Source organism: Streptomyces sp. NPDC006552, from assembly GCF_040611655.1.
GTDB lineage: Bacteria > Actinomycetota > Actinomycetes > Streptomycetales > Streptomycetaceae > Streptomyces.
The window spans coordinates 54406-112076 of record NZ_JBEXOS010000015.1; the positions used below are offsets into that span (position 1 = coordinate 54406).

At 73.6% G+C, this 57671-nt stretch carries 46 protein-coding genes (1 of these 46 running past the window's edge); 19 read left to right on the forward strand and 27 right to left on the reverse strand.

Translation table 11 applies throughout. From position 1 onward, the window contains the following. Positions 1 to 102: 102 nt before the first annotated feature. The 11 genes from ABZY33_RS12125 to cobT all read right to left on the reverse strand — a co-directional run bounded on the left by ABZY33_RS12125 (position 103) and on the right by cobT (position 15936). On the reverse strand, positions 103 to 1095 hold the full coding sequence (locus tag ABZY33_RS12125) for a WYL domain-containing protein (protein ID WP_356491420.1): 993 nt from the start codon (positions 1093 to 1095) through the stop codon (positions 103 to 105). Between the two features lie 60 nt (positions 1096 to 1155). Further along, entirely contained in the window at positions 1156 to 1947 is a 792-nt protein-coding gene (locus tag ABZY33_RS12130; protein WP_356491421.1) for a VOC family protein, read from the reverse strand. Between the two features lie 97 nt (positions 1948 to 2044). Beyond that, complete coding sequence (aceE, locus tag ABZY33_RS12135; RefSeq protein ID WP_356491422.1) at positions 2045 to 4747, reverse strand: pyruvate dehydrogenase (acetyl-transferring), homodimeric type; 2703 nt, start codon at positions 4745 to 4747, stop codon at positions 2045 to 2047. 281 nt (positions 4748 to 5028) lie between these two features. After that, positions 5029 to 5652, reverse strand: a complete 624-nt coding sequence (locus ABZY33_RS12140; RefSeq protein WP_356491423.1) for a GntR family transcriptional regulator — start codon at positions 5650 to 5652, stop codon at positions 5029 to 5031. 131 nt (positions 5653 to 5783) lie between these two features. Further along, positions 5784 to 7607: a 2-oxoglutarate dehydrogenase, E2 component, dihydrolipoamide succinyltransferase gene (sucB, locus tag ABZY33_RS12145; protein WP_356491424.1), complete on the reverse strand. Its 1824-nt coding sequence runs from the start codon at positions 7605 to 7607 to the stop codon at positions 5784 to 5786. Between the two features lie 108 nt (positions 7608 to 7715). Beyond that, positions 7716 to 9104, reverse strand: coding sequence for a dihydrolipoyl dehydrogenase (lpdA, locus tag ABZY33_RS12150; protein WP_356491425.1), 1389 nt, complete (start codon positions 9102 to 9104; stop codon positions 7716 to 7718). A 281-nt stretch (positions 9105 to 9385) separates the two neighbouring features. After that, positions 9386 to 10906: a leucyl aminopeptidase gene (locus ABZY33_RS12155; RefSeq protein ID WP_356491426.1), complete on the reverse strand. Its 1521-nt coding sequence runs from the start codon at positions 10904 to 10906 to the stop codon at positions 9386 to 9388. A gap of 148 nt (positions 10907 to 11054) precedes the next feature. Further along, on the reverse strand, positions 11055 to 11825 hold the full coding sequence (gene cobS, locus ABZY33_RS12160; RefSeq protein ID WP_356491427.1) for an adenosylcobinamide-GDP ribazoletransferase: 771 nt from the start codon (positions 11823 to 11825) through the stop codon (positions 11055 to 11057). A 9-nt stretch (positions 11826 to 11834) separates the two neighbouring features. Continuing rightward, on the reverse strand, positions 11835 to 12542 hold the full coding sequence (locus ABZY33_RS12165; RefSeq protein WP_356491428.1) for a hypothetical protein: 708 nt from the start codon (positions 12540 to 12542) through the stop codon (positions 11835 to 11837). Continuing rightward, entirely contained in the window at positions 12509 to 14281 is a 1773-nt protein-coding gene (locus ABZY33_RS12170; protein WP_356491429.1) for a phosphatidylglycerol lysyltransferase domain-containing protein, read from the reverse strand. The genes ABZY33_RS12165 and ABZY33_RS12170 overlap by 34 nt, the downstream gene beginning before the upstream one ends. A gap of 518 nt (positions 14282 to 14799) precedes the next feature. Next, complete coding sequence (gene cobT / locus ABZY33_RS12175; protein WP_356491430.1) at positions 14800 to 15936, reverse strand: nicotinate-nucleotide--dimethylbenzimidazole phosphoribosyltransferase; 1137 nt, start codon at positions 15934 to 15936, stop codon at positions 14800 to 14802. A 214-nt stretch (positions 15937 to 16150) separates the two neighbouring features. Between cobT and ABZY33_RS12180 the strand changes: the two genes are divergently transcribed. Beyond that, the gene (locus ABZY33_RS12180; RefSeq protein WP_356491431.1) at positions 16151 to 17209 is read left to right on the forward strand and encodes a class I SAM-dependent methyltransferase; all 1059 of its coding nucleotides are present in this window, start codon (positions 16151 to 16153) and stop codon (positions 17207 to 17209) included. A gap of 27 nt (positions 17210 to 17236) precedes the next feature. Here ABZY33_RS12180 and ABZY33_RS12185 read toward each other — a convergent pair whose 3' ends face one another. Next, positions 17237 to 18442 carry a bifunctional adenosylcobinamide kinase/adenosylcobinamide-phosphate guanylyltransferase gene (locus ABZY33_RS12185; RefSeq protein ID WP_356491432.1) on the reverse strand — a complete coding sequence of 402 codons (1206 nt, stop codon included), beginning with the start codon at positions 18440 to 18442 and terminating at the stop codon, positions 17237 to 17239. A gap of 92 nt (positions 18443 to 18534) precedes the next feature. Between ABZY33_RS12185 and ABZY33_RS12190 the strand changes: the two genes are divergently transcribed. Then, on the forward strand, positions 18535 to 18762 hold the full coding sequence (locus ABZY33_RS12190) for a hypothetical protein (RefSeq protein WP_356491433.1): 228 nt from the start codon (positions 18535 to 18537) through the stop codon (positions 18760 to 18762). Positions 18763 to 18904: 142 nt separating this feature from the next. Here ABZY33_RS12190 and ABZY33_RS12195 read toward each other — a convergent pair whose 3' ends face one another. The 3 genes from ABZY33_RS12195 to ABZY33_RS12205 form a co-directional block, all read right to left on the reverse strand. After that, a complete protein-coding gene (locus ABZY33_RS12195; RefSeq protein WP_356491434.1) occupies positions 18905 to 20017 on the reverse strand; it encodes a trypsin-like peptidase domain-containing protein in 1113 nt (370 codons plus the stop codon). A 57-nt stretch (positions 20018 to 20074) separates the two neighbouring features. Then, positions 20075 to 20782, reverse strand: a complete 708-nt coding sequence (locus ABZY33_RS12200; protein ID WP_356491485.1) for a methyltransferase domain-containing protein — start codon at positions 20780 to 20782, stop codon at positions 20075 to 20077. 83 nt (positions 20783 to 20865) lie between these two features. Beyond that, positions 20866 to 21465, reverse strand: coding sequence for a DUF3043 domain-containing protein (locus tag ABZY33_RS12205; protein ID WP_356491435.1), 600 nt, complete (start codon positions 21463 to 21465; stop codon positions 20866 to 20868). A gap of 261 nt (positions 21466 to 21726) precedes the next feature. On the opposite strand from ABZY33_RS12205, the gene ABZY33_RS12210 reads away from it, so the two are divergent. The 5 genes from ABZY33_RS12210 to ABZY33_RS12230 all read left to right on the forward strand — a co-directional run bounded on the left by ABZY33_RS12210 (position 21727) and on the right by ABZY33_RS12230 (position 28114). After that, positions 21727 to 22521, forward strand: coding sequence for a PspA/IM30 family protein (locus tag ABZY33_RS12210; RefSeq protein ID WP_356491436.1), 795 nt, complete (start codon positions 21727 to 21729; stop codon positions 22519 to 22521). 42 nt (positions 22522 to 22563) lie between these two features. After that, the gene (locus tag ABZY33_RS12215) at positions 22564 to 22842 is read left to right on the forward strand and encodes a hypothetical protein (RefSeq protein WP_356491437.1); all 279 of its coding nucleotides are present in this window, start codon (positions 22564 to 22566) and stop codon (positions 22840 to 22842) included. Positions 22843 to 22880: 38 nt separating this feature from the next. Beyond that, positions 22881 to 24104: a sensor histidine kinase gene (locus ABZY33_RS12220; RefSeq protein ID WP_356491438.1), complete on the forward strand. Its 1224-nt coding sequence runs from the start codon at positions 22881 to 22883 to the stop codon at positions 24102 to 24104. After that, positions 24101 to 24814, forward strand: coding sequence for a response regulator transcription factor (locus ABZY33_RS12225; protein ID WP_356491439.1), 714 nt, complete (start codon positions 24101 to 24103; stop codon positions 24812 to 24814). Before ABZY33_RS12220 ends, ABZY33_RS12225 begins: the two co-directional genes overlap by 4 nt. Positions 24815 to 24976: 162 nt before the next feature. Further along, positions 24977 to 28114 carry an efflux RND transporter permease subunit gene (locus tag ABZY33_RS12230; protein ID WP_356491440.1) on the forward strand — a complete coding sequence of 1046 codons (3138 nt, stop codon included), beginning with the start codon at positions 24977 to 24979 and terminating at the stop codon, positions 28112 to 28114. Between the two features lie 115 nt (positions 28115 to 28229). Here the strand turns inward: ABZY33_RS12230 and nadA are convergent, their stop codons facing one another. Continuing rightward, positions 28230 to 29426, reverse strand: coding sequence for a quinolinate synthase NadA (gene nadA, locus ABZY33_RS12235; RefSeq protein WP_356491441.1), 1197 nt, complete (start codon positions 29424 to 29426; stop codon positions 28230 to 28232). 257 nt (positions 29427 to 29683) lie between these two features. Between nadA and ABZY33_RS12240 the strand changes: the two genes are divergently transcribed. Further along, positions 29684 to 30040 carry an iron-sulfur cluster assembly accessory protein gene (locus tag ABZY33_RS12240; protein WP_356491442.1) on the forward strand — a complete coding sequence of 119 codons (357 nt, stop codon included), beginning with the start codon at positions 29684 to 29686 and terminating at the stop codon, positions 30038 to 30040. Positions 30041 to 30257: 217 nt separating this feature from the next. On the opposite strand, the gene ABZY33_RS12245 is transcribed toward ABZY33_RS12240, so the two are convergent. Both ABZY33_RS12245 and ABZY33_RS12250 read right to left on the reverse strand, forming a co-directional pair. Next, positions 30258 to 31598, reverse strand: a complete 1341-nt coding sequence (locus ABZY33_RS12245) for an MFS transporter (RefSeq protein WP_356491443.1) — start codon at positions 31596 to 31598, stop codon at positions 30258 to 30260. A gap of 37 nt (positions 31599 to 31635) precedes the next feature. Then, entirely contained in the window at positions 31636 to 32073 is a 438-nt protein-coding gene (locus tag ABZY33_RS12250) for a MarR family transcriptional regulator (RefSeq protein WP_356491444.1), read from the reverse strand. A 155-nt stretch (positions 32074 to 32228) separates the two neighbouring features. On the opposite strand from ABZY33_RS12250, the gene ABZY33_RS12255 reads away from it, so the two are divergent. Continuing rightward, entirely contained in the window at positions 32229 to 32411 is a 183-nt protein-coding gene (locus ABZY33_RS12255; RefSeq protein WP_356491445.1) for a ribbon-helix-helix protein, CopG family, read from the forward strand. Positions 32412 to 32433: 22 nt separating this feature from the next. Here ABZY33_RS12255 and ABZY33_RS12260 read toward each other — a convergent pair whose 3' ends face one another. Then, entirely contained in the window at positions 32434 to 33882 is a 1449-nt protein-coding gene (locus tag ABZY33_RS12260) for an NCS2 family permease (protein ID WP_356491446.1), read from the reverse strand. Between the two features lie 276 nt (positions 33883 to 34158). Here ABZY33_RS12260 and ABZY33_RS12265 point away from each other — a divergent pair, with 276 nt between their 5' ends. Together ABZY33_RS12265 and ABZY33_RS12270 are read left to right on the forward strand one after the other, a co-directional pair. Then, the gene (locus ABZY33_RS12265; protein WP_356491447.1) at positions 34159 to 34419 is read left to right on the forward strand and encodes a DUF2530 domain-containing protein; all 261 of its coding nucleotides are present in this window, start codon (positions 34159 to 34161) and stop codon (positions 34417 to 34419) included. Positions 34420 to 34527: 108 nt separating this feature from the next. Next, a complete protein-coding gene (locus ABZY33_RS12270) occupies positions 34528 to 36927 on the forward strand; it encodes an HAD-IC family P-type ATPase (protein WP_356491448.1) in 2400 nt (799 codons plus the stop codon). Positions 36928 to 36958: 31 nt separating this feature from the next. Here the strand turns inward: ABZY33_RS12270 and ABZY33_RS12275 are convergent, their stop codons facing one another. Continuing rightward, a complete protein-coding gene (locus ABZY33_RS12275) occupies positions 36959 to 40060 on the reverse strand; it encodes a molecular chaperone Hsp90 (RefSeq protein WP_356491486.1) in 3102 nt (1033 codons plus the stop codon). Between the two features lie 406 nt (positions 40061 to 40466). Beyond that, positions 40467 to 41393: a DUF3027 domain-containing protein gene (locus tag ABZY33_RS12280; protein WP_356491449.1), complete on the reverse strand. Its 927-nt coding sequence runs from the start codon at positions 41391 to 41393 to the stop codon at positions 40467 to 40469. Positions 41394 to 41695: 302 nt separating this feature from the next. Between ABZY33_RS12280 and ABZY33_RS12285 the strand changes: the two genes are divergently transcribed. The 4 genes from ABZY33_RS12285 (at position 41696) to ABZY33_RS12300 (ending at position 45294) form a co-directional block, all read left to right on the forward strand. Next, positions 41696 to 43081, forward strand: a complete 1386-nt coding sequence (locus tag ABZY33_RS12285; RefSeq protein WP_356491450.1) for an MFS transporter — start codon at positions 41696 to 41698, stop codon at positions 43079 to 43081. A 193-nt stretch (positions 43082 to 43274) separates the two neighbouring features. After that, positions 43275 to 43751 carry a DUF2771 domain-containing protein gene (locus ABZY33_RS12290; RefSeq protein ID WP_356491451.1) on the forward strand — a complete coding sequence of 159 codons (477 nt, stop codon included), beginning with the start codon at positions 43275 to 43277 and terminating at the stop codon, positions 43749 to 43751. Beyond that, positions 43721 to 44416 (forward strand): futalosine hydrolase, encoded by a 696-nt coding sequence (locus ABZY33_RS12295; protein ID WP_356491452.1) that lies wholly within the window; start codon positions 43721 to 43723, stop codon positions 44414 to 44416. Before ABZY33_RS12290 ends, ABZY33_RS12295 begins: the two co-directional genes overlap by 31 nt. Further along, positions 44413 to 45294, forward strand: a complete 882-nt coding sequence (locus ABZY33_RS12300) for a 1,4-dihydroxy-6-naphthoate synthase (RefSeq protein ID WP_356491453.1) — start codon at positions 44413 to 44415, stop codon at positions 45292 to 45294. Before ABZY33_RS12295 ends, ABZY33_RS12300 begins: the two co-directional genes overlap by 4 nt. A 10-nt stretch (positions 45295 to 45304) precedes the next feature. On the opposite strand, the gene ABZY33_RS12305 is transcribed toward ABZY33_RS12300, so the two are convergent. After that, on the reverse strand, positions 45305 to 45688 hold the full coding sequence (locus tag ABZY33_RS12305) for a cold-shock protein (RefSeq protein WP_356491454.1): 384 nt from the start codon (positions 45686 to 45688) through the stop codon (positions 45305 to 45307). Positions 45689 to 45853: 165 nt separating this feature from the next. On the opposite strand from ABZY33_RS12305, the gene ABZY33_RS12310 reads away from it, so the two are divergent. Further along, on the forward strand, positions 45854 to 46111 hold the full coding sequence (locus ABZY33_RS12310; protein ID WP_356491455.1) for a hypothetical protein: 258 nt from the start codon (positions 45854 to 45856) through the stop codon (positions 46109 to 46111). A 14-nt stretch (positions 46112 to 46125) separates the two neighbouring features. On the opposite strand, the gene ABZY33_RS12315 is transcribed toward ABZY33_RS12310, so the two are convergent. Next, positions 46126 to 46764 carry a haloacid dehalogenase-like hydrolase gene (locus ABZY33_RS12315; RefSeq protein WP_356491456.1) on the reverse strand — a complete coding sequence of 213 codons (639 nt, stop codon included), beginning with the start codon at positions 46762 to 46764 and terminating at the stop codon, positions 46126 to 46128. A gap of 38 nt (positions 46765 to 46802) precedes the next feature. Then, positions 46803 to 47831 (reverse strand): hypothetical protein, encoded by a 1029-nt coding sequence (locus tag ABZY33_RS12320; protein WP_356491457.1) that lies wholly within the window; start codon positions 47829 to 47831, stop codon positions 46803 to 46805. Positions 47832 to 48070: 239 nt separating this feature from the next. Between ABZY33_RS12320 and ABZY33_RS12325 the strand changes: the two genes are divergently transcribed. Both ABZY33_RS12325 and ABZY33_RS12330 read left to right on the forward strand, forming a co-directional pair. Then, positions 48071 to 50524: a helicase-associated domain-containing protein gene (locus tag ABZY33_RS12325; RefSeq protein WP_356491458.1), complete on the forward strand. Its 2454-nt coding sequence runs from the start codon at positions 48071 to 48073 to the stop codon at positions 50522 to 50524. Between the two features lie 116 nt (positions 50525 to 50640). Further along, complete coding sequence (locus ABZY33_RS12330) at positions 50641 to 52284, forward strand: DNA repair helicase XPB (RefSeq protein ID WP_356491459.1); 1644 nt, start codon at positions 50641 to 50643, stop codon at positions 52282 to 52284. Here ABZY33_RS12330 and ABZY33_RS12335 read toward each other — a convergent pair. Beyond that, the gene (locus ABZY33_RS12335) at positions 52236 to 53288 is read right to left on the reverse strand and encodes a glycosyltransferase 87 family protein (protein ID WP_356491487.1); all 1053 of its coding nucleotides are present in this window, start codon (positions 53286 to 53288) and stop codon (positions 52236 to 52238) included. The genes ABZY33_RS12330 and ABZY33_RS12335 overlap by 49 nt on opposite strands. A 148-nt stretch (positions 53289 to 53436) precedes the next feature. Then, the gene (locus ABZY33_RS12340; protein WP_356491460.1) at positions 53437 to 55698 is read right to left on the reverse strand and encodes a heavy metal translocating P-type ATPase; all 2262 of its coding nucleotides are present in this window, start codon (positions 55696 to 55698) and stop codon (positions 53437 to 53439) included. 224 nt (positions 55699 to 55922) lie between these two features. Here ABZY33_RS12340 and ABZY33_RS12345 point away from each other — a divergent pair, with 224 nt between their 5' ends. Further along, entirely contained in the window at positions 55923 to 56630 is a 708-nt protein-coding gene (locus tag ABZY33_RS12345) for a copper homeostasis protein CutC (RefSeq protein ID WP_356491461.1), read from the forward strand. A gap of 225 nt (positions 56631 to 56855) precedes the next feature. Here ABZY33_RS12345 and ABZY33_RS12350 read toward each other — a convergent pair whose 3' ends face one another. Next, positions 56856 to 57671: the 3' end of an ATP-binding domain-containing protein gene (locus tag ABZY33_RS12350; protein WP_356491488.1), read on the reverse strand. Its footprint extends 1158 nt past the window's final position; 816 of the gene's 1974 nt are visible here — the last part of the coding sequence; its start codon lies beyond the right edge, outside the window — the gene reads right to left on this strand; its stop codon occupies positions 56856 to 56858.

The window sequence follows — 57671 nt, forward strand, 5'->3', positions numbered from 1 at the left end:
CTGGGCCCAGGGGGCGCACGCCGAGCGCCGGACCTGCGCCACTTCGTTACGCGCGCACATGCCCCGGGCACACCGGGCGCGGCCCGTGCCCGCGCCCGGCGCTCACCCGTACCGCTCCCGCATCTGCCGCGCCGCCCGCGCGAACCGCTCCCGCAGCGCAGCCGGAGCCACCACCTCCGCCTCCGGCCCGAGCGTCATGAGCTGGTCGTAGGCGACCTCCTCGGACTCCACCGGCAGCGTCACCGTCACCCGCCCGTCCGCGCCGGCCGGACCCGCCGCGTCCACGGCCTCCCGCGCGGCCGCCCGGTCGGTGACGTACGGCAGCCGCCGCAGGCCGTCCGCCGTCAGCCGGACGACCACCTCGGCCCGCAGGATCGCCCGGGCGAACTGCGCCGCCCGCTCGTCCCAGAACGCGGGCAGGTCGAACCCCGCGTCCCGCTCGAACCGCTCGTCCGCCGGCGCCGCGGCGGTGAACCGGTCCACGCGGTACACCCGGCGCTCCGCCGCCCCGCCGTCCCCGGCGCGCACGGCCGCCGCCAGGTACCAGACGCCCGCCTTGAGCACGAGCCCGTACGGCTCAAGCTCCCGCTCGGCCGGGGCCTGCCGGTCCTCCCGGCGGCGGTACGCGGCCCGCAGCACCCGGTCGTCCCAGACCGCCTCGGCGATCACGGGCAGCAGCTGCGGGGTCGCCGGTTCCTGGAACCAGCCCGGCGCGTCCAGGTGGAACCGCTGCGCCGCCGTCCGCGTCGCGTCCCGCACCGAGGGCAGCAGCGCCGCCGACACCTTCAGCCGGGCCGCCGACGCCGCGTCGTCCAGGCCCATCTCCCGCAGCGCGCCCGGCACCCCGGAGAGGAACAGCGCCTCCGCCTCGCCCCGGGCAAGACCGGTCAGCCGCGTCCGGTAGCCGCCCAGCAGCCGGTAGCCGCCCGCCCTGCCCCGGTCGGCGTAGACCGGCACGCCCGCCTCCGACAGCGCCTGCGCGTCCCGCGTCACCGTCCGCTCGCTCACCTCCAGCTCGCGCGCGAGCTGGGCCGCGGTCATCGACGGCCGGGACTGGAGCAACAGCACCATTCTGATCAGGCGGGCAGCACGCATGCGGTCATCATGGACCGCCGCGGTGACAGCGCACCGCGGTGGCCGGCCGCGGACCGGCGCTCACACCCCGGGCGCGCCGTGCATGACCGAGAACGTCGCGCCCTGCGGGTCCGCGAGGAGCGCGAAGCGGCCCGTCGGCACCGTCGTCGGCGCCACCAGGACCCGGCCGCCCAGCTCCGCGCAGCGCGCGGCGGTGGCGTCCGGGGCGTCCGCGGCGACGTACAGGTTCCAGTGCGGGGGCGTGCCGGGCGCGAAGGGGCCGGCCGACATATCGACCATCCCGCCGAACGCGTCGTCGGCGACCGTCCACTGCGTGTACGCGTCCGGGCCGCTCGCCCCGGCGGGCCACGGTCGCGTGCCCCAGCCCAGCACCGCCTGGTAGAAGTCGACCGCGCCCGCCGGGTCCCGGGTGAGCAGCTCGAACCAGCAGAAGCTGCTCGGCACGTTCACCGCCTCGAACCCGGCGTGGGCCAGCGGCTCCCACAGCCCGAACGCGGCGCCCGCCGGGTCCTGGCAGAGCGCCTGCCTGCCCTGGCCGGGGGCCGGGACCGGGCCCGCGACGACCTGTCCGCCGTTGCCTCGCACGCGCGCGGCCACCGCCTCGGCGCCGCTCGACTGGAAGTACGGCAGCCAGCCCGCGGACCGGCGCGGACCGGAGACCGGCCCGACCCCGGCGACCAGGTGCCCGTCCTCGGTGTCGAGCGCGAACATGCGGTACTCGTCACCCGCCGCACCCTCGGCCGGGCGGGACCGCCAGCCGAACAGGGCCTCGTAGAAGGCGCGGGCCGCGCCCGGGTCCGGCGTGGACAGCTCGGCCCAGCAGGGCGCGGAGGGGGTCTTGGAAATCTGCACGCGCATGCCTCCCACGGGCGCCCCCCTCGGCGACCCGTCCATTCACGCACGCGTGCCCCGCCCCGGCAATCGGGACGGGGCACGCGCAGGGGAAGACCTACAGGCCGTAGCGCTCGCGCGCCTCCTTCACGGCCGTCGCCTTGACCTCGCCGCGGCGGGCGAGCTGGGCCAGGGCCGCGACGACGATCGACTGCGCGTCGACGCCGAAGTGGCGGCGGGCGGCCTCACGGGTGTCGGAGAGACCGAAGCCGTCCGCGCCCAGCGAGGACCAGTCCTGCTCGACCCACTGCGCGATCTGGTCCGGGACCTGGCGCATGTAGTCGGAGACGGCCAGCACCGGACCTTCGACGCCCTGGAGCGCGCGGCGCACGTACGGCACCCGGTCCTCGCCGCGCAGCAGGGCGGCGTCCGCCTCCAGCGCGTCGCGGCGCAGCTCCGTCCACGAGGTGGCGGACCACACGTCGGCGGCCACGCCCCACTCCTCGGCGAGCAGCTTCTGCGCCTGGAGCGTCCAGTGGATCGCCGTGCCGGAGCCGAGCAGCTGGATGCGCGGCGCGTTCGCGACCGGCGAGAGACCGGCGCTCTCGGCGGTGTTGAACCGGTACAGGCCCTTGACGATGGCCTCGTCGAGACCGCTCACGGCCGGTTTGGCCGGCTGCGGCATCGGCTCGTTGTAGACCGTCAGGTAGTAGAAGACGTCCTGGTCCTCGCCCGGCCGGGCCTCGCCGTACATGCGGCGCAGACCCTCCTTCATGATGACCGCGATCTCGTACGCGAACGCCGGGTCGTACGACAGGGCCGCCGGGTTGGTGGCCGCGATCATCGGCGAGTGGCCGTCCGCGTGCTGGAGCCCCTCACCGGTGAGCGTCGTGCGCCCCGCCGTGGCGCCGACCACGAAGCCTCGGCCCATCTGGTCGCCGAGCTGCCAGAACTGGTCACCGGTGCGCTGCCAGCCGAACATCGAGTAGAAGATGTACAGCGGGATCATCTGCTCGCCGTGCGTCGCGTACGACGTGGCGGCGGCGATGAAGTCCGCGAGCGCGCCGGCCTCGTTGATGCCCTCGTTGAGGATCTGGCCGGACTCGGACTCCTTGTAGTACATGAGCTGGTCGCGGTCGACCGGGTCGTACGTCTGGCCCTTGGGCGAGTACAGACCCAGCGACGGGAACAGCGACTCCATGCCGAAGGTGCGCGCCTCGTCGGGGATGATCGGCACCCAGCGCTTGCCGGACGTCTTGTCCCGTACGAGGTCCTTCAGAAGCCGTACGAGCGCCATCGTCGAGGCGACGGACTGGTTGCCGGAGCCCTTGTCGAAGGCGGCGAACGCCTTGTCGGCGGGGGCGGGCAGCGGCGCGAGCGGCTGCGTGCGCCGGGCCGGGGCCGGGCCACCGAGCGCGGCACGGCGCTCGGCGAGGTAGCGCAGCTCGGGCGAGTCCTCGGCGGGACGCGCGTACGGGACGACACCGTCCTCGAAGCGGCTGTCCGGGATCGGGAGGTCAAGGAGGTCACGCATGTCCTTGAACTCGTCGATGGTCAGCTTCTTCATCTGGTGGTTGGCGTTCTTGGACTCGAAGCCCTTGCCGAGCGTGAAGCCCTTCACCGTCTGGGTGAGGATCACGGTCGGCTTGCCCTTGTGCTCGACGGCCGCCTTGTACGCCGCGTACACCTTGCGGGGCTCGTGGCCGCCGCGGGAGGTGTGGAAGCACTCCGAGATCTTGGCGTCGGACAGCACCTTGGCCAGCTCGACCAGGGCCGGCTCCGCGCCGAAGAAGTGCTCGCGGATGTAGGCCACGTCGCGGGTCTGGTACGTCTGGAACTGGGCGTCCGGGACCTCACGCAGCCGGCGCAGCAGGGCGCCGGTGGTGTCGAGCTGGAACAGCTCGTCCCAGGCGTTGCCCCACATGGACTTGATGACGTTCCAGCCGGAGCCGCGGAACTGGGCCTCCAGCTCCTGCACCACGCGGAAGTTCGGGCGGACCGGGCCGTCCAGGCGCTGCAGGTTGCAGTTGACGACGAAGGTCAGGTTGTCCAGACCCTCGCGGGCGGCGAGCGTGAGCGCCGAGGTCGACTCGGGCTCGTCCATCTCGCCGTCGCCGAGGAAGGCCCAGACGTGCGAGTTCGAGGTGTCCTTGATGTTCCGCGCCGTCAGGTAGCGGTTGAACCGCGCCTGGTAGATCGCGGAGAGCGGGCCGAGGCCCATGGACACCGTGGGGAACTCCCACAGCCAGGGCAGCCGCCGCGGGTGCGGGTACGACGGCAGGCCGTCGCCGCCGCTCTCGCGGCGGAAGTTGTCGAGCTGCTGCTCGCTGAGGCGGCCGTCGAGGAAGGCGCGGGCATAGATGCCCGGGGAGGCGTGGCCCTGGATGTAGAGCTGGTCGCCCGAGCCGTCGCCCTCCTTGCCGCGGAAGAAGTGGTTGAAGCCGGTCTCGTACAGCCAGGCGGCCGAGGCGAAGGTGGCGATGTGGCCGCCGACGCCGTACTTGCTGCCGCGGGTGACCATCGCCGCCGCGTTCCAGCGGTTGTACGCGGTGATCTTGGCTTCCATCGCCTCGTCGCCGGGGAAGTCCGGCTCGGCCGAGGTGGGGATGGAGTTGACGTAGTCCGTCTCAAGAAGCTTCGGCAGCGCCAGGCCGCCCGCCTCGGCGCGCTCCAGGGTGCGCCGCATGAGGTACGCGGCGCGGTGCGGCCCGGCCGCCTGGGTGACGGCGTCCAGGGAGGCCTGCCATTCGGCGGTCTCCTCGGGGTCGCGGTCCGGGAGCTGGTCGAGCTCGCTCGGCTGGATGCGCATGGGGTCGGTCATAGTCGCCGCACGCCTTCCTGAGTCGAAGGGGGTGGGGTGGGGTGCCCTTGGTCTTTGGCAGGACAGGGCGGGGTCCCGGTGGAGACCCGTCCGCGACAATAACTCTGTGATCGATGATCGATCAAAGGGTTGAAGAGTAAAACCTCACGGAATCAAAAAAGTAGGCACGAGGTGCCAGGCCTGAGGGCACGCAGTGCCCTTCAGGGGCGCGGGGAACTGCGCGACCAGCCACGCACGGCGATCACTGGGCGACGCACCGCACATGGCACACGCACACGGCCTCACGGACGCGGCGCACACCCGAGAACATGCGCCTTCACCAACGCCGCGATATCGGGATCCCGCCGCCGAAACGCGGCGACCAACTCCTCGTGCTCCTCCGCATACGACTGCTGCACCGTCCCCAGCCACCGGATCGACAGCGAGGTGAACACCTCGATCCCGAGCCCCTCCCACGTGTGCAGCAACACCGAATTACCCGCGGCGCGCACCAGCTCCCGGTGAAAACCGACCGTGTGCCGCACCTGCGCGGTCCCGTCGGCGTCCCGGTCGGCCCGGTACAGCGCGGCGACGTGCGGTTCGAGCGCCGAGCAGTCCTCGGCGAGCCGCCCGCACGCCAGCTCCGCCGCGATCGCCTCCAGACCGGCCCGCACCGGATAGCTCTCCTCCAGGTCGGCCGCCGAGAGATTGCGGACCCGCACTCCCTTGTTGGGCGCCGACTCGATCAGCCGCAGCGACTCCAGCTCCCGCAGGGCCTCCCGTACGGGCGTCTGGCTGACCTCCAGCTCCGTGGCGATCCGGCGCTCCACGATGCGCTCACCCGGCTTCCAGCGGCCGCTGACGATCCCCTCCACGATGTGCTCGCGGATCTGCTCGCGCAGCGAGTGGACGACCGGCGTGGTCATGAGGGCTCCTCCGGGGGGCCAAGGGAGTTGACGCCCTAGACAATACGGCGGCGCCCCCGCCCGGATGTGCTCCGGACGGGGGCGCCGCAGGTGAGGCTGGTTACAGCCGGACACCAAAGTACTCGGAAGTACTACAGACCCAGCTCGACCTCGAACTCGCCGGCCTCCAGGATCTGCTTGACCGTCGTCAGGTAACGGGCGGCGTCCGCGCCGTCCACCAGACGGTGGTCGTAGGAGAGCGTCACGTACGTCATGTCCCGGATGGCGATGGTCTCGCCCAGGTCCGGGTGGTTGATGACGACGGGCCGCTTCACCGTGGCGCCGATGCCCAGAATGGCGACCTGGTTCGGCGGGACGATGACCGTGTCGAAGAGCGCGCCGCGCGACCCCGTGTTGGAGATCGTGAAGGTGGCGCCCGACAGGTCGTCCGGGGCGATCTTGTTCGTGCGGACCTTGCCGGCCAGCTCCGCCGTCTTCTTGGCGATGCCCGCGAGGTTGAGGTCGCCCGCGCCCTTGATGACCGGGGTCATCAGGCCCTTCTCGGAGTCGACGGCGATGCCGACGTTCTCCGAGTCGAAGTAGGTGATCGTGCCCTCGTCGTAGTTCAGGCGCGCGTTGATGACCGGGTGGGCCTTGAGCGCCTGGACGGCGGCCTTGACGAAGAACGGCATCGGGGAGAGCTTGACGCCCTCGCGGGCGGCGAAGCCGTCCTTGGCCTGGCCGCGCAGCTTCATCAGCTTGGTGATGTCGACCTCGATGACCGAGGAGAGCTGCGCCTGCTCGTGCAGCGCCTTGGTCATGTTGTCGGCGATCGCCTTGCGGATGCGCGGCAGCTTCACCGTCTGGCCACGGAGGGGGGAGACCTCCAGGGCCGGGGACTTCGGCGCCGAGGAGGCGGCCGGGGCGGCGGCCGGAGCCGGCTCCGGAGCCTTGGCGGCCTCGGCGGCCGCCGTGACGTCCTGCTTGCGGATACGGCCGCCGACGCCGGAGCCCTTGACCGTGGACAGGTCCACGTTGTTCTCGGCGGCGAGCTTGCGCACCAGCGGCGTCACGTAGGCACCGTCGTCCGCCGGGGCGGGCGCGGGGCTCTTGGGGGCCTCGGCCTTGGCGGGCGCGGGCGCGGGCGCCGGGGCCGGGGCCGGGGCCGGCTCGGACGGGGCCGGGTCGGGCGCCGGCTGCGTCTGCTGCTGCGGGGCCGGGGCCGAGGGGGCCTGCGGCGCCGGAGCGGCCGGAGCCTGCGGGGCCGGGGCCTCCTGGGCCGGGGCGGCCTGCTGCGGCGCCGGAGCCTCCTGAGCGGGGGCGGCGGGCTGCGCGGGCGCGGCGGCCGGAGCGGAACCGGGCGCACCGATGACGGCGAGCTTGGCGCCGACCTCGGCGGTCTCGTCCTCGGCGACGGTGATCTCCAGGAGCACACCGGCGACGGGGGAGGGGATCTCGGTGTCGACCTTGTCGGTGGAGACCTCCAGGAGGGGCTCGTCCTCCGCGACCTCCTCGCCGACCTCCTTCAGCCAACGGGTGACGGTGCCCTCGGTGACGGACTCGCCCAGGGCGGGCAGCGTCACGTCGGTGCCCTCGGCGGAGCCGGAACCGGCGGCCGCCTCGGCGGTGGGGGCCGGGGCCGGGGCCTCGGCCTCGGTGGACGGCGCGGCCTCGGCGGGCTGGGCCGGCTCGGCGGCCGGGGCCTGCTCCTGGGCCTGCTCCTGCGCCGGGGCGCCGGAGCCGTCGTCGATGACGGCCAGCTCGGCGCCGACCTCGACGGTCTCGTCCTCGGCGACCTTGATGGAGGCCAGGACGCCGGCGGCGGGCGAGGGGATCTCGGTGTCGACCTTGTCGGTCGACACCTCCAGCAGCGGCTCGTCGACCTCGACGCGCTCGCCCTCGGCCTTCAGCCAGCGGGTGACAGTGCCCTCGGTGACGCTCTCACCGAGCGCCGGAAGGGATACGGAAACCGCCATGGTTTCTGTTGCTCCTTTAACGATGCGCAGCTACGGATACCGCAGTGCGGAAGTCTGTGGTCGGTCGTCGCGCCCAGTTGCGACGGGGGCGGCGGGTGCGGACGCTGCTCAGTCGTGCGAGTGCAGCGGCTTGCCCGCGAGGGCGAGGTGGGCCTCGCCCATGGCCTCGTTCTGCGTCGGGTGGGCGTGGATGAGCTGGGCGACCTCGGCGGGCAGCGCTTCCCAGTTGTAGATCAGCTGGGCTTCACCGACCTGCTCGCCCATACGGTCGCCGACCATGTGGACGCCGACCACGGCACCGTCCTTGACCTGGACGAGCTTGATCTCGCCCGCGGTCTTCAGGATCTTGGACTTGCCGTTGCCCGCAAGGTTGTACTTCAGAGCGACGACCTTGTCCGCACCGTAGATCTCCTTGGCCTTGGCCTCGGTGATGCCCACGGAGGCGACCTCGGGGTGGCAGTACGTCACCTTCGGCACGCCGTCGTAGTCGATCGGGACGGTCTTGAGACCGGCCAGCCGCTCCGCCACCAGGATGCCCTCGGCGAAGCCGACGTGCGCGAGCTGGAGCGTCGGGACGAGGTCACCGACGGCCGAGATCGTGGGCACATTGGTCTGCATGTACTCGTCGACCAGGACGTAGCCGCGGTCCATCGCGACGCCCTGCTCCTCGTAGCCGAGGCCCTGGGAGACCGGGCCGCGGCCGATCGCGACGAGCAGCACCTCGGCGTCGAAGGTCTTGCCGTCGGCGAGGGTCACGCGGACGCCGTCCTGCGTGTACTCCGCCTTCTCGAAGAACGTGCCGAGGTTGAACTTGATGCCGCGCTTGCGGAACGCGCGCTCCAGGAGCTTGGAGCTGTTCTCGTCCTCGACCGGCACGAGGTGCTTGAGGCCCTCGACGATGGTGATGTCGGTGCCGAAGGACTTCCACGCGGAGGCGAACTCGACGCCGATGACGCCGCCGCCCAGCACGATCGCGGACTGCGGGACGCGGTCCAGCTTCAGCGCGTGGTCCGAGGAGATGATGCGGTTGCCGTCGATCTCCAGACCCGGCAGCGACTTCGGCACGGAGCCGGTCGCCAGCAGGATGTGGCGGCCCTCGACGCGCCGGCCGTCCACGTCGACGGAGGTCGGGGAGGAGAGCTTGCCCTCACCCTCGATGTACGTCACCTTGCGGGAGGCGATCAGCCCCTGCAGGCCCTTGTACAGGCCGGAGATGACGTCGTCCTTGTACTTGTGGACGGCTTCGATGTCGATGCCCTCGAAGGTCGCCTTGACGCCGAACTGCTCGCTCTCGCGGGCCTGGTCGGCGATCTCGCCCGCGTGCAGCAGGGCCTTCGTCGGGATGCAGCCGTTGTGCAGGCAGGTGCCGCCGACCTTGCCCTTCTCGATCAGGGCGACGTCGAGTCCCAGCTGCGAGGCACGCAGAGCCGCGGCGTAACCGCCGCTGCCACCGCCGAGGATCACTAGGTCGAAAACGGTGCTGGCGTCGTTCGCCACGTCACGTCCTCCATGCATGTGCGCCGTACGCCGGTCTCCGATGACCGGGCGGCGGCTGGTGTTCGGCCGCTCGTTCTTCGGCCCTGTGGTGGGGGCCCTGTCCTGCCGCCCCCCATCCTCGCACTTGTCGCAGGCATGCGGGACGTCGGGCCGGGGTCTGAGACGCCGGTTACACCGGAACCAGTTGGGTCACACGGGGCGAACCGGTGCTTTTCGTCCAGAGCGAACAGCCCCGGGCATCCGTGCCCGGGGCTGTCGTCAGTGCCGCTGCGACGGGTGCGTCAGCCGAGGTCGCCCGCGGCCGTGCGCTCCGCCAGGCGGACCAGCGTACGGACCGCCGAGCCGGTGCCGCCCTTGGGCGTGTAGCCGAACGGGCCGCCCTCGTTGAAGGCGGGGCCCGCGACGTCGAGGTGGGCCCAGGTGATGCCCTCGCCGACGAACTCCTTCAGGAAGAGACCGGCGACCAGGCCGCCGCCCATCCGCTCACCCATGTTGGCGATGTCGGCGGTGGCCGAGTCCATGCCCTTGCGCAGGTCGGCCGGGAGCGGCATCGGCCAGGACGGCTCGCCGACCTCCTCCGCGATCTCGTGGATCGAGGCGCGGAAGGCGTCGTCGTTGGCCATGATCCCGTACGTGCGGTTGCCGAGCGCGAGGACCATCGCGCCGGTCAGCGTCGCCACGTCGACGATCGCGTCCGGGGTCTCCTCGGAGGCCTTCGCCAGGGCGTCGGCCAGGACCAGGCGGCCCTCGGCGTCCGTGTTGAGGACCTCGACCGTCTTGCCGGAGTACATGCGCAGCACGTCGCCGGGGCGGGTGGCGGAGCCGGACGGCATGTTCTCGGCCAGCGCCAGCCAGCCCGTGACGTTCACGTCGAGCTTGAGGCGGGCCGCGGTGACGACGGCGGCGAACACGGCGGCGGCGCCGGCCATGTCGCACTTCATCGTCTCGTTGTGCCCGGCGGGCTTGAGCGAGATACCGCCCGAGTCGTACGTGATGCCCTTGCCGACGAACGCGAGGTGCTTCTTCGCCTTGGAGCTGGTGTAGGAGAGCTTCACCAGGCGCGGGGCCGAGGTGGAGCCGGCGCCGACACCGAGGATGCCGCCGTAACCGCCCTTGGTGAGGGCCTTCTCGTCGAGGACCTGCACCTTGATGCCGTGTTCCTTGCCGGCGGCCTGGGCGACGGCGGCGAAGGCCTCGGGGTTGAGGTCGTTCGGCGGGGTGTTGACCAGGTCGCGGGCGCGGTTCAGCTCCTCGCCCAGCGCCGTGGCGCGCTCGATCTCGGCCTTGTACGCCTTGTCGCGCGGCTTGACGCCGAGCAGGGCCGCCTCGGCGAGCGGGGCCTTGGCGGCCTTCGCGTCCTGGGCGGACTCCTTGTAGGCGTCGAAGGAGTACGCGCCGAGCAGCGCGCCCTCGGCGATCGCACCGGCGTCCTCGGCGTCCGCGACGGGCAGCGCGAACGCGGCCTTCTTGGCACCGGCGAGGGTACGGGCGGCGACGCCCGCGGCGCGGCGCAGCGACTCGGCCTCGAACGCCTCCTCCTTGGCGGGCAGGGCACCGAGACCCACCGCGAGCACGACCGGCGCCTTGAAACCGGAGGGCGCGGGGAGCTTGGTCACCTCGCCCTCGCCGCCGGTGGCGCCGAGGGTCTCCAGGACGGAGGCGAGCTTGCCGTCGTACGCCTTGTCCACGGCCTCCGCGCCCGGCGCGACGACCAGGCCCTTGTCGCCCTTGGCGACACCGACGACGACGGCGTCGGCGCGCAGGCCGCTGGGGGCGGCGGTGCTGAGAGTCAGAGCAGTCACTGTGGTGAGGTCCCTCTTTCGTGGCTCGGGGTTTGGGTGGCCCGGATGGGAGCCTACGCCCGTGTCCGGTCCGCGGGCCCTCCGAGGTGCCGCCACGGGGCGCCGCCCCGGACCCCGCTCCTCAAGCGCCGGAGGGGCTTGCTCGGGGTCAGGTGAGGGTCAGTGTGAGCAGTGCTGCCGTCGCCGCCGTCTCGGCCACCGCTCCGAACACGTCCCCCGTCACCCCGCCGAACCGGCGTACGCACCGGCGCAGCAGCACCTCGGCCGCCGCGCAGCCCAGGACGACGCCGAGCGCCGCGCCGGGGGACAGGAGCGCCGCGAGCGCCGTGATCACCGCGCCCGTCAGCAGCGCGGCCTTCGGCGGCACCGTCTCGGCGACGGCCGCGCCCAGTCCTTCCGGGCGGGCGGCCGGGACGCCGGTGCGGGAGGCGAGGGTGAGGGCGAGGCGGGCCGTCACCGCCGAGGCGGCTGCCGCGACGGCGCCGTGGATCCAGGAGTCCGCGTAGAGCTGGGCCAGCGCGGCGATCTGGGCGAGCAGCGTGAGAACCAGTGTGACGACGCCGAACGGGCCGATGTCCGACTGCTTCATGATGTCCAGCGCCCGGGCCGCGGGCTTACCGCTGCCCAGGCCGTCCGCGACGTCCGCGAGGCCGTCGAGGTGCAGGCCCCGGGTGAGCACCGCCCCCGCCGCGACGGAGGCGACCGCGGCGAGGAGCGCGCCCGCCCCGAGCAGGGCCAGTGCCCCGCCGAGCGCGGCCGCGGCGACCCCGACGGCCAGGCCGGCCAGCGGGGCGCAGACCATGCCGGCGCGGGCGGCGTCCCGGTCCCAGCGGGTGACGGTGACGGGCAGGACGGTGAGGGTGCCGAAGGCGAAACGTATGCCGTCGGTCAGGGCGGTGCGGGAGCTCGTTGCGGACACCGGGGGAGGTTAACCCGGCGCGGAGACGGGGGCCGGAGGGCGGTCGTACAGCGCGGCGGCGCCGCACAGGGCGAGCGCCGCGGCGACGGCGGCCAGGTGCTCCTTGCCCGCGAGGTTCGGCGCGAGCACGCACTCGGCGGCCATCGCGGCGGCGACCAGGGCGCCCGTGCACCGGGCTCCGTGGCGCCAGCACACGTAGAGCGCGAGGCCGACCACCGCCGCCGACGGGCCGGTGTCCACGGTGTGCGCGTCCGACGCCGGCAGGCCGAGCGGGAGCGCCGGGCCGAGCGCGACGCCGAGCCGCGCGTACAGCGTCCCGGCGAGCGTGGCCGCGTACGCGACGAGGAGGGTGCGGCGCCGGCCGAGGCACAGCTCCGCGACGCCGAAGACCAGCAGGACCTGGGCGAGCGCGCCCCACACCGGCAGGTCGAGCGCGGGGACGAAGAGGGAGAGAGGCGTGCGCGCCAGGCCGAGCCAGAGGGGGTCCCCGGCCCGGACCGCGCCGACGTCCTGGACGAACCGGTAGCCCCACGGCTGGTTCTGCACGTACTGGAGGGCGGCCGTCAGAGCCACCGCGGCCAGGGTCAGCGCGAGCGCGGAGTGCCCGCGGGCGCGCAGCCCCGCGCGGACGGCGCCGTACAGCGGCCCCCACTCGCGGCGGGCCCGGGCGCGCGCGGCGCTCCTCACGGCTGCTCCACGCGGCCGCGCCGCAGCCATCGTGGCAGGGCCGGCACGTCCAGGAAGCCTTCGGCGCGGGCCGAGGCGATGCCGATGCGGGGCAGGTCGGCGCTGCGTTCGAAGAGCAGGAAGCGCGGTTCCCACAGCGGCCGGTACTTCGCGTTGGCCCGGTACAGCGACTCGATCTGCCACCACCGGGAGAAGAAGCCGAGCAGCGCGCGCCACAGGCGCAGCACCGGGCCCGCGCCGAGCCGCGAGCCGCGTTCGAAGACGGAGCGGAACATCGCGAAGTTGAGCGAGACCCGCGCGATGCCGATCTCGTGGGAGCGCTGGAGGAGTTCGATGACCATGAACTCCATCAGGCCGTTCTCGGCCGTGCGGTCCCGCCGCATCAGATCGAGCGACAGGCCCCGCGGGCCCCAGGGCACGAACGAGAGCACTGCCCGCAACCGCCCGCTCGCGTCGGCGCATTCGAGCATCACGCACCGGCCGTCGGCCGGGTCGCCGAGCCGGCCGAGCGCCATCGAGAAGCCGCGCTCGGTGGCCCCGTCGCGCCACTGGTCGGCCCGCTCCAGCAGGTACGCCATCTCGGCGGGCGGGATGTCCTCGTGGCGGCGGACCCGGACGGTGTAGCCCGCGCGCCGGACGCGGTTGTAGGCCTGGCGGACCGTGCGCATCGACCGCCCTTCGAGGGTGAAGTGGCGTTCGGCGCCGCCCCGGGCCGCGGTCGCCACGATCGCCTCGTCGCCGAGTTCGAGGGCGTCCAGGCCGTGCCGCGCGTAGACGGTGCCGGCTTCCTCGCTCGCGCCCATCACGGCGGGGATCCAGCCGTGCACGCGCGCCTGGGCGAGCCAGGGTTCGATGGCGCCGGGCCAGGCCTCCGGATCGCCGATCGGATCGCCCGAGGCCAGCGAGACGCCGCCGATCACCCGGTACGTCACCGCGGCCTTGCCGGTCGGGGACCACACCACGCTCTTCTCGCGGCGCAGCGCGAAGTAGCCGAGCGAGTCGCGCTCGCCACCCTTGTCGAGCAGGGCGCGCAGCTTCGACTCGTCGTGCGGGGCGAGCGGGTCGACCGCCCTGCGGGTGCGGAACGCGGCGTGGACGACGGCGATCAGCAGCGCGGTGGAGAGGACGTTGATGACGACGTCGACCCAGTGCGGGGTGGCGATGCCCGGGTCGCCGGCGCCGTCGGCGGCGACCGAGACGAGGCGCAGCGCGCCGTAGCGCCAGCGGTCCAGGAAGGTCGAACCGCGCCCGCCGTGGGCCTGGTTGGCGGCGGTGACCAGGAGCGCCGCGAGGAGCGAGGTGACCAGCAGCCCGCCGGCCGCGACGGCCGCGGCCAGTCTCGGGTTGGCGCGGTCGCCCCTGGCGTAGAACTCGCGGCGCCCGGCGAGCAGGGCGGCCACGAAGGCCGCGGTCAGCACGAGCGAGACCCAGTTCTGCGCGTACTGGCGTACCTCCGCGAAGCACATCACGACGGCGAACAGCAGCAGGAACAGGCCGGCCAGCACGAGGTTGAGGATCCACGCCGCGCGTTTGCGCCGGCGCATCGTGACCGCCAGGAACCAGGTGACGACGGCGGAGGAGAAGCCCGCGGCGAGCAGGTACGGGGTGAAGTAGTTCTCCGCGTTGTGGCGGCGCAGGTCCTGGCCGAAGGAGACCCAGACGGCGCTCAGCAGATTGACGCAGGTGACGGCCCGGAGGTACCAGACGGTGAAGCCCGCGGCGCGTCGTGAGGTCGGTGTGCTGGTCGGTGGCTCTCCCGTGGCGCCCATGACGGCGAGCATATGGGCGTTTTGGTGCGATTTGGGGTCGGCGCCGCCGTGTGGTGCGGCACCGACCTGGAGCGGCGGCGGTTGCTGCTACCTGCGGTGGCGGCCGTCACGGCGCCCCGCGGGGGTGGCCGTAACGGCTACCTGCGGCGGATGACCGCTCGTGCGGCGTGCGGCGTGCGGCGGCTACGGCGACCCGCGGCGGTGGCTGCGACCGACGGCGGCTGCGACCGACGGCGGCCGCGACCCGCGGCGGCTGCGACCTGCGGCGGTGGCTGCCATCCGTGCCCACGGCTGCGACCCGCGGCGGTGGCGTTCCGCGCGCCGGACTGGCGGCTGCGACCCGGGCCCACGGCTGCGACCCGCGGCGGTGGCGTTCCGCGCGCCGGACTGGCGGCTGCGACCCGGGCCCACGGCTGCGACCCGCAGCGGGCGGCAGCTGCGGTGACCCGCGCCGGTGGCTGCGACCTGCGGCGGCGGCCGCGACCCGCGCCCACGGCTGCGACCCGCGGCGGCAGCCGCTACCGCTCCGCGCCGCCCGCGCCCCCGTCGCCCAGCGCCGTGGCCGGACCTTCAGGGCCTTCAGGGTCTTCGGGCGCGACGGCCGCCGGGTCCGGACGCTCCGGCAGCTCCGCCGCCAGCGCCGCCGCCGCCTGGACCAGCGGCAGCGCCAGCAGCCCGCCGGTGCCGCCGCCCACCCGCACGCCCTGGTCGAGCAGCGGGTCCATCGCCATCCGGTCCAGCGCCTTGGCCTGGGCGGGCTCGCCGCTGGCGTGCCCGGCCAGCCACCAGTCCGGCGCGCGGAACGCCACCCGCTGGCCGACCAGCGCGCAGGCGGCCGACACGACGCCGTCCAGGATGACCGGCGTCCGGCGCACCGCGCTCTGCAGCAGGAACCCGGTCGCGGCCGCGAGATCGGCGCCGCCCACGGCGGCGAGGAGCTGCAACTGGTCGCCCAGGACCGGCCGGGCTCGGCGCAGCGCGTCCCGCACCGCCGCGCACTTGCGCATCCAGGTCAGGTCGTTGACCGGGTCGCCGCCGCGGCCGGTGACCACCGAGGCGTCGGTGCCGCACAGCGCCGCGACGAGCGTGGCCGCCGGCGTCGTGCCGCCCACGCTCAGGTCGCCGAGCACCACCAGGTCCGTCCCCGAGTCGGCCTCCTCGTCGGCGACCGCCATGCCCGCACGGAACGCGGCCTCGGCCTCCTCCAGGGTGAGCGCGTCCTCGACGTCGATCCGCCCGGAGCCGCGCCGCACCCGGTGGCCCCCGACCCCCGCGGGCAGTTCCCCGGGGTCGCAGTCGAGCGCCATGTCGACGATCCGCACGCCGACGCCGAGCCGCCGGGCGAGCACCGCGCCGGCGCTCGCGCCCTCGGCGGCCTCGCGGACCAGCGCGGCGGCGGTGCCCGCGGCCCGCTTCGACACCCCGAGCCCGGCGACGCCGTGGTCGCCGGCGAAGAGGACCACCCGGGGCCGCGCGACCGGCCGCACGGGCACCGAACCCTGGGCGGCGCTGAGCCATTCGCCCAGTTCGTCGAGGCGGCCGAGCCCGCCGGGCGGCACGGCGAGCCGGGCCCTGCGCTCCTCGGCGTCGCGGCGGGTCCCGCCGTCGGGGCGCTCGATCAGGTCGGTGAAGTCGTCGAGATTCAGCGAGCTCATTCGTCGAACAGTACCGGCCGTGCGGGCGCCCGGCCGCTGACGTTCCGTCAACCGCCCCGGGCTCGCTGCGCCCTGTCCGAAGCGGTTCCTGACAGGTGATCACCTGTTGCGACGCGGTGATCGCGCCCTGTGATTGCCGGGTGTCCGATGTTCCCTTACGTTCTTGTTTGTATCGGATTGTCGTACCCCGGTGGCGCCAGGAGTTGACGCAGAAATGTCCCCCTCAGTCCAGGCCGTGGCCGACCGCCGCCCGGCCTCCCGCACCGCACTCGCCCAGGGCACCGAGCGCTCCCACGAACCGCCCCGAGCCGACTGCCCCTGGTGCGGCTCCGCGAGACTGCGTACCACCGACCTGCTCCCGCACAAGCCCGGCACCTTCACCGTCGACCAGTGCCGGGCCTGTCGCCACTCCTTCCAGAACCCCCGCCTCACCCGCGAGGGCCTGGACCTCCACCACCGCGACTTCTACGACGGCCGCCACGCCGCACAGGCCGGGAGGATCTTCGGCGCGCGCACCTCCGTCCGCCGCCGGCAGCGCGCCGTCCGTGCCCTGGCCCGGTTCATCGAACCGGAGAGCTGGCTGGACGTCGGCACCGGCCGCGGCCACTTCCCTGCGGTCGCCAGGCGACTGCTGCCGTACACCGCGTTCGACGGGCTCGACGTCGGCTCCGGCGTCGCCGAAGGTCGCCGGAGGGGCCGCATCGAGGAGGCCCACCGCGGCCACCTGCCCGACCTCGCCCCCCGGCTGGCCGGCCGCTACGACGCGATGAGCATGTTCCACCACCTGGAGCACTCCCTCGACCCCCGCGCGGAGCTCAAGGCGGCCCACCGCGTCCTGCGCCCCGGCGGCCACCTGCTGATCGAGGTCCCCGACCCGGACAGCCGCTACGCCAGACTGCTGGGCACATGGTGGGCCCCGTACTTCCAGCCGCAGCACCTGCACTTCATCCCGCTCGCCAACCTGCGCACCGAACTCGCCGCGCTCGGCTACACCGTCGTCGCCGTCGACCGCCGCGAGCCGCACGTGCCGCTCGACCTCTCGGCCGCCTGCGCCCTGCTCCTGAGCCGTTTCCTGCCCGAGCGCGACGACCCGTGGCGCACCGGCGCCCCCGGCGCCGTCCGGCGCGGGCTGCGCCGCGTGCTGAGCTACGCGGCGGCCCCGGCCTTCGTCGCCTGCCACGCCGCCGACCGGCTGCTCGCCCCGCTGGTCAGCCGCACCCGGTTCTCGAACGCCTACCGGATCATCGCGCGCCGCAACCCCGACCCCGCCTGACCCCGCCCCGGCCCGGTGGTCCGCCGGTCAGCCGCGCAGCGCGAGCGCCTGCCCGGCGACGACGAGCAGCACCTGCTCGCACTCGCCCGCGAACGCGGCGTTGAGCCGGCCCAGTTCGTCGCGGTAGCGGCGCCCGGACGCGGTCGCGGGCACGATCCCCGAGCCCACCTCGTTCGACACGGCGACGACGGTGCGCCGGGTCCGCCGGACCCCGTCGACCAGCTCCGCGACCCTCGCCCGCAGCGCCTTCTCGCCGCCGCCCGCCCACTCGGCGTCGTCCCAGGCGCCCACCTCGTCCATCGCGTAGGTCAGCCACAGCGACAGACAGTCCACGAGCAACGGTGCCGGGTCCGCCGTGTCGGCCAGCAGCGGGAGCAGGTCGCAGCTCTCCGCGGTCCGCCACGACCCGGGCCGCCGGTCGCGGTGCACGGCGACCCGCCGCGCCCACTCGGTGTCCCCGCCCCGGGTGCCGCCGGTCGCGACGTACAGCACGTCGGGGAAGGCCGCCAGGCGCCGCTCCGCCTCCACCGACTTGCCCGACCGCGCCCCGCCGAGCACCAGCGTCCTGCGCGGCACGTCGGGCACGCTCTCGTACGCGCCCACGACCAGGGTCGTCCCGTCCGGCACGGCCCGTGCGCCCGCCGCCGCGAGCCGCCGGTCCAGCTCGGGGCCGGGCGGCACGTCGTGGTCCAGGTGCACGGCGACGACGTCGGTGGTCGGCCCGACCGCGCCCGCCGAGCGCAGCCGCGCCAGCGCGTCCGGCCGCCCGGCCACGTCCAGGACCACCATCTCGTAGGGGCCGCGCACCTCTTCGAGCCCCGCGGCCGCGGCCCGGGGCGGCAGGTACAGCAGCCGCTCGCCGTCGGGCCCGGTCACCTCGTACCCCGTGCCCGGCGCGTCCAGGGCCAGCGCCCGCACCCGGTGCCCGGTGAGCAGCGCCAGCTCCCGCCCGTCCGGCACCCGCACCGGCTGCGGCAGCCCGGCCGGCACCTCCACCGCGGGCCCGTCGTGCGGATGGGAGAGCAGCACCTGCCGTACGCCGCCGAGGCTGTGCCCCGCGCGGGCCGCGGCGAACGCGGCGCCCGGCGTCAGATCGAGCAGCAGCGCCCCGTCGACCAGCAGGGCCGTGGCGGCGCGCGCGCCGGGGCCGAGCGCGGTCGCGCAGGCCGCGCAGGGACAGTCGGGGCGGGGCAGCCCCTCGGGGGCGCCGGTGCCGAGCAGAGTCAGTTCCACGGGAAGATCCTCCCGCGCCCCCGTCCGGGCCGCGCGCCCGGCTACGCTTCCAGGGAATCAGGACATCGGACATCCGGTACCGGGAGGCTGGCATGGCGGCATGGACGTGGCGGTTCGAGAAGTCCGACGGGACAGAGGTGGCCCCGGCGGTGCAGCCGGAGGAGTTCACGACGCAGGGCGACGCCGAGTCCTGGATCGGTGAGCACTGGAAGGAACTGGCGGAGGGCGGGGCGGACCAGGTCACCCTCTCCGAGGACGCGACGGTGATCTACGGCCCGATGAGCCTGCACGCGGAAGGAGCGGCGGCTCCGCAGGAGTGACGGGCGCGGGCGGGGCGGGACCGGACGAAGGCCCGGCCCCGCCCGCGCGCCGTTCGGGGTGCGGGTCTCGTCGTGGCTGGTCGCGCGGTTCCCCGCGCCCCCGAGGCATGCGGCTTCGCCGCAGCCCCGTCCCCCGGGCAGGTCAGATCTCGCCGAGCGTGACCTCCGCCGTCTTCCGTGCCCCGTCCCGGCTGTACGTCACCGACACCTTGTCGCCGGGCTTCTTGCCGGCCAGCGCCTCCGACAGCGTCTGCATCGTGGGCACGTCGGTGCCGCCGAACCGGGTGATGATGTCCCCGGCCTCGATCCCGGCCCGCGCCGCGCCGCCGCCGTCCGTCACCGAGACCACCGCGACCCCGGCGGCCCGGTAACCGTCGTCGAGCACCGAGCGCCCCGTGATGCCGAGCGCCGCCCGGCCCGAGTCCGTCACCTTGCCGTCCTTGATCACCTGGTCCGCGACGGTCGTCGCCATCGACGCCGGGATCGCGAACCCGATGCCGGGCGCCGCGCCGCTGCCCATCCCCGGATCGACCGCCGCGAGCGTCGGGATACCGATGACCTCGCCGTCCAGGTCGACCAGCGCGCCGCCGCTGTTGCCCGGGTTGATCGCCGCGGACGTCTGCACCATGTTGGCGATGGTCGCCCCGGTGCCGCCGCCGGAGCGGCCCTCGCTCACGGTCCGGCCGGTCGCCGAGACGATGCCCTGCGTGACGCTGGAGGAGAGTCCCAGCGGGGAGCCCATCGCCAGCGTGATCTGCCCGACCGCCACCTTCGCGGAGTCACCGAACCGCGCGGCCTTCAGCCCCTCGGGCAGCTTGTCCAGCTTGATGACGGCGAGGTCCTGCTCCGGATACGCGTAGACGAGCCGCGCGCCCAATTCGTCCGTGCTGTTGGCCGTGGTGACCTTGAAGGTCTTCTCGTCGCCGACCACGTGCGCGTTGGTCACGATGTGTCCCTGGTCGTCGTAGACGACGCCGGAGCCGAGGTCGGAGGAGGCCTGGATCTGGACGACCGACGGCAGGACCTCCTTGATCACCTTCTGGTAGTCGTCCTGGAGGCTGCCGGCCGCCGCGGGCGCCGCCTGCGTGGTGGAACCGGACGGCGGCCCGGCGGCGCCGGAGTCCGCGCAGCCGGAGAGAAGCGCCGCGGCGCACAGCGCGGCGGCCGGTGGCCAAGCGGCCCGCGGTGCGCGGAACGGACGGCGGGCACGGGAGACGCGGGACGGACGGCGGGCACGCGCGCGGGAGGCATCCATGCCCGGATTGTCACGTTCGCGCAAGGCGGGCGCCCGCCCTGCGCACCCGAACAGGCGTCAGCCGCGGACCCCGCACAGGTGCAGCAGCGCGGCGACCCGCCGGTAGGGCTCGGTGCGCCCGGCCCGCTCCTCGGCGGCGAGCAGCGTCTGCAACTCCCCGCGCTCCGGCGGCTCGGCCCCGTCCACCGCCTGGTCGGTGAAGACCCGTACGCCGTACCAGGTGTGCAGCGGGGCGCCGATCCCGGCGAGCGTCGCCGTCAGGGTGGCGAGCCGGTCGGCCCGCACGTCGAGGCCGAGGCGGTTGCGGTACGACGTCGACTCGAAGGCGCCGAGCGTGGTGACCCAGTCACCGGCGAGCCCGGGCCGCATGGCGAGCGCGTCCGCGTTCCGTACGAGCAAGGAGAGCAGGCCGCCGGGGGCCAGCATCCGCGCGAGTCCCGCGAGCAGCGCGTCCGGGTCCTCGACGTACATCAGGACGCCGTGGCAGAGCACGACGTCGAAGCTGCCGGGCAGGAAGTGGACGCCGGTCTGGTGGCCGTCGCCCTCGACGATCCGCACCCGCTCGCGGACCCCCTCGGGCTCCGCCGCCAGCGCCTGCTGCGCCACGGCGATCATCCCGGGGTCCTGTTCGACGCCAGTCACCTTGTGCCCGGCCCGGGCGAGGCGCAGCGCCTGCGTGCCCTGGCCCATGCCCACGTCGAGCACCCGCAGCCGCTGCCCGACGGGGAACCGGCCGGCTATCTGCTCGTCGAGCTGGCGGGCCACCAGCTCCTGCCGCACGACGTTGCGCAATCCGCCCAGCCGCGCCAGCCAGGAATCCGGCGCGTCCCCGGCGAAAGCCTCCGCGCTCAGGGTCGCTCCCCGCGCTTGACCTGCGGCTTCGGCAGACGAAGACGCTTCATCTGGAGGGTGCGCATCAGGGCGTACGCGACGGCGCCCTTGCGGCGCTCGTCCGGGAACTTCTCCGCCAGCTTCTTCTTCAGGCGGAAGCCGGTGACGGCCGAGTCGATCACGATGGCGACGATGACGAAGAGCCAGAGGTACAGCGCGATGTTCTGCAACTGCCCGACCCGGACCATGCTCCCGACGAGGATGATCACCGCCATCGGCAGGAAGTACTCGGCGACGCAGAACCGCGAGTCGACGAAGTCACGCGCGTACTTGCGCACCGGACCCTTGTCGCGGGCCGGCAGGTAACGCTCGTCGCCGTTGGCCAGCGCGGCGCGCTGGCGCTCCATCGCGGTACGGCGCTCCTCGCGCTGGCGTCCGCGGGCCTCCTTCGGCGTCATCTTGGTGTTGGCCACGCTGCGGCGCTGCGACTGGGCCGCGCTGCGCTTGGGCGTGGGGCGGCCCTTGGGCGCCTGCGGGTCTCGGGTCTGCGTGGACGAGGAGGTCACCGGGGCCTTGGCGGCGGGGGCCTTGTCATCCTTGGATCGGCTACGGAACACAAAAGCCAAGGGTACGCGGTGGCCGTGCGGGGACGAGGGGCCCGTCGGGAACGATCCGGCAACGCCCGGCGTCCATAGGGACACATAGGGACGCACCTCCTCCTCACGCCGGAGCGGCGCGGGACGCAGTCGTCCTTGGGGATGAGCGCATCCGCACCTGAACAGTGCGGTAATAGACGCAGGACCCGTACTGTGGATTCTGTCGCAGTGCTGGAGCTCGAACGGCCGGTCGGATCTGTCAGAAGGGGGCGCGCGAAGCCCATGAGCGGTGTCATGAAGCGTATGGGGATGATCTTCCGCGCGAAGGCGAACAAGGCCCTGGACCGGGCCGAGGACCCGCGCGAGACCCTCGATTACTCGTACCAGAAGCAGCTGGAGCTGCTCCAGAAGGTGCGCCGCGGGGTCGCCGACGTGGCGACCAGCCGCAAGCGGCTCGAACTGCAGCTCAACCAGCTCCAGGGCCAGTCCTCGAAGCTGGAGGACCAGGGCCGCAAGGCGCTCGCGCTCGGCCGCGAGGACCTGGCCCGCGAGGCGCTCTCCCGCCGGGCCGCGCTCCAGCAGCAGGTCACGGACCTTCAGACGCAGCACCAGACGCTCCAGGGCGAGGAGGAGAAGCTCACCCTCGCGGCGCAGCGGCTCCAGGCCAAGGTCGACGCCTTCCGTACGAAGAAGGAGACCATCAAGGCCACCTACACGGCGGCGCAGGCCCAGACCCGGATCGGCGAGGCGTTCTCCGGCATCTCCGAGGAGATGGGCGACGTCGGCATGGCGATCCAGCGGGCCGAGGACAAGACGGCGCAGCTCCAGGCGCGGGCCGGCGCCATCGACGAGCTGCTCGCCTCCGGCGCCCTGGACGACCAGTCGGGGCTCGCCAAGGACGACATCCAGAGCGAGCTGGACCGCCTCTCCGGTGGTACGGATGTAGAGCTGGAGCTGCAGCGCATGAAGGCCGAGCTGGCCGGGGGTTCCTCCTCGTCCCAGCAGGCGATCGAGGGCGGCGCCGGACAGGGCCAGCAGCAGCAGCCGCAGGACACGCCGCGTTTCGACAAGCAGTAGGACAGGCTTCGACCGGGCCGTGACAGCGCCGAGGAGGGCGTCATGATCGTACGGATCATGGGGGAGGGCCAGGTGGAGCTGGCCGACAGCCACTTCGCCGAGCTCAACAAGCTGGACGACGAACTGCTCCGCGAGATGGAGAGCGGCGACGCGGCGGGGTTCCGCCGGACGCTCGACGCGCTCCTGGAAGCCGTCCGCCGGCTCGGCGAGCCGCTCCCCGACTCCGCCCTGGAGCCCTCCGAGCTGATCCTGCCCGGGCCGGACGCGACCCTCGACGAGGTCCGCGCCATGCTCGGCGACGACGGCCTGATCCCGGGCTGAACCGCACCGCGGCGCGGGGGGCGGCTACCGTGACGCCGGTGACCCCCCTCGTACGCTGGGCCAGGAACCACCCCCTGGCCCTGGACGCCCTCGTCGCGCTCGGCGTCCTCGTCGCCATGATCGCGGGTTCCCTCGTCGACCCGCACGGCCCCGACGGCGCGTACGTCTGGGGCGCGCGCACCCCCGGCGGCCTCAGCTTCCTGCTCATGGTGCTCGGCGCCCTCGCGCTGGTCTTCCGGCGCAAGGCCCCCATGTGCGTCCTGGGCGCCACGTCGGCCGTCTCCGCCGTCGAGCTGGTCACCGGCGAGCCCCGCGCCCCCGTGGTGATGTCCGCCGTCATCGCGCTCTTCACGGTCGCCGCCCGCACCGACCGCCCCACCACCTGGCGCGTGGGCCTGGCCACCATGGCGGTGCTCACCGCCGTCGCCATGGCCGACGGCCCGCTGCCCTGGTACGCGCAGGAGAACCTCGGCATCTTCGCCTGGACCGGGATGGCCGCGGCCGCCGGGGACGCCGTCCGCTCCCGGCGCGCCTTCGTCCAGGCCATCCGGGAGCGCGCCGAGCGGGCCGAGCGGACCCGGGAGGAGGAGGCCCGGCGGCGGGTGGCCGAGGAGCGGCTGCGCATCGCCCGCGATCTGCACGACGTCGTCGCCCACCACATCGCGCTGGTCAACGTGCAGGCGGGCGTCGCCGCCCACGTCATGGACAAGCGGCCCGACCAGGCCAAGGAGGCCCTCGCGCACGTCCGCGACGCCAGCCGCTCCGCGCTCGACGAACTGCGGGCCACCGTCGGCCTGTTGCGCCAGAGCGGTGACCCGGAGGCCCCGACCGAGCCGGCGCCCGGACTCGACCGGCTCGACGACCTCGTCGCCACCTTCCGGCACGCGGGCCTGCCCGTCGAGGTGGCCCGCACCGAGTCGGGCCCGGCCCTGCCCGCCGCCGTCGGCCTGGCCGCCTTCCGCGTCGTGCAGGAGGCGCTCACGAACGTCCGCAAGCACGCGGGCCCCGGCGCGAAGGCCGAGGTCAGCGTGGTGCGGGTGGGGCACGACGTGGAGATCTCGGTCCTCGACAACGGCCCCGGCACCCCGGCCCCCGGCCGCCCGGACGAGAACGGCGGCCACGGCCTGCTCGGCATGCGCGAACGCGTCACCGCCCTCGGCGGCACCCTCACCACGGGACCGCGCTACGGGGGCGGCTTCCGGGTCCATGCGATCCTTCCGGTCGACGCCCGACCCACCACAGCAGGGAACGCCACGCCATGACGAGCGGCACGCACGGCAGCAGCACGATCAGGGTTCTCCTCGCCGACGACCAGGCCCTGCTGCGCAGCGCCTTCCGGGTGCTCGTGGACTCCGAGCCCGACATGCAGGTGGTGGGGGAGGCCTCCGACGGCGCCGAGGCGGTCCGCCTCGCCCGCTCCGAGCGGCCCGACGTCGTCCTCATGGACATCCGGATGCCCGGCACCGACGGCCTCGCCGCGACCCGGGAGATCAGCGCCGACCCCCAGCTCGCCCAGGTGCGCGTCGTGATGCTGACGACGTTCGAGGTCGACGAGTACGTCGTGCAGTCGCTGCGGGCGGGCGCCTCCGGCTTCCTCGGCAAGGGCGCCGAACCCGAGGAGCTGCTCGGCGCCGTCCGCGTCGCGGCCGCGGGCGACGCCCTGCTCTCGCCGGCCGCGACCAAGGGCCTGATCGCCAAGTTCCTGGCGCAGGGCGACGGTTCGGACCCGGCGACGGGCGCCGCCGGCGGCCACGCGGAGCGGCTCGCCGCGCTCACCGGGCGCGAACGCGAGGTCCTGGTCCAGGTCGCGGGCGGCCACTCGAACGACGAGATCGCCGAGCGCCTGGAGGTCAGCCCGCTCACCGTCAAGACCCACGTGAACCGCGCCATGGCCAAGCTCGGCGCCCGCGACCGCGCACAACTCGTCGTCATTGCCTACGAATCGGGCCTGGTCCGTCCAAGGGTGGAGTGATCCGGGCCCCCGTGTACTACGGCCGCAGTAGGCGCCGCATAAGAACGGGACCTGGGAGCGACGAATCGGGCCGCCGCCGTGGCGGAAGGTGTAGGCGGGCCCCTGCGCATGTCCGCGTCAGGGCCGTCATCCACCGCTCACGCCCCTGGAGTACCCCCGCTCATGTCCTGGCTGTCGAGATTCAGCCTCGCTCAACGCGCCCTGATCGGGCTGGTGTCCATCATCGCGATCGTCTTCGGCGCCATCGCGATCCCCCAGCTCAAGCAGCAGCTGCTGCCCACCATCGAACTGCCCATGGTCTCCGTCCTGGCCCCGTACCAGGGCGCGTCGCCCGACGTGGTGGAGAAGCAGGTCGTCGAGCCGCTGGAGAGTTCCATCGACGCGGTCGACGGGATCACCGGCATCACCTCCACGGCCTCCGAGGGCAACGCGGTGGTGATGGCCCAGTTCGACTTCGGCAGCGGCAGCGACTCCAAGCAGCTCGTCGCCGACGTCCAGCAGGCCGTCAACCGCTCGCGCGCCCAGCTCCCCGACGCCGTCGACCCGCAGGTCATCGCGGGCTCCACGGACGACATCCCCACCGTCGTGCTCGCCGTCACCTCCGACAAGGACCAGCAGGCGCTCGCCGACCAGCTCGACACCACCGTCGTCCCGGCGCTCAAGGACATCGACGGCGTCGGCCAGGTCAACGTCGACGGCGTCCGCGACCTACAGGTCGACGTCACCCCGGACGACAAGAAGATGGCCGCGGCCGGCGTCGGCGTCCAGACGCTGAGCCAGTCCCTCAAGGCCGGCGGCGCCACCGTGCCCGCGGGCTCCTTCGCCGAGGACGGCAAGAACCGTACGGTCCAGGTCGGCGGCGGCTTCACCGCCCTGCGGCAGATCGAGGACCTCATGGTCACCGGTCAGGGGGTCAAGAAGCCGGTCCGCCTCGGGGACATCGCCTCCGTCCGGCAGCGGCCCTCCGCCGCCGACTCGATCACCCGCACCGACGGCCGGCCCAGCCTCGCCGTCACGGTCACCATGGACCACGACGGCTCCGCGGTCTCCATCTCCGAGGCCGTCGAGGACAAGCTGCCCGGTCTGCGGGCCGACCTCGGCGCCGGCGCGAAGCTGACCGTCGTCAGCGACCAGGGCCCGGCCGTCTCCAAGTCCATCTCGGGCCTGACCACGGAGGGCGCGCTCGGCCTGCTCTTCGCGGTCATCGTCATCCTGGTCTTCCTGGCGTCGCTGCGCTCCACCCTCGTCACCGCGGTCTCGATCCCGCTGTCGGTGGTCCTCGCGCTGATCGTCCTGTGGATCGGCGACCTCTCCCTGAACATGCTCACGCTCGGGGCGCTGACCATCGCGATCGGCCGCGTGGTCGACGACTCGATCGTCGTCCTGGAGAACATCAAACGCCACCTCGGCTACGGCGAGGAACGCCACGAGGCGATCCTCACGGCGGTCCGCGAGGTCGCGGGCGCGGTCACCTCCTCCACCCTCACGACGGTGGCGGTCTTCCTGCCGATCGGCCTGGTCGGCGGCATGGTGGGCGAGCTGTTCGGCTCGTTCTCGATCACCGTGACGGCCGCGCTGCTCGCCTCGCTCCTCGTCTCGCTCACCGTCGTCCCGGTCCTCTCGTACTGGTTCCTGCGCGCCCCCAAGGGCGTCCAGGGCATCGACCCGGAGGAGGCCCGCCGCAAGGCCGAGGAGAAGGAGGCCCGCTCCTGGCTCCAGCGGATCTACGTCCCGGTGCTGCGCTTCGCGACGCGCCGCCGCCTGACGAGCCTCGCCATCGCCGTGGTCGTCCTCATCGGCACCTTCGGCATGGCCCCGCTGCTCAAGACCAACTTCTTCGACCAGGGCGAGCAGGAAGTCCTCTCCATCAAGCAGGAGTTGAAGCCCGGCACCAGCCTGGCCGCGACCGACGCCGCCGCCCGCCAGGTCGAGAAGGTGCTCCAGGGCATCGACGCGATCAAGGACTACCAGGTCACCATCGGCAGTTCCGGCTTCATGGCGGCCTTCGGCGGCGGCACCGACACCAACCAGGCGTCGTACCAGGTGACGCTGAAGGACAAGGCGTCCTACGAGGCCACGCAGGAGCGCATCGAGCGCGAGCTGGGCAAGCTGTCCGGCGCCGGTACGACGACGATCTCGGCCGGGGACGGCTTCGGCAGCCAGGACGTCAGCGTGGTCGTCAAGGCCGCGGACGGCCAGGTGCTCGACAAGGCCGCGGAGCAGGTCCGCAAGGCCGTCGCCTCGATCGACGACGTCACGGACGTCACCAGCGACCTGTCGCAGTCGGTGCCGAGGATCTCGGTGCGGGCCAACGCCAAGGCGGCGGCGGCCGGTTTCGACGACACGACGCTCGGCGCCGCCGTCACCCAGGCGGTGCGCGGCACCACCAGCGGCAAGGCGATCCTCGACGACACCGAGCGGGACATCGTCGTGACGTCGGCGAAGCCGGCCACGACGATGGACGAGCTGAAGCGGCTGCCGCTGGGACCGGGCGGCACGAAGCTCGGCGACATCGCCACCGTGCGCCTGGCCGACGGACCGGTCTCGATGACCCGGATCGACGGCGCCCGCGCGGCCACCATCAGCGCGCGGCCGACCGGTGACAACACCGGCGCGGTCAGCACCGATCTCCAGTCGAAGATCGACAAGCTGGAGCTGCCGAAGGGCGCGACGGCCACGATCGGCGGAGTCACCTCCGACCAGGACGACGCGTTCAAGAACCTCGCCCTGGCGATGCTCGCGGCGATCGCGATCGTCTTCATGCTCCTGGTGGCGACGTTCCGCTCGCTGGTCCAGCCGCTGATCCTGCTGGTCTCCATCCCGTTCGCGGCCACCGGCGCGATCGGCCTGCTCGTCGTGACCGGCACCGCGATGGGTGTCCCCGCGATGATCGGCATGCTGATGCTCATCGGCATCGTGGTGACGAACGCGATCGTCCTGATCGACCTGATCAACCAGTACCGCGCGCAAGGGTTCGGCGTGGTCGAGGCCGTGGTCGAGGGCGGCCGGCACCGGCTGCGGCCGATCCTCATGACGGCCCTGGCCACGATCTTCGCCCTGCTCCCGATGGCGCTCGGCGTCACCGGCGAGGGCGGCTTCATCGCGCAGCCGCTCGCGGTGGTCGTGATCGGCGGTCTGATCACGTCGACGCTGCTCACGCTGCTGCTGGTGCCCACGCTCTACGCCATGCTGGAGCTCCGCAAGGAGAAGCGGGCGAAGAAGCGCGCCGCCAAGCGCGACCGCAAGGCGGGCATCCCGGCCCAGCCGGACCCGGCAGAACCGGAGCGTGCCGGCGTCTGACCCCGCCAGGGGCGCGGGGAACTGCGCGCTCAGCCGACGAAAAGCCGCAGTCGCGTCTGCTCATGTACCGAGCAGACGGGACTGCGGCTTCGTCGTGGCTGGCCCCGCCGAACCGCTACGGGAGCGCGAGCATCCGCTCAAGCGCCACCTTGGCGAACCGTTCCGTCTCCCGGTCGACCTCGATCCGGTTCACCAGCTGCCCGTCCGCCAGGGACTCCAGCGTCCAGACCAGGTGCGGCAGATCGATCCGGTTCATGGTCGAGCAGAAGCAGACCGTCTTGTCGAGGAAGACGATCTCCTTGCCCTCGGGCGCGAACCGGTTGGCGAGCCGCCGGACGAGGTTCAGCTCGGTGCCGATGGCCCACTTGGACCCGGCGGGCGCGGCCTCCAGCGCCTTGATGATGTACTCCGTCGACCCGACCTGGTCCGCGGCCGCGACGACCTCGTGCTTGCACTCGGGGTGCACCAGCACGTTCACGCCGGGTATCCGCGCGCGCACGTCGTTCACCGACTCCAGCGAGAACCGGCCGTGGACCGAGCAGTGCCCGCGCCACAGGATCATCTTCGCGGCGCGCAGCTCCTCGACGCTCAGACCGCCGCCGGGCTTGTGCGGGTTGTAGACGACGCAGTCGTCGAGCGACAGCCCCAGATCGCGCACCGCGGTGTTGCGGCCCAGGTGCTGGTCGGGCAGGAAGAGCACCTTCTCGCCCTGCTCGAAGGCCCAGTTCAGGGCGCGCTCGGCGTTCGACGACGTACAGATCGTGCCGCCGTGCCTGCCGGTGAACGCCTTGATGTCGGCCGAGGAGTTCATGTACGAGACGGGCACCACCTGCTCGGCGATCCCGGCCTCGGTCAGCACGTCCCAGCACTCGGCGACCTGCTCCGCGGTGGCCATGTCGGCCATCGAGCAGCCCGCGGCGAGGTCCGGCAGCACGACCTTCTGCTCGTCCCCGGTCAGGATGTCGGCGGACTCGGCCATGAAGTGCACACCGCAGAAGACGATGTACTCGGCCTCGGGCCGCGCGGCCGCGTCCCGCGCCAGCTTGAAGGAGTCGCCGGTGACGTCCGCGAACTGGATGACCTCGTCGCGCTGGTAGTGGTGTCCGAGCACGAACACCTTGTCGCCGAGCTTCTCCTTGGCCGCGCGGGCCCGCTCCACCAGGTCCGGGTCGGAGGGCGAGGGCAGGTCGCCGGGGCAGTCGACGCCGCGCTCGCTCGCGGCGTCGGCCTCCCGGCCGAGCAGCAGCAGCGCCAGCGGCGTGGGCGAAACGTCCAGGTCAACGACTGCCTGGGGGGTCTGGGCCGTGGTCACGTCACGCACCCTTTCTTGTCTGCAGACCGACTTTTCGTCGAAATGACGTTATCTATCATAGCCGCTTCACGTCAGTTTGACGATGGCGATGTCGTCGATGTGACGCAATCCGCCCCGGCCGTCCCGTGCCCGCCCGGGCCGGGGTGTGCGAGCATGAAAGAGAAGCGCGAACCGTCCCGACGATCCGGAATGGATCCGGGCCTTTGCCGGTTGCAATGGTCGGCAAGCAGTCTCCGTACAACCCGGGAGAGATGTAGATGTCCGTATCGGACGAGACCACCACCGTCAGCGACGGCATCATCCTGAGCGACGCCGCCGCGGCCAAGGTGAAGGCTCTGCTCGAGCAGGAAGGCCGCGAGGACCTGGCTCTGCGGGTCGCGGTCCAGCCCGGCGGCTGCTCCGGCCTGCGCTACCAGCTCTTCTTCGACGAGCGCTCGCTCGACGGTGACGTCGTCAAGGACTTCGGTGGCGTCAAGGTCGTGACCGACCGCATGTCCGCTCCGTACCTGGGCGGCGCCTCGGTCGACTTCGTCGACACCATCGAGAAGCAGGGCTTCACGATCGACAACCCGAACGCCACGGGCTCCTGCGCCTGCGGCGACTCGTTCAGCTGACCAAGCACGGCGAAGGGCGGTCACCCCGGCCGGGGTGTACGCCCGAACCCCAGGGCCGGACCCCACCCGGCCCCGGGGCAGCCCCCCGCGCCCCTGGAGCATGCGGCTTCGCCGCAGCTCCCCGATGAGATGGCGCACGTAGTGCGCATCTCAGGGGCGCGGGGAACTGCGCGAGAAGCCCTACCGGCCCGCGGGCCACGAACGACCCGCACCCGCGCTACGCCGCAGCCGCCAGTTCCCGCGGAACGAACTGCACATGCCGCTCCCCCCGCCGCAGATCAACCTTGAGCCGCAGATTCGCGGCCCGGGCCAGCATCAGCCCCACCCCGACGGCGGCCCCCGCACAGATCACCCCGCCCAGCGCAAAACTGACCCGCACCCCGTACTGGTCGGCCAGCCAGCCGAAGAGCGGACCGCCCAGCGGCGTACCGCCGGTGAAGACCATCATGAACAGGGACATGACGCGGCCGCGCATCTCGGGGTCGGTGCCCATCTGGACGGTGGAGTTGGCCGTCACGTTCACCGTCAGGCCGAGGATGCCGAGCAGCACGATCAGCGGCGCGAACGCCCAGACACCCGGCGACCAGGCGGCCAGGACCTCCAGGGCGCCGAACCCGACCGCGGCCCCGACCAGGACCCGCAACCGCGTCGAGCGGCGCCGGGCGGCGAGCAGCGCCCCGGCCAGCGAGCCGATCGCCATCAGCGTGTTGAACAGCCCGTACTGGCCGACCCCGCCGTGGAAGACGTCGTCGGCGTAGGCGCTGAGCCAGATCGGGAAGTTGAAGCCGAAGGTGCCGACGAACCCGACGAGGACGATCGGCCAGATCAGCTCGGGGTGCAGCGACACGTACCGCAGCCCCTCCCGCAGCTGGCCCTTGCCGCGCGGGGTCCGCTTGATCTCGCTCAGCTCACGGGTGCGCATCAGGAGCAGGCCGGTGAGCGGGGCGAGGAAGGAGAGGCCGTTGGCGAGGAACGCCCAGCCGGGGCCGACGGCCGCGGTCAGCGCGGAGGCGACGGCGGGGCCGATGAGCCGGGCGGACTGGAAGTTCGCCGAGTTCAGCGAGACCGCGTTGCGGACCTGGTCCGGGCCGACCATCTCGGAGACGAAGGACTGCCGCGTCGGGTTGTCGACGACCGTGACGAGGCCGGTGAAGAACGCGGCGAGGTAGACGTGCCAGACCTGCACGTGGCCGGAGAGCGTCAGCGCGGCCAGGAAGAGGCCGGACAGGCTCATCGCGCCCTGGGTGCAGAAGAGCAGGCTGCGCTTGGCGAAGCGGTCGGCGATCACGCCGCCGTACAGCCCGAAGAGCAGCATCGGCAGGAACTGCATGGCCGTGGTGATGCCGACGGCGGCCGAGGAGCCGGTGATGGACAGCACCAGCCAGTCCTGGGTGATGCGGGCCATCCAGGTGCCGGTGTTGGAGATGACGGCCCCGGTCGCGAAGAGCCGGTAGTTGCGGATCTTCAGGCTCGCGAACATCGAGGTCTTGCGGGGGCGGGCGGCGGGGTCGTGGGTGGTCGGTGCGGGGGCGGAGTCTGCTCCGGGTCCCGTACTCAAAGTGCGTTCGCCTCCTCGGCGGTCGGGGTCGGGTGGATCACAGGTGCGCGAGTTTCTCCAGGACGGGGGCGGCCGCGCGCAGCTTGGCCCAGTCGTCCTCGTCGAGGCCCGCGGCGAGGTCGGCCAGCCACACGTTCCGCTTGCGGCGGGACTCGGCGAGCATGGTCTCGGCCCGCTCGGTCGACGTGACGACCTTCTGCCGGCGGTCCTCGGGGTGCGGCTCCAGACCGACCAGTCCCTTGGCTTCCAGGAGCGCGACGATGCGGGTCATCGACGGCGGCTGCACGTGCTCCTTGCGGGCCAGCTCGCCCGGGGTCGCCGAGCCGCAGCCGGCCAGGGTGCCGAGCACCGACATCTCGGTGGGGCTCAGCGATTCGTCGACCCGCTGGTGCTTGAGCCGACGGGACAGGCGCATCACGGCGGAGCGCAGGGAGTTCACGGCGGCTACGTCATCGCCATGGGAGAGGTCCGGCATGTTCGTTAGCGTAACTCATTACTGTGTCTAACGACTACCCGGAGGGGCGCACGTTGCCCGTGATGCGCGCCACCGAACCTCTTCATCACCCGTACGAGTGAGTCGGTTCCAGAAAGTGACGCGGTGGGCGCGGCGTGGCGGCGACCCTGGTCCGCATGGGATCGACAGTGCTCAGCCTGCGGATAGACGGTGAGCTGCTCGACCGGCTCAAGGGGCATGCCGCGAAACGGGGAATGAGCGTCCAGGACTATGTGGCCCGGACGCTCATTCGAGACGACTTCGACGAACGCTTCAAGTCGGCGGTCGAGGAGACGGAGAGGTTCTACGGGGCGGCCTGAGCCGCCGCCCCGCGCGGCCGGATCACGTCAGGCCGAGCGCCGGCATCAGGTAGTAGAAGGCGAAGACCGCCGCGACCGCGTACATCGCGACCGGCACCTCCTTGGCCCGGCCGGCCACGACGCGCAGCACGGTGAAGGTGATGAAGCCCATGCCGATGCCGTTGGTGATCGAGTACGTGAACGGCATCATCAGCATCGTCACGAACGCCGGGATCGCGATCGTGTAGTCGCCCCAGTCGATGGCGCGGATGCCGCCGGACAGGATCAGGAAGCCGACCGCGAGCAGCGCCGGGGTGGCCGCCTGGGACGGGACCATCGTGGCGATCGGTGTGAGGAAGAGCGCGACGGCGAAGAGACCGCCGGTGACGACGTTGGCGAAGCCGGTGCGCGCGCCCTCGCCGACCCCGGCCGTGGACTCCACGAAGCAGGTGGTGGCGGAGGCCGAGGAGGCGCCGCCCGCGGCGACGGCGATGCCGTCGATGAACAGGACCTTGTTCATGCCGGGCATCTGGCCGCGCTCGTCGGTCAGGTGGGCCTCGTCGCTGATGCCCATGATCGTGCCCATGGCGTCGAAGAAGCACGACAGCAGCACGGTGAAGACGAACAGGACGCCGGTCAGCACCCCGACCTTGTGGAAGCCGCCGAACAGGCTGACGTCGCCGACGAGCCCGAAGTCGGGGGTGGAGACCGGGTTCCCGGGCCACTTCGGGGTGGTCAGGCCCCAGGAGGGGACCTTGGCGACGGCGTCCACGATCACCGCGGCGACGGTCATCACGACGATGGAGATGAGGATGGCGCCGGGCACCTTGCGCACCAGCAGCGCCAGCGTCAGCAGCACGCCGAGGACGAAGATCAGCACGGGCCAGCCGTTGAGGTGGCCGTCGGCGCCCAGCTGGAGCGGGACCGTGGTCTGCGCGGCGTCGGGCATCCGGGAGACGAACCCGGAGTCGACGAGGCCGATCAGCATGATGAACAGGCCGATGCCGATCGCGATGCCCTTGCGCAGGCCGAGCGGCACGGCGTTCATGACGCGCTCGCGCAGCCCGGTGGCGACGAGCAGCATCACCACGAAGCCGGCGAGGACGACCATGCCCATCGCGTCCGGCCAGGACATGCGGGGCGCGAGCTGGAGTGCGACGACGGTGTTGACGCCGAGCCCGGCGGCGAGCGCGATCGGCACGTTGCCGATGACGCCCATGAGCAGCGTGGTGAACGCGGCGGTCAGCGCGGTCGCGGTGACCAGCTGGCCGTTGTCGAGCTGGTGGCCGTACATGTCCTTCGCGCTGCCGAGGATGATCGGGTTCAGCACGATGATGTAGGCCATCGCGAAGAACGTGGCGAGGCCGCCACGGATCTCCCGGCCGACCGTCGAGCCGCGCTCGGAGATCTTGAAGTACCGGTCGAAACCGTTCTTCGGTGCCGACGGCGGCTGTTCGTGGGCATCGACCGGGGCGGTGGCCGAAGTGGACATGGGTGACCTCAGCGGTGTTCGGAAGGGCGCGCGACGGCGGGGCGGGAAACGGAAACGGGAAACGGGAAACGGGAACGAGTCTGACCTTCGCACGGTCACCAACCGGTTTCCCCGATGTTCCGTTGGCATTTCGTACGAACAGAAGTGGCCAGACTCAGGCCGTTTCAGTATGAACATATGAGGTCGAAATCGCTATCTCCGCGCGTAGACCCTTGGGGCGCCCGGGCGAAGCGGGGTTGGGGCGGCCCGCCGCCGGGACCCTCGTAAACTGTGCGCATGGCGAAGTGGACCCCGCAGCACGAGGCACCGGAACCCCTGGAGGGCCCCGTGGTCGCCACCATCACGGGCGGCACGATCCTCTGGTTCGTCCTCTTCCTCGTCCAGCTGCCGTTCTACGGCTGGTTCGACGACCGCGGGCAGAGCTGGTGGGTGTGGACGTGCCTGGCCGGGGCCGGGCTCGGGCTCATCGGCATCTGGTACGTCCGCAAGCGTGACGCGGCGATCAAGCGGGCGGCGGCTTCCCGGCAGACCTCCTGAGGGAGCCGTCGGGCACGTACGCCCGCTGGAGGACCCGGGTCCTCCGCAGGTCGGATCTCTCACCCGGCCAGCGGGTGAACCCCCCATATCGCCCGTACTGTCGAATCCATGACGCACAGCGACGTGGGCACCGGCCTCGACCCGGGGCACCCGGAAGCCCGGCCGGACCGAGCGAAGGGGCTGACCGGCGCCGAGGTCGCCGAGCGGGTCGCCCGCGGCGAGGTCAACGACGTACCGGTGCGCAGCTCGCGCTCCCTGCCGGAGATCGTCCGCGCGAACGTCTTCACCCGCTTCAACGCCATCATCGGCGTGCTCTGGCTGATCATGCTCTGCGTGGCGCCGATCCAGGACAGCCTCTTCGGTTTCGTGATCCTCGCCAACACCGCCATCGGCATCATCCAGGAGTGGCGCGCCAAGCAGACCCTGGACTCCCTCGCCGTCATCGGGGAGGCGCGGCCCACCGTGCGGCGCGACGGGGCCGCCGTCCAGGTCGCCACCGCCGAGATCGTCCTGGGCGACCTGATCGAGACCGGCCCCGGCGACAAGATCGTCGTGGACGGCACCTGCGCCGAGGCCGACGGCCTGGAGATCGACGAGTCGCTGCTGACCGGCGAGGCCGACCCGGTCGTCAAGCGGCCCGGCGACCCCGTGATGTCCGGCTCCTTCGTGGTCGCGGGCGGCGGCGCGTTCACCGCGACCAAGGTGGGCCGGGAGGCGTACGCGGCGCAGCTCGCCGAGGAGGCCAGCCGGTTCACGCTCGTCCACTCCGAGCTGCGCAGCGGCATCTCCACCATCCTCAAGTACGTGCAGTGGATGATGATCCCGACCGCGATCGGCCTGGTCATCAGCCAGCTCGTGGTCAAGGAGCACGGGTTCAAGGACTCCGTCGCCCGCACCGTCGGCGGCATCGTGCCGATGGTCCCCGAGGGGCTCGTCCTGCTCACCTCCGTCGCCTTCGCGATCGGCGTCATCCGCCTCGGCCGCCAGCAGTGCCTGGTGCAGGAGCTGCCCGCCATCGAGGGGCTGGCCCGCGTCGACACCGTCTGCCTCGACAAGACGGGCACGCTCACCGAGGGCGGCATGGACGTCGCCGAGGTGCGCCCGCTCGGCGGCGCCGGCGAGAGCCGCGTCCGCGACGTCCTCGGCGCGCTCGGCGCCTCCGACCCGCGGCCCAACGCCTCGCTCCAGGCCGTCATCGACGCCCACCCGCAGCCCGCGGGGTGGCGGTGCACGCAGGCGCTGCCGTTCTCCTCGGCCCGCAAGTACAGCGGCGCCGCCTTCCGCGAGAGCGACGGGAGCGAGAGCGCCTGGCTGCTCGGGGCGCCCGACGTGCTGCTGCCCGACGGGGACCCGGCGCTCGGCGGGATCGAGGAGCTCAACGAGCGGGGCCTGCGCGTGCTGCTGCTGGCCCGCGCCGCCACCGGCCTGGAGGACCCGCAGGCGGCCCAGGGCGCCGAACCGGCCGCGCTCGTCGTCCTGGAGCAGCGGCTGCGCCCCGATGCCGCCGACACGCTGCGCTACTTCGCCGAGCAGGACGTCCGCGCCAAAGTCGTCTCCGGTGACAACGCCGTCTCCGTCGGCGCGGTCGCCGCCAAGCTCGGCCTCCCCGGCGCCGAGCACACCGTCGACGCCCGCGCGCTGCCCACGGACCGCTCGGAGATGGCCGACGCGCTCGACGCGGGCGCCGTCTTCGGCCGGGTCACCCCGCAGCAGAAGCGGGACATGGTGGGCGCGCTCCAGTCCCACGGGCACACCGTGGCGATGACGGGCGACGGCGTGAACGACGTGCTCGCGCTCAAGGACGCCGACATCGGCGTCAGCATGGGCTCGGGCTCGGAGGCCACGCGCGCGGTCGCCCAGATCGTGCTGCTGAACAACAGCTTCGCGACGCTGCCCTCCGTCGTCGCGGAGGGCCGGCGCGTCATCGGCAACATCACGCGCGTGGCGACCCTGTTCCTGGTCAAGACGGTCTACTCGGTGATCCTGGCGCTCCTTGTCGTCTGCTGCCAGGTCGAGTACCCGTTCCTGCCGCGGCACCTGACGCTGCTGTCCACCCTGACGATCGGCGTCCCCGCGTTCTTCCTGGCGCTGGCGCCGAACAAGGAGCGCGCGAAACCGCACTTCGTGAAGCGGGTGATGCGGTACGCGGTCCCGGGCGGCGCCGTCGCCGGGATCGCCACCTTCGCGATGTACATGATCGCCCGGCACGTCTACGCGGGCGCGGGCGCGCTGGACGCGGAGACCAGTTCGGCGACGCTGACGCTGTTCTTGATCTCGATGTGGGTGCTTGCCATCGTCGCCCGCCCGTACACGTGGTGGCGGGTGGCTCTGGTGGCGGCGATGGGCCTCGCGTTCCTGCTGGTCCTGGCCGTGCCGTGGCTCCAGGACTTCTTCGCCCTGAAGCTGGTCGGCACGGCCATGCCGTGGACGGCGGTGGGCGTCGCGGCGGTGGCGGCGGTCGTCCTGGAACTCCTGTGGAAGTGGGTCGGCCGCCGCTTCCCCGACTAGCGCCTGCGTTCCAGGGCCGCGGTGGCCGCGGTCAGTCGAACCAGCGGTCCCGGGCCAGCTCCGCCGTGCGGGAGGGGTCCTCCAGCAGCGCGGCCACCTCGAACCGGCGCGGCCACTGCCCCGCCGCCCAGGCCAGCCCCGCGGCGACGCCCTCCAGGGTGGCGGCGTGCACCGTCCCGTCGGGGGTGCGCCGCCAGTCGGCCTCGGTCCCGGCGACGTACAGCTCCTCGTACTCGACGTACGAGGCCGGGGCCGCGGGCCCCAGGAGGGCGCGCACCGCGCCGGGCACCGGGTGCTCGGTCCCCTCCCCCGTCACCCCGGCATCGACCGCCGTGCTCAGCAGGTTCACCTGCAACAGCTCGGCCAGCCGCGCGGCGCCGTCCGGCGCGACCGGGAGGAGCGGGCGCCCGGTGGCGAGCGGGAGCAGGTCGGGGGCGTCGGCGACCAGGGCGTCCGCGGCGTCCACGACGATCACCTCACCGTCGCGCACGGCGCGCAGCTCGTCTGGGAGCGTGACCTTCTCCGGGTCGAGCCCGGCGAGCAGGCCGTAGAGGGCGTGCAGCTGGGCCGCGGTCACCGGGCGGTCCGGGTCGGCGAGGCGGTCCAGGAGTTCGGCGGCGCCGCCCGGCTCGTCGAGCAGCGCGGCCACGGAGGTGCGCACGCCCAGAGTGCGCAGCACCTGCTCGTCGCCGAAACCGCTCGCGTCGGCGGCCTCGTAGAGCCCGACGAGGAGCGGGTCGGAGCCCTCGGCGCGCAGTCCGGCCGGGCGCCGGCCGTCCAGGACCGGATGGCCGCGCAGCCACCACGCCGTGTACGGGCGGACGAGTTCGTGGGTGCCGTCGGGCAGCAGGACCCGGACGGGCTGGGTGAGGGCGTCGCGCAGCGGCGGCCGCGCCAGCAGGGCGAGCGCCTGCGGCCAGCGGTCCTCGTCGACCAGGTCCAGGTCGCGTACGGCGGTCAGCTCGGTGGCGACCGGCGGCACCGGGGTGTCGGGCAGCCGGTCCAGGACGTCCTCGCACCACACGTCGACGGCGTCGAGCAGCCCCGGGTCGTCGGGTTCGGGGAAGTCGGAACTGTCGGGGTAGCGCGGGTCGAGTTCGTCGGGGTCCAGGACGACGTCGGTGGTGCGCACCAGCGCGAAGGTGGCGAGCACCCCGCAGGCGGCGAGCGGCTGCTCGCCCCACCGCCCGGCCAGCTCCTCGTCGACGTAGGGCACCTCGCCCTCGCGCAGGACGGCGGCGATGGGGCTGCCGGGGAGCGCCAGCTCGGCGGCGGGGGCGAGTTCGCCGTGCTCGTCGGGGAGGGCGAGGGCGCCCAGCCACGGCTCGTCGCCGACGTCGAGGTGGGCGTCGCGCACCAGGGTCAGGACGACCTCGGCCAGCTCGTCGACGCTCAGCGTGCCCTCGTCGTCCCAGGCGGGCTCGTCGTCCAGGGACGCGGCGACGGCCGCCCGCAGCTGCGGTGTCAGCAGGACGGCGCGGGGCGTGGCGGGCAGCGCGCCCAGCTTCTCCAGGAGCGGATGGGCGGCGTCCGGGTGGGCGACCTTGAGGCCGAGCCGGGCCAGCGCGTCACCGGGCACCGCGGACGCCTCGCCGGCGGGCAGCAGCACCTGGCGCGGCCCGATGACGGTCCGGCCGCCGGCCAGCGGCACGGGCAGCCCGGTGAGCCGGTCGGGGTCGACGCCGGCCAGCGAGTCGTAGAGCCGCCGCCACCAGCCCGGGTCCTTCTCCAGGCCGGCCAGCCGGTCGATCGCCTCGGTCAGCGGGAGGCGGGCGACGCCGACCGTGCGCAGCTCGGCCCGGCGTTCGAGCCCGGCGGGCAGCAGGCTGGGCAGCACCTCGGCGAGGACGCGCACGGTGTCGGTCCCGGCGCCCTCCACGACCTCGGCGTCCCGCGGCCGCAGGGCGGGCGGCCGCTCGTCGTCGTCCGGGGCGGGGGCGAGCGCGGGCGGCAGGAAGGCGGTGCGCGGCAGCCGCTCCAGGACGGCGGCCCGCACCGCCCCGTCCAGCTCGCTCTTGCCGAGCGGGCCGGGCACCAGGTCCAGGATGCCGGGCCCGACGGGCCGCCAGTCGCCGAGCAGCTCGGCGTAGGCGTCGGCGGCGCGCTGTACGAGGTGGTCGGTGAGCGGGCCCGGCGCGACGTGCCGCCGCGCGGTGTCCAGCGGGAACGATCCGATCAGCAGCGCGGGCACCCCGAGCGCCTCGTCGCTCGGCGTGGGCGCGTGCAGCACGGGGGCGCTGCGCGGCGGCTGCGGTGCGCCCGCCGCGTCGACGGGCACGGCCCAGGTGAGGGACCAGTGGGGGCGCAGCCGCTCCTCCACGGGCCGGTCGGACAGCAGGGCCGGGTCGAGGGCGCCGGAGCGGGTGACGGTGCGCCAGCGCTGCTCGGCCGGCTCCCGGGCGTCGTCCGTGATCACCGTGTACGCGTCCGCGGCGGCGCGGCGCAGCACCCGTGTCCCGGCGTCCGTGGTGAGCGTGACCTCCGTGAGGCCCGGCAGGGCGAGCAGCAGCGTGTCGTCGACGTCCGCGAGGAGCCGGGCGGCGAGCGCCTCGGCGGCCTGGTCGCGCAGCGGCAGGATGACGACGGTGTCGTACCCGTCCGGGGCCTGCCCCTGCGCCGCGAACGGCAGCCGCAGCAGTGGTACGTGGCCGTCGCGGCGGCGCAGCTCGTCGCCGAGGGCCGGGCTGTGCCGGGCCACGTCGGCGGCGGCGTGGCGGGCCTCGCCCAGCGACCAGCGCACCCCGCCGGTCCGCCCGACGACGGCCGGCTCGTCGGTGACGGCGAGCACGGCGGCGAACCCGACCCCGAACCGGCCCACGGCCGTCCCCGCGTCCCCCCGCTTGGCGGAGGCCCGCAGGGTGGAGAGCGATTCGACTCCGGTGGCGTCCAGCGGCGCGCCCGTGTTCGCCGCGGCGAGGACTCCGTCGCGCAGGGTCAGCGCGAGGCGGCCCGGCGTGCCCGCGCGGGCGGCGGCGTCGGCGGCGTTCTGCGCCAGCTCCACGACGAGGCGGTCGCGGTAGCCGCCGAGCGCGAGGTCCTCCTCGGCGTTGGCGTCCTCGCGGAACCGGGCGGCGCTGCCGGTCCAGGCGTCCAGCACCCCGCGGCGCAGTCGGGCGGTGCCGAAGGGGTCCATGCCCTCCGGGGCGCTGGTGCTCACGCTCACGGGTGTCTCCTTCGGGGGGCTGTCATCGGTGGGCCCGCACGCTATCGCGGCCGAGCGCCTGCCACGGCCCCGGCCCACCCGGCCGCGACTCTCGTCGTGGCTGGTCGCGCAGTTCCCCGCGCCCCTACAGGGCAGTCGTTCGTCTACCGGCCGGTGGGGGCTCGTCGCGCAGTTCCCCGCGCCCCTGAAGGGGCGCCCCATGAGATGGCGCACGCAGTGCGCATCTCAGGGGGCGCGGGGAACGGCGCGAGCAACCACGACGGCGGGTCAGCCAAAACACAACCCAGGGGCGCGGGGAACTGCGCGACCAGCCCCCACCGGGCCGCGGGGAACCACCCAGCCGCACCACGGACCGGTCCCCCGGCGACGGGAAGCGCTAGGAGTGCCCCAGATCATCCACCCCGGCCGCATCGGCCACCACTTCCACAGACCCACCCGCATCGGCCCGCAACGGCATCGCATCCACCCGCATCTCATCGATCACCGGCGGAGCAGGCCGCGGAGCCACCGGCATGACCGCCGCCTCCGAGTGCCCCCCACACCCGTAAGACAGCGACACGACGCGCCCGTCCGCGGGCGAGAACTCATTGGCGCAGACACCGAACGCCTGTCCGAGCGAGCCCCCGACCGGCTGGAGGAAACCACAGGAGACACAGGTCGCGGGCGCGGCCTGGGCCATCGGGGTCTTCGCGCCGTAGGACTCCTCCCAGCGGTCGGCCGCGATGTGCAGCCCGTACCGGGAGAGCACCCGCGCCCGCCGCATGCCCAGCTCCTCCGCGACCGCCGCGATGGAACCGCGGGCGGGCAGCACGGGCAGCTCGGCGACGGGCCCGGCCGTGACCTCGGCGTCCTCCGCCTCGACCAGCTCGGCCATCTGCTCGGAGAGCAGCGAGTTCGGCGGCGGGCCGTCCTCGCCGGTGTAGCCGGGCTCCAGGCGCAGATCGTCCGCCTCGGTGGGCAGCAGATCGCCGGGGCCCATGTCGCCGGGGCGCAGCCGCTCGCTCCAGGGCACCCATTCGGGGGCGAGGAGGGAGTCGGGCCCGGGCAGCAGCACCGTCTCGTCGAGCGTGACGTACTTGGCGCGCGAGGCCCGGGCCACGGTGACGGCCCAGCGCCAGCCGCGGTAGCCGAACTCCTTGCACTCGAAGAGGTGCGTGACGACCCGGTCGCCCTCGACGACCATGCCGACGTGCTCGCCGACCACCCCGGGCGCGGCGGCCTCCTCGGCCGCTGTCCGGGCGATGTCGACCGCCTCGGCGCACAGACGGTCAGGGGTGCGGCTTCGCGTTGTCGCTGCGCTCACAGGTATCGCTTCTCTCCTACGCCGTCTCTCGAGTGCGCCATCCTGTGTGCGGGGGCGCGGACGGAGCGGACCGGAGGGCCGCGTCGACGTCCGCACCCGACGTTCCGGGCGCACCTACGTCATCCATTCTGCGGGATGGCCGAGAGGCGCGCGGCCGATGACAACCGCCGCGGGCGCGCTACGCACGCTACCTCCTCCCGCGCCCGGCGCCCACACCGACGTACGCACGGCACCCCACGCGAAAGCCGACCCGCGCACACATAACGGCACTAGTAGGCGCGTTCAGGGGGCACTATGACTGGGTGGCAACCGCACGGTCGGCGTACGCGCGAAGCGGTTCGGGCCCGGTACGCGGGGCCGTCCGCTCGGTCGGGCGCGCCCTGCACCTGCCGTTCACCGGCACGGCCCGCGGGATCAGGAAAGCGACACACGCGCACGGCGCGGGCGAGTCGGGCCTCGGAAAACTCATCGAACTCCACGCGGTGAACGGCGCGGGCGACGTCATGATCACCGTGGCGCTCGCCTCGACGGTCTTCTTCTCGGTGCCCACGGACGAGGCGCGCGGTCGGGTCGCCCTGTACCTCGCCATCACCATGGCGCCCTTCACCCTCCTGGCCCCGGTCATCGGGCCGCTCCTGGACCGGCTGCCGCACGGGCGGCGGGCCGCGATGGCCGGCGCGATGCTGGCGCGGGCCCTGCTGGCGCTGGTCCTGTCGGGGGCGGTGGTGAGTGGCGGCATCGAGCTGTACCCGGCCGCGCTCGGCGTCCTCGTCTCCTCCAAGGCCTACGGGGTCGTCCGCTCGGCGGTCGTACCCCGGCTGCTCCCACCACGGTTCTCCCTGGTCAAGGCCAATTCGCGGGTCACGCTCGGCGGGCTGCTCGCCACCGGCGTCGCGGCGCCCGTCGGGGCGGGGCTGCAGATGATCGGGCCGCGCTGGCCGCTCTACGGCGCGTTCGTGCTCTTCGTGGCGGGGATGCTCCTGTCGTTCTCGCTGCCGTCCGGGGTCGACTCGGCGAAGGGCGAGAGCAGGGCGCTGCTCGCGGCGGACGAGGCGCATCTGCACGGCCCGGTGAAGCGGCAGCGCAAGCCCGGACTGCGGACCGTGGGCACGGCCGTGACCCACGCCCTCGCCGCCAACGCCGCGCTGCGCTGCCTCTCCGGGTTCCTCATCTTCTTCCTGGCGTTCCTGTTGCGCGAGCATCCGCTGACCGGGCAGAGCGCCGCCGTCTCGCTCGGCCTGGTCGGCGTGTCGGCCGGGGCGGGGAACGCGTTGGGGACGGCCGTCGGGGCGTGGCTGCGCTCCCGGGCGCCCGAGATCATCGTGGTGACGGTGGTGGGGGTGGTGCTCGGCGCGGCGGTCGTCTCCGCCGTGTTCTTCGGGGCGTTCATGACGGCGTGCCTGGCGGCGGTCGCCGGGTTCGCCCAGGCGCTGGCGAAGCTCTCGCTCGACGCGATGATCCAGCGGGATGTGCCCGAGGCGGTGCGGACCTCCGCGTTCGCCCGGTCCGAGACGTTGTTGCAGATGGCGTGGGTGGTGGGGGGTGCGATCGGGATCGCGCTGCCGTTGAACGGGGTGCTCGGGCTTTCCGTGGCGGCCGCGATCGTGGCCCTGGGCTGGACCACCACGGCCCGCGGCCTCCTCTCGACCGCCCGCCACGCAGGCCCCGCCCGGACCCGAGTGACCTAGCCCCTGCCGCCGTGGCTGGTCGCAGACGACAACGGGGGCGCACACAGTGCGCCTTCAGGGGCGCGGGGAACTGCGCGAGAAGCCCCGCCGACCGGGCAGCCGGACGACGGCCCGTCGGGGCGCGCCCGGCGCCACGCCGCGCGGGGGGCGACCCACCCCCCGGCCCCCCGGCGGAGCCAGATAACCTGCGGGCATGACCTCCCAGCGTTTCGGAGTGCGCCACAGGCGCACCATGGCCGCCGTCGGTGCCCTCGGCGCCGGACTGCTCGTCCTGACCGCCTGCAACAAGCCGACCCCGCTGGCCACCGTCACGGTGGGCCGGGACACGGTGAACTCCGAGGCCTCCTGCCACAAGGACGGCAAGGCGCTCGCCGCCTCGTCCCTGGAGGGCTGCCTGAAGGACAAGAAGGCCAAGTCCATCAAGGTGGACCCCGACGAGACGGTCCGCTTCGGCGTCGACCCGGAGATCGCGGACAAGGGCTGGACGATCCTGATGAACGGTCAGCCGCTCACCGACGCCAGCAAGAAGACGTACCGCACGGTCCCCGGCAGCGTCTTCTTCAACCAGCAGTACGGCGCCACCGGCGGCTCCACCACCGTGACGATCCTGGAGGGCCAGGACTCCAAGGCGTACGGCCTGTGGTCGTTCAAGCTGAAGAAGGACTCCTGACGGACACCGCGCCCCGCGTACTGGTCGCCACCGCCGTCCCGGCCGAACGGGACGCGGTGGCGCGCGCGCTGCGCGGCCACCCGGCGCTCGACGTGAGCGCCGTCGGGGTCGGCCCCGCGGCCGCCGCCGCGGGCACCGCCACCGCCCTCACCCGGGCCGCACTGACCGGCCGCCCGTACACGCTGGTCGTCTCGGCCGGCATCGGCGGCGGCTTCGCCGCCCCGCCGGGCACGGTCCTGATCGCCGACGCGATCACCGTCGCCGACCTCGGCGCCGAGACCCCCGACGGGTTCGTCCCGGTCACCGGACTCGGTTTCGGGACCGTCACCCACCGTCCGCCGGCGTCCCTCGTACGAGACCTCGCCGCGGCCGCCCCCGCCGCCCTCGTCGGCACCGTCCTCACCGTCTCCACGGTGACCGGCACCGCCGACCGCGCCGCGCTCCTCGCCCAGCGCCACCCCGGCGCCGTCGCCGAGGCGATGGAGGGCTTCGGCGTCGCCGAGGCCGCCGCCGCGCACGGCGTACCGGTGGCCGAGATACGCGCCGTCTCCAACGCCGTCGGGCCCCGCGACCGCGCCGCCTGGCGCATCGGTGACGCGCTCGCCGCGCTCACCGACGCGTTCGGGAAGACGGCGCCCGTACTGGAGAGTTGGAAGAACACATGACGGACACCACGGACCCCGCCCGCGCCACCGAGCCGGTGCGCATCGCCTTCTCGCCCTGCCCGAACGACACCTTCGTCTTCGACGCCTGGGCCCACGGCCGCGTCCCCGGCGCCCCGGGGCTCGACGTGACCTTCGCCGACATCGACATCACCAACGGGGTCGCGGAGCGCCGCGACCCCGCCTACGACGTCCTGAAGGTCAGTTACGCGGTCCTGCCCTACGTCCTCGACGACTACGCGCTGCTGCCGTGCGGCGGCGCGCTCGGCCGGGGCTGCGGCCCGCTGGTCCTCACCCGCGAGCCGGACGTCGACCTCTCCGGCAAGCGGGTGGCCGTACCGAGCGAGACCTCCACCGCCTACCTGCTCTTCCGGCTGTGGGCGGCGGACACCGTGGCCGGCGGCCGGGTCGGCGAGATCGTCGTCATGCCGTTCCACGAGATCATGCCCGCGGTCCGCGACGGGAAGATCGACGCGGGGCTCGTCATCCACGAGGCCCGCTTCACGTACCAGAACTACGGCCTGCACAAGCTCGCCGACATGGGCGAGCACTGGGAGGCCACGACCGGCCTGCCGATCCCGCTCGGCGCGATCATCGCCCGGCGCGAGCTGGGCGCCGACAAGCTCCGCTCGTACGCGGACGCCGTCCGTACCTCGGTCCGGATGGCCTGGGACGACACCGAGGTCTCCCGTCCGTACGTGATGGCGCACGCCCAGGAGATGGACCCGGCCGTCGCGGACCAGCACATCGGCCTGTACGTCAACGAGTTCACGGCCGACCTCGGCGAGGACGGGTACGCGGCGATCCGCGGCCTGCTGACGCGGGCCGCGGCCGAGGGCCTGGTCCCGGCGCTCGCCCCGGACGCGCTCGCGTTCCCCTGACCCTCCCCGCTCAGACGTCGAGCTGGTCCGCGACCGCCCGCAGCAGCCCCGCGATCTTCGCGCCGGCGGCCTTGTCGGGGTAGCGGCCGCGCTCCAGCAACGGCGTGATGTTCTCCAGCACCGTCGTCAGGTCCTGGACGATGGAGGCCAGTTCGTCCGGCTTGCGGCGCTGGGCCGCGGCGACGGACGGCGTCGGGTCGAGGATCGTGACGGAGAGCGCCTGGTCACCACGCTGCCCGGCGACGACCCCGAACTCGACGCGCTGGCCGGGCTTGAGGGCGTCGACACCGTCGGGCAGTACGGAGGAGTGCACGAAGACGTCGCCGCCGTCGTCGCGGGAGAGAAAGCCGAAGCCCTTCTCATTGTTGAACCACTTGACTTTGCCGGTGGGCACGTGAAGTCCTCGTCCTCGTACTGGAAAGAAAACGCGGTGGATGGGGCTCTGGACAGCAAGGGAGCGGGTCGTGGCACGACCCGCCGGCACCAAGACTAGGGGCCCGGGGGCCGGTGACAAGACGGCGCCGGTTTGGTTCGTCGGGCTGGGAACTACCCTTACGGGGTGCGCGACAAAACCCAAGTCAATTCCCGGTCGGCCGAGGCGGGGCCCGGTGACGGCCTCGTGCGAGCGGGCGGCATCGTCTTCGTCGTGGGGGCGGTCGCCACCCTCGTCACGGTGGCCCCGCTCTTCCTCGGCACCGACCCCTTCCCGCCCGTCGCCTACGGCGTCTGCATGCTCATGGGCGTCGGTTTCCTGCTGGCCGCGGCCGGTGTGCTGCGCGGGATCTCGGCGCAGCGCCGGGCGGCCCGCTCCACGTAGCCGCCGGGGGCGGGTCAGCCCTGGAGGTGGCCGCGCAGCCAGGCCGGGAACGCGGTCAGGTCCGCGAGGACCACGTCGGCGCCCGCGGCCCGCAGCTCCGCGGCGTCGCACGGGCCGGTGGTGAGGGAGACGGCGTACGCCCCGGCCGCGCGCGCTCCGCGTACGTCGCCGACGTGGTCGCCGACGAAGACGCTCGCGCCGTGCTCGCGCAGGGCCTCCGCCTTGCCCTCGGCCCACAGGTCGCCGGCGACGATGTCCGCGTCGATGCCGAGGTGGGCCAGGTGCAGCTTGGCGTTCGGCTCGTACTTGGCGGTGACGACCATCGTGCGGCCGCCCGCGGCGTGCACGGCGTCCATCGCCTCGTGGACGCCCGGCAGGCAGAGCGTCGGCTCGATGGCGTAGGCGGGATACATCTCACGGTAGAGGTCGGCCATCGCCGGGACCCGCTCCGCCTCGAACCACTGCGCGAGTTCGTCGACGAGGGGCGGGCCGAGCCGGGTGACGGCCAGGTCGGCGTCGACGTAGGTGCCGGTCCGCTCGGACAGGGCCACCCAGGTCGCCCGGATCCCGGGCCGCGAGTCGATCAGCGTCATGTCGAGGTCGAAGCCGACGACGGGTCCGGTGGGGGCGGCGGGGTCTATGTGGGCGGCCATGGCCCCATTGTGCCCGGCCGCACGGAGACGGTCCGCGTTCAGCCCCGGCCGCGCTGCGAGCGCCACACCAGGTACAGCGCGGAGCCGACCGCGGCACACCGCAGCACCCAGGGCCAGGTCTCCCCGAACGCGCCGCTCATCTGCCCGTCGCGGATCGGCGCGCCCCACTTGCCGGCGCCGCGTCCCCAGAGCCAGACGACGCCGCCCGCCACGGCGAGCCCGGGCACGCCGAAGACGGCCAGTTTCTTCTGCCCGAGGGTCAGCCGCCGGGAGAGGTAGACGACGGCCCAGCCGATCACCAGCGCGAGGATGTTGCCGAGCGCGGCGCCGGCGACGAGCGCGGCGGCGGCGAGCAGCAGCAGGGGGTTGGTGAAGCCCCCGGCGGGCGCGACGCGCGGGACGCGGCGGGGGAGCAGGCGGCGGGCGCCGCGCACCGCGGGCGGTGCCGGCGCTGCGGCCTCGCCGTCGGCCGGGGCGGTGGCCGCGGCGGCTGCGGCCGACGGGTCCGGGGTTTTGCGCAGGTCCGGCCGGGCGCCCTCGCCGCGCGGGGGTTTGAGGATGTCCGGGATCTCCACGCCGCCGGTGAAGCCGGGCACGCTGTCCGTCTCCGCGAGCGGCCCGCCGCCCCCGGCTCCGAGCCGCCACCAGTCGGTGTCGCCGTCGGCGGTGCCGAGTTCATCGGTGCCCGCGAGGTGCGGCGGGGAGGGCGCGTCCTGTACGGGGTCCGGGGCGGGGGTGCGGCGGGGGCGGGGCACGATGCGGCGTCGGGCCGCGCTCTTGGGGGTGCGTTGTTCGGGGACCGGGCGGGTGAGGGGGGCCGCCGGGTCGGGGGTGGCGGCGCCGCCCTGGGCTCCGCTGACTATCCGGTCCGGGGTGCCGAGGCGGTCGAGGATGCGGCGGACCGCGGCGGGGCTGTCGACGGTGGCCTGGGCGCGGTGCCGGTCGATCTGGCCGCGCAACTCCGTCACCAGGCGCATCCGGGTGGCGGACGGCAGTTGCCGCTGCTGGGCCAGGTCGCCCACCCGGCTCAGGTAGTCGAAGACGAGCTGGTCACTCTCGATCCCCACGAAGTCCCCTCCGGGGTGCGGCCGTTGTTGGGTCGACGGTATCGCGGACGGGGGACTTTGCCCTCCGGGGGTGGGGCCGGCCCGGGGGTCGGGGCGCGGGTCACGGGGCTCCGCCCCGGAACCCCGCTCCTCAATCGCCGGAGGGGCTGGATTTTGGCCGACGGGGCTGGAGCTGCCGTCAGGGCGTCGCGCAGCGCGGGACGTGGGGTGCGGCGGGTGGGGCCGCTACCGTGGGTCAGATGAGCCTCAACGAGCAGAACCCGGCGGCGCCCACGGCCCCGCGCTCCCTGGCGGAGGCCCTGCGTGCCAGGGACGACGCCTCCCTGGCCCGGCTGCTGCGCGCCCGTCCGGACCTGCTCGGCCCGGTTCCGAACGACCTGACGCAGCTGGCCACCCGGGCCGGGACCCGCGCCTCGGTGGTGCGGGCCCTGGACCGCCTGGACCGGTTCACACAGCAGGTGGCGCAGGCGCTCGCGGTAGCGCCGGAGCCCGCGGCGTACGGGACGCTGCTCGGGCTGTTGCCCGGTGAGGACACGGAGGCGGCGCTGCCGGGCGCGGTGGCGACCCTGCGGGAACAGGCCCTGGTGTGGGGCGCCGATGACCAGCTCCGCCTGGTGCGCACGGCCCGCGAACTGCTCGCCCCGGCCCCGCAGCACCCCTCCCCCACGGGGCTCGGCCCCACGGTCGCCGAGGCCACGGCGGGGCTCTCGCCGACCCGCGTCCAGGAGATCGTCGCGGCGGCGGGGCTGCCGTCGACGCACGACGGGGTGTCGGCGGTGGCGGCGCTGACGGGGCTGTTCACCGACCCGGCCCGGATGTCGGCGCTGCTGGACGAGGCGCCGCCGCAGTCCATCGACGTACTGAACCGGCTGGTGTGGGGGCCGCCCTACGGGCAGGTGACCGCGCAGCCGGCCGCGCACTTGCGCTGGCTGCTGGACCGGGGCCTGCTGCTGCCGACGGCGCCGGGCACGGTCGTGCTGCCCCGGGAGGCGGCGCTGCACCTGCGCGGCGGCCGGGCCCACCGGGAGCTGGAGCCGGTGGCGCCCGCGGTGCGGGAGAAGGCGGCGCACCGCCCGCAGGTGGTGGACGCGACGGCGGCGGCGCAGGCGTACACGGCGCTGGCCACGGTCGAGGAGCTGCTGAAGGACTGGGACGAGGGCGGCCCCACGGTGCTGCGCGCGGGCGGTCTGAGCGTGCGGGACCTCAAGCGCACGGCGTCGGCGCTGGGCGGCACGGAGGCGCAGGCGGCGTTCTGGGTCGAACTGGCCTACGCGGCGGGGCTGGTGGCGGCGGACGGTGAGGCCGACGAGCGGTACGCGGCGACGCCCGCGTACGACGCGTGGCTGGAGCGGCCGCCGGCCGAGCGGTGGTCGCGGCTCGCGGCGGCCTGGCTGGTGGCGACGCGTACGGCGGGCCTGGTGGGCGGCCGGGACGGCAAGGACCGCACGCTGTCGGCGCTCGGTCCGCACCTGGACCGTTCGGCGGCGCCGGAGGTCCGCCGCCGGGTCCTCGCGCTCCTCGCGGAGCTGCCCGAGGGCACGGCGCCCGAGCCGGAGTCGGTCGTGGACCGGCTGACCTGGGAGCGGCCCTCTCCCGCCGCCCGGGAGCTGCGGACGCGGCTGGCCGAATGGACGCTGTCGGAGGCGGAGTTCCTCGGGGTGACGGGCCGCGGGGCGCTGTCGGCGCACGGCCGGGCGCTGCTCGGCGAGGGCGAGGGGGAGGAGGGGGCGGCCCCGGACGTGCGGGCGGCGGCGACGGCGCGGGCGCAGGAGCTGATCGCCCCGCTGCTGCCCGAGCCGCTCGACCACGTGCTGCTCCAGGCGGACCTGACGGCGGTGGCGCCGGGCCCGCTGGTGCGTCCGCTGGCGGAGGCGCTGGCCGTGCTCGCGGACGTGGAGTCGACGGGCGGCGCGACGGTGTACCGGTTCACGCCGGGGTCGGTGCGGCGCGCGCTCGACGCCGGGCGCACCGCCTCCGACGTGCACGCCTTCCTCGCCCGGCACGCCCGTACGCCGGTCCCGCAGCCGCTGACGTATCTGATCGACGACGTGGCCCGGCGCCACGGGCATCTGCGGATCGGGGCGGCCTCCGCGTACGTGCGCTGCGACGACGACGCCGTGATGAGCGAGATCCTCGCGGACAAGCGGGCGGTGCCGCTGCGGCTGCGACGGCTGGCCCCGACGGTCCTGGCGGCGCAGGTGGACCCGGGCACGCTCCTGGAAGGACTGCGCTCGATGGGGTTCGCGCCCGCCGCGGAGACCCCCGAGGGCGATGTGCTGATCACCCGCGCCCACGCGCACCGCACGCCGCCGCGCGCGGCGCCCGAGCCGGTTCCGGAGGGTCCGGCGCCGGCGGACGGCACGCTGCTGGACGCGGCGATCCGGGCGATCAGGGCGGGCGACCGGGCGGCGACGGCCCCGCGCAGGGCGGCGCCCGCGCACCCGGGCGGCGCCGAGCTGCCCCGCACGGCGGCGGCCGAGACGCTGGCCACGATGCAGGCCGCGGTGCTGACCGGCGACAGCCTGTGGATCGGGTACGTGAACGCGGAGGGCGCCGCCAGCCAGCGCGTCATCGCCCCGGTCCGGGTCGAGGGCGGCTTCGTGACGGCGTACGACCACACGGCGGAGGAGGTCCGCACCTATCCGCTGCACCGGGTCACGGGCGTGGCGGAGCTGGAGCCGGACGCGACCTGAGGCGGGGGCGGGAACCGGAGGCGACCTGCGTCACTCCGCGCGCCGCCCGGCATGCGGCACACTGGACGTTTGGCCACACCGAGCCAGGCCTGGCCCATGCTGAAAGGGTGCCGCGCGTGAACGGTCCACTCATCGTCCAGTCGGACAAGACCCTGCTCCTGGAGATCGACCACGAGCGGGCCGACGACTGCCGCCGGGCCATCGCCCCCTTCGCCGAGCTGGAGCGGGCCCCGGAGCACATCCACACCTACCGGCTGACGCCGCTGGGGCTGTGGAACGCGCGGGCGGCCGGGCACGACGCGGAGCAGGTCGTGGACGCGCTCGTGGAGTTCAGCCGGTACCCGGTGCCGCACGCGCTGCTGGTCGACATCGCGGAGACGATGGACCGCTACGGGCGCCTGACGCTCTCCAAGCATCCGGCGCACGGCCTGGTCCTGACGACGACGGACCGGCCCGTCCTGGAGGAGATCCTGCGCTCCAAGCGGGTGCAGCCGCTGGTCGGCGTCCGGATCGACGCGGACTCGGTGGCCGTGCACCCCTCCGAGCGCGGCCAGATCAAGCAGACGCTGCTGAAGCTGGGCTGGCCGGCCGAGGACCTCGCCGGGTACGTGGACGGCGAGGCGCACCCGATCGAGCTGGCGGAGGACGGCTGGGCGCTGCGCCCGTACCAGAAGCAGGCGGTGGAGGGCTTCTGGCACGGCGGCTCCGGGGTCGTGGTGCTGCCCTGCGGCGCGGGCAAGACGCTGGTCGGCGCCGGGGCGATGGCGCAGGCGAAGGCGACCACGCTGATCCTCGTCACGAACACCGTCTCGGCCCGCCAGTGGAAGCACGAGCTGGTCAAGCGCACCTCGCTGACCGAGGACGAGATCGGCGAGTACAGCGGTACGCGCAAGGAGATCCGCCCGGTCACCATCGCCACGTACCAGGTGCTGACGACGCGGCGGAAGGGCGTCTATCCGCACCTGGAGCTGTTCGACTCCCGTGACTGGGGTCTGGTGGTCTACGACGAGGTGCACCTGCTGCCCGCGCCGGTCTTCAAGTTCACCGCCGACCTCCAGGCGCGCCGCCGTCTCGGCCTGACCGCGACGCTGGTGCGTGAGGACGGGCGCGAGTCGGACGTGTTCTCGCTCATCGGGCCGAAGCGGTTCGACGCGCCGTGGAAGGAGATCGAGGCGCAGGGGTACATCGCCCCGGCGGACTGCGTCGAGGTCCGGGTCAACCTCACCGACGCCGAGCGGCTCGCGTACGCGACCGCCGAGGCCGAGGAGAAGTACCGGTTCTGCGCGACGACGGCGACGAAACGGAAGGTCACCGAGGCGCTGGTGCGCAAGCACGCCGGTGAGCAGACCCTGGTCATCGGCCAGTACATCGACCAGCTCGACGAGCTGGGCGAGCACCTGGACGCCCCGGTCATCAAGGGCGAGACGACGAACGCGGTGCGCGAGAAGCTCTTCGAGTCGTTCCGCCAGGGCGAGATCTCGGTGCTGGTCGTCTCCAAGGTCGCGAACTTCTCCATCGACCTCCCGGAGGCGACGGTCGCCATCCAGGTGTCGGGCACGTTCGGCTCGCGCCAGGAGGAGGCCCAGCGCCTCGGCCGGGTGCTGCGTCCGAAGGCCGACGGCCATGAGGCCCGGTTCTACTCGGTGGTCGCCCGCGACACCATCGACCAGGACTTCGCGGCGCACCGCCAGCGCTTCCTGGCCGAGCAGGGTTACGCGTACCGGATCGTCGACGCGGACGAGCTGCTCGCCGAGGGCTGACCGAGCGCGACGAGGACGAGCCCGAGGCCGAGCAGCGGGTACGGGCCCGCCAGGAGCTGCTGCCACCAGGTGAAGTGCAGGTCGGTGTCGCCCTGATGGGGCAGCAGCCACATGGTGCGGGCGGTGAACAGCGCCGCCACTGCGAAGGTCGTACGGCGCCGTCCGTCCGCCCACAGGAGGGCGAGCAGCGGCACGCACCAGACCCAGTGGTGGGTCCAGCTGATGGGGGAGACGAGCAGCGCGGTGAACGCCGTGAGGGTGACGCCCCGCGCCCGGGTCCGGGCGCGCGCGGCGGCGTAGAGCCCGGCCAGCGCGGTGAGGACGGCGGGGACGGCCCACAGCGCGCCCGGCTCCGCGGTGTGCAGGGCGCGGGCGATCAGCCCCTGCAACGACTGGTTGTCGACGATCCACGCCTTGCCGACGCGGCCGGTCTCGTAGAGCCGCCGGGTCCAGAACTCGACGCTGGCGTACGGCAGTACGGCCGCCCCGAGCGCCACGGTGGCGGCCGCCCCGGCCGCCGCGTACGCCGCTTCCCGGCGCCGGCCGGTCAGGAGGAGGTGGCCGATGAAGAGGGCCGGGGTCAGTTTGATCCCCGCCGCGACGCCGAGCGCGAGGCCCTTGCCGCGGGCGCCGTCGGGCCGGTTCAGGTCCCAGAGGACCAGGACGGCCAGGGCGAGGTTGATCTGCCCGAACAGGACGGTCTGGAAGACGGGTTCGAGCCAGAGCGCTCCGCTGGTGAGCAGGCAGAGCGCGGCCCGGCCCGGCCGCAGCCCCGCGAGGCGGCACGCGTGGTGGACCAGGGCGCCGGTGAGGGCGATGTTGCCGAGGAGGAAGACGGCCTTGAGTACGGGGAGTGGGGGCCAGGCGGTGGGGACGAAGAGGAGGGCGGCGAACGGGGGGTAGGTGGCGGGCAGGTGCCATGCGGTGACCGTGAACCCGTACAGGTCCTGGCCGCCCGTTGCGGCGGCGGTGCCCTCTGCTCGGTAGACCAGGATGTCGGCCATCGGGGTGGGGTGGGTGGTGCACAAGGTGAGCAGGGCGGTGATGGAGGCGACCAGGGCCAGCGGGCCGGTGACTCTTCGCATACGGGTTCTCACGCTGAGGCACCTTATGCGGTTGCGGGGTCACCCGTCGGCTGCGGCCCGGGGCAGCTCATGAAGTGGGGCGGAAACCTCGTAGGCGGAGGCTGTTGGCTACTACGAAGACCGAGGAGAAGGCCATCGCCGCGCCCGCGATCATCGGACTCAAGAACCCCGCCGCGGCCAGCGGCAACGCCGCCACGTTGTACCCGAACGCCCAGAACAGATTCACCCGGATCGTCCCGAGCGTCCGCCGCGCCAGCCGAACCGCGTCGACAGCGACCCGCAGATCCCCCCGGACCAGTGTCAGGTCCCCGGCCTCGATGGCCGCATCGGCCCCCGTCCCCATCGCAAGCCCCAGATCGGCCCGCGCCAGCGCCCCCGCGTCGTTGACCCCGTCACCGACCATCGCCACCGACCGCCCCTCCTTCTGGAGCCGCTCGACGACACCGACCTTCTCCTCGGGGAGCACCCCGGCGATGACATCCTCGGGCCCGATCCCGACCTCCGCGGCGACCGCCCGGGCCACCGCCTCGTGGTCCCCGGTCAGCAGCACCGGCCGCAGCCCGAGCCCCCGCAACCGCCGGACGGCCTCCGCACTGGTCTCCTTGACCGCGTCGGCGACCTCCAGGACACCGCGGGCCTTCCCGTCCCAGGCCACGGCGACCGCCGTACGCCCGCCCGCCTCCGCGGCGGCCTTGGCGCGGGCCAGCCCGTCCGGCAGCCGGATCTCCCACTCGGCGAGCAACTGCTCCCGGCCCACCAGGACGGCGTGCCCCTCGACGACCCCCTGGACCCCGAGTCCCGCGCTGTTCGCGAACTCCGCGACGCCGGGCAGGGCCCCCACCCGCGCCGCCGCCCCCGCCGCCACGGCCCGCGCGACCGGGTGTTCGGAGGCGTGCTCCAGCGCGCCGGCCAGCCGCAGGACGTCCTCCTCCGTGGTGCCCTCGGCGACGTGCGTGGCGAGCAGCGTCATCCGGCCGGTGGTGACGGTGCCGGTCTTGTCGAGGACGATCGTGTCGACCTTGCGGGTGCTCTCCAGCACCTCGGGTCCCTTGATCAGGATGCCGAGCTGCGCGCCCCGCCCGGTGCCGACCATGAGCGCGGTCGGCGTGGCGAGGCCCAGAGCGCACGGGCAGGCGATGATCAGGACGGCGACGGCGGCGGTGAACGCGGCGGTCGGACCCGCGCCGGTGGCCAGCCAGAAGACGAGCGTGGCGAGGGCGAGCACGAGGACGACCGGCACGAAGACGGCGGAGATCCGGTCCGCGAGGCGCTGGGCGGCGGCCTTGCCGTTCTGCGCGTCCTCCACCAGGCGGGCCATCCGGGCGAGCTGGGTGTCGGCGCCGACGCGGGTGGCCTCGACGACGAGCCGGCCGCCGACGTTCAGCGTGGCCCCGGTGACCGCGGTGCCGGCCGCGGCCTCGACCGGTACGGACTCGCCGGTGAGCAGGGCGGCGTCCACCGCGGACGAACCCTCGACGACAGTGCCGTCGGTGGCGATCTTCTCTCCGGGGCGGACCAGGAACCGGTCCCCCACCGCCAGCTCCCCGACCGGCACGGTCTCCTCGCGGCCGTCCGCCCGCACGACGGTCACGTCCTTGGCCCCCAGCTCCATCAGCGCCCGGAGCGCGGACCCGGCCTTCCGCTTCGAGCGCGCCTCGAAGTAGCGGCCCGCGAGGATGAAGGCGGTGACGCCCGCGGCGGCCTCCAGGTAGATGTTCCCGGCGCCGTCGCTGCGCGTGATGGTCAGTTCGAAGGGGTGGGTCATGCCGGGTTCGCCGGCCATGCCGAAGAAGAGGGCCCACAGCGACCAGAGGAACGCCGCCGACGTGCCGATCGAGATGAGCGTGTCCATGGTCGCGGCGCCGTGCCGCGCGTTGGTGACGGCCGCCTTGTGGAAGGGCCAGGCCGCGTACGTGACGACGGGCGCGGCCAGGGTGAGCGAGAGCCACTGCCAGTACGTGAACTGCAGGGCCGGCACCATCGCCATGGCGATCACCGGGACGGCCAGCACGACGGCGGTGGTCAGCCGCTGCCGCAACGGCAGCAGCTCGTCGGCCTCGGCGTCCGCCGTGGCCGCGGTCTCCCGGGGCGCCGGGGGCGCGGGCGGCGCCGCCGTGTAGCCGGTGGCCTCCACGGTGGCGACCAGGTCCGCGACCTGGACTCCGTCGGCGTAGCTGACCTTCGCTTTCTCGGTCGCGTAGTTGACGGTCGCCTCGACGCCGTCCATGCGGTTCAGCTTCTTCTCGATCCGGGCGGCGCACGACGCGCACGTCATGCCGCCGATGGCGAGTTCCACCTGTGCGGGTGGGGCGACGGTCTGCGCCGGCATGGTGCCTCCTGAGGACGGATCGATACCCGGGGCGGGTACCCCGATAGTAGATCCATATATACCCCCTGGGGGTACCTGAGGCAAGAAGCTCCCGGAGTCCGGGCACGCCGGGGAGGTCAGGACGGCTGCGTTCCCCGTGCCCGCGGCGTAGGGTGAGCGGGACATTGGACTAGACCTGTCGTCGGTGCTTCGGGCGGGTCGATCGCGACGGGAGCCTCGTCCTCATGAGCAAGCGTGCAGTCCTGGAGGTGATCGCCCTCGACGCCCGGGACGCGGTCGCCGCCCAGGCCGGGGGTGCGGACCGTCTGGAGCTGGTCACGGACATGGCCGCGGACGGGCTGACGCCCTCGGTGGAGACGTTCGCGGCGATCCGCGCCGCCGTCGGCATCCGGCTGCGGGTGATGCTGCGCCTCGCCGACGGCTTCTCCTCGGGCGGCCCCGACGGCACCGCGGAGCTGGTCGCCGCGGCGCGGGCGCTGCGGGTGGCGGGGGCGGACGAGTTCGTGCTCGGGTTCCTGGACGCGCACGGGGCGCCCGATCTCGTCGCCGTCGAACGGATCGTGGCGGAGCTGGACGGGTGCCGGTGGACGTTCCACCGGGCCATCGACCGGGCCGCGGACCGGGATGCGTTGCGCAAGCAGCTGGCGGATCTGCCCGGGCTCGACACGTACCTCACGGCGGGGTCCCCGGAGGGGGTCGACGCCGGGCTCGACGTCCTGGCCGCGGAGGCGGGGCGCTCCGCGGAGCCCGGGTACGAGCAGCAGCTCCTGGTGGGGGGCGGGCTCCGTCTTGAGCATGTGCCGAGGTTGCGGGCGGCCGGGATCTCGGCGTTCCACATCGGCGGGGCGTCCCGGCCCGGGGGCTGGGAGGGGCCGGTCTGTGCGGATGCGGTGCGGGTGTGGCGCGAGGCGCTGGACGCGGCCGCGGCGTAGGGGGCCGGCCAGGGATCATCGCCGGACACGGCACCGTCGTGGCTGATCGCGCAGTTCCCCGCGCCCCCGAAAATCCAAGCCCCTCCGGCGATTGAGGAGCGGGGGCCGGGGCGGAGCCCCGGGGCTGAGCGCCGTCGCCGGACACGGCACCATCGTGGCTGGCCGCCATCGCCGGGCGCCGCACCGTCGTGGCTGGCCGCGCAGTTCCCCGCGCCCCCGGCCGGGTTACGCGGAGAGCGACAGCTGCGCGGGCAAGGGGCCCGTATGGGTGACCGTGAGGCCGGAGACCGCCCGGGTCAGGGCCACGTACAGGCGCCGCAACCCCGTCCGCTCATCCGGCTCCCCGGACACCACCGCGGCCGGCTCGTCCAGGACCACGTAGTCGTACTCGAGCCCCTTGGCCAGCGACGCGGGCACCAGCGTCAGCCGCGCCTCGGCCGACGTCTCCTCACCCGGCGCGAGAAACGCCAGCCCCGCCGCCTCCAACGCCGCCCCCAGCCCCCTGCACCGCGCATCCGCCGCGATGAGCCCGACCGACCCCTCGTTCTCCAGCGCCCGCACACACGCGGCGACGACCTCCGCGACATCCGAAACCGCCCGCACCTCGAACGCCCCCGGGTTCTCCCGCACGGACTCCACCGGCGCGAGCCCGGGCGCGATGAACGGCAGCAGCCGGGACGCGTACGTGATGACGTCGGTCGGCACGCGGAACCCGGCCGTCAGCTCCTCCACCACCGCGTCCGGCTTGCCGAGATGGGCCAGCGCCTCGCTCCAACTCCGTGTCGCCCACGGCGTGGTGCCCTGCGCGAGGTCCCCGAGGACCGTCACGGAACCGGTCGTCGCACGCCGCCCCACCGCCCGGTACTGCATCGGCGACAGATCCTGCGCCTCGTCGAGGACGACGTGCCCGAGCGAGTGCGTGCGCGCGACCAGATCGCTCGCCTCGTCGATGAGGACGGCGTCCGCGGCGGACCACCTGGCGCTCTTCGTGCTGCGCGCGGGCTTCTCCCACAGCACCGCCTTCTGCTCGTCCGCGTCGAG

What these genes read in the sequence shown, in the direction of transcription:
- ABZY33_RS12225 (WP_356491439.1), top strand. Translation starts at nt 24,101, where the DNA reads ATGACGAGCGGCACGCACGGCAGCAGCACGATCAGGGTTCTCCTCGCC.
- ABZY33_RS12215 (WP_356491437.1), top strand. Translation starts at nt 22,564, where the DNA reads ATGATCGTACGGATCATGGGGGAGGGCCAGGTGGAGCTGGCCGACAGC.
- ABZY33_RS12255 (WP_356491445.1), top strand. Translation starts at nt 32,229, where the DNA reads ATGGGATCGACAGTGCTCAGCCTGCGGATAGACGGTGAGCTGCTCGAC.
- ABZY33_RS12140 (WP_356491423.1), bottom strand. Translation starts at nt 5,652, where the DNA reads ATGACCACGCCGGTCGTCCACTCGCTGCGCGAGCAGATCCGCGAGCAC.
- ABZY33_RS12290 (WP_356491451.1), top strand. Translation starts at nt 43,275, where the DNA reads ATGACCTCCCAGCGTTTCGGAGTGCGCCACAGGCGCACCATGGCCGCC.
- ABZY33_RS12325 (WP_356491458.1), top strand. Translation starts at nt 48,071, where the DNA reads ATGAGCCTCAACGAGCAGAACCCGGCGGCGCCCACGGCCCCGCGCTCC.
- ABZY33_RS12300 (WP_356491453.1), top strand. Translation starts at nt 44,413, where the DNA reads ATGACGGACACCACGGACCCCGCCCGCGCCACCGAGCCGGTGCGCATC.
- ABZY33_RS12335 (WP_356491487.1), bottom strand. Translation starts at nt 53,288, where the DNA reads ATGGCCGACATCCTGGTCTACCGAGCAGAGGGCACCGCCGCCGCAACG.
- ABZY33_RS12165 (WP_356491428.1), bottom strand. Translation starts at nt 12,542, where the DNA reads ATGGCTGCGGCGCGGCCGCGTGGAGCAGCCGTGAGGAGCGCCGCGCGC.
- ABZY33_RS12190 (WP_356491433.1), top strand. Translation starts at nt 18,535, where the DNA reads ATGGCGGCATGGACGTGGCGGTTCGAGAAGTCCGACGGGACAGAGGTG.
- ABZY33_RS12250 (WP_356491444.1), bottom strand. Translation starts at nt 32,073, where the DNA reads ATGCCGGACCTCTCCCATGGCGATGACGTAGCCGCCGTGAACTCCCTG.
- aceE (WP_356491422.1), bottom strand. Translation starts at nt 4,747, where the DNA reads ATGACCGACCCCATGCGCATCCAGCCGAGCGAGCTCGACCAGCTCCCG.
- ABZY33_RS12210 (WP_356491436.1), top strand. Translation starts at nt 21,727, where the DNA reads ATGAGCGGTGTCATGAAGCGTATGGGGATGATCTTCCGCGCGAAGGCG.
- cobT (WP_356491430.1), bottom strand. Translation starts at nt 15,936, where the DNA reads ATGAGCTCGCTGAATCTCGACGACTTCACCGACCTGATCGAGCGCCCC.
- ABZY33_RS12125 (WP_356491420.1), bottom strand. Translation starts at nt 1,095, where the DNA reads ATGCGTGCTGCCCGCCTGATCAGAATGGTGCTGTTGCTCCAGTCCCGG.
- ABZY33_RS12340 (WP_356491460.1), bottom strand. Translation starts at nt 55,698, where the DNA reads ATGCCGGCGCAGACCGTCGCCCCACCCGCACAGGTGGAACTCGCCATC.
- ABZY33_RS12345 (WP_356491461.1), top strand. Translation starts at nt 55,923, where the DNA reads ATGAGCAAGCGTGCAGTCCTGGAGGTGATCGCCCTCGACGCCCGGGAC.
- ABZY33_RS12230 (WP_356491440.1), top strand. Translation starts at nt 24,977, where the DNA reads ATGTCCTGGCTGTCGAGATTCAGCCTCGCTCAACGCGCCCTGATCGGG.
- ABZY33_RS12270 (WP_356491448.1), top strand. Translation starts at nt 34,528, where the DNA reads ATGACGCACAGCGACGTGGGCACCGGCCTCGACCCGGGGCACCCGGAA.
- ABZY33_RS12315 (WP_356491456.1), bottom strand. Translation starts at nt 46,764, where the DNA reads ATGGCCGCCCACATAGACCCCGCCGCCCCCACCGGACCCGTCGTCGGC.
- ABZY33_RS12180 (WP_356491431.1), top strand. Translation starts at nt 16,151, where the DNA reads ATGTCCCCCTCAGTCCAGGCCGTGGCCGACCGCCGCCCGGCCTCCCGC.
- ABZY33_RS12260 (WP_356491446.1), bottom strand. Translation starts at nt 33,882, where the DNA reads ATGTCCACTTCGGCCACCGCCCCGGTCGATGCCCACGAACAGCCGCCG.
- sucB (WP_356491424.1), bottom strand. Translation starts at nt 7,607, where the DNA reads ATGGCGGTTTCCGTATCCCTTCCGGCGCTCGGTGAGAGCGTCACCGAG.
- ABZY33_RS12265 (WP_356491447.1), top strand. Translation starts at nt 34,159, where the DNA reads ATGGCGAAGTGGACCCCGCAGCACGAGGCACCGGAACCCCTGGAGGGC.
- ABZY33_RS12275 (WP_356491486.1), bottom strand. Translation starts at nt 40,060, where the DNA reads ATGGACCCCTTCGGCACCGCCCGACTGCGCCGCGGGGTGCTGGACGCC.
- ABZY33_RS12195 (WP_356491434.1), bottom strand. Translation starts at nt 20,017, where the DNA reads ATGGATGCCTCCCGCGCGCGTGCCCGCCGTCCGTCCCGCGTCTCCCGT.
- ABZY33_RS12170 (WP_356491429.1), bottom strand. Translation starts at nt 14,281, where the DNA reads ATGGGCGCCACGGGAGAGCCACCGACCAGCACACCGACCTCACGACGC.
- ABZY33_RS12240 (WP_356491442.1), top strand. Translation starts at nt 29,684, where the DNA reads ATGTCCGTATCGGACGAGACCACCACCGTCAGCGACGGCATCATCCTG.